Below are 57,671 nucleotides of genomic sequence, written 5' to 3' on the forward strand. Positions count from 1 at the left end.
TACCGCCCAGGCCGAGGTCTACCAGGTCGGCAGCACCCTGGCCCGGTTGGAACAGCAGATCCAGCACCAGCGCGAAATGTCGCAGCGGCTGCACAAGGCCCGCGATGAAACCCAGCAGGCGCTGGCCGAACTCGGCCAGCACATCAGCGGCGACGAAGCCCGGCTGATGGTCCTGCGCGAGGCAGTCGAGCTGGCCGAGCCGCAGCTGGAACAGCTGCAGGAAGAGAACGAAGCCAAGCAGGAAGCCCTACGCGATGCCGAGGCCCGGCTGGCCGACTGGCAGGCGCGCTGGGAAGCGCATACCCGCACCACCTCCGAGGCCTCGCGTGCCGGTGAAGTCGAGCGCACCCGCGTCGACTATCTCGACCGCCAGGTGCTCGAAGCCGATCGACGCCGCGAAGCCCTCACCGCTGAGCGCACCGGCCTGGACCTGGATGCGCTGGCACAGGTGTTTGAAGAGCTGCAGCTCCAGCACGAAACCCAGAAGGCGTCGCTGGACGGCCTCACCGAGCAGGTGGAAGCGCGCAAGGAAGCCGTGGCCGGCCTGCAGGACCGCCAGCGTGCCGGTCAGACCGAGCTGGCGGAGATCCGCAAGCAGGCCCAGGCCGCGCGCGGCCGCTTGTCCTCCCTGGAAACCCTGCAGCAGGCCGCGCTCGGCCAGGAGCAGGGCGCGGCAGTGGCCTGGCTCAAACAGCATGGGCTGGATTCTGGCGCGCGCGTGGGTGAACGCCTCACGGTCGAGAGCGGTTGGGAAAACGCCGTGGAAAGCGCGCTCGGCCAGCTGATCGAGGGCGTGCTGGTCGATGCTCCCGAACAGCTGGTAGCTGCGTTGGCCGAACTCGGTGACGGTCGCATTGCCCTGGTAGCCGCCGATCAGCGTCCGCTGCAGGTCGTCCCGACCTCGCTGGCGGCCAAGGTAGAGGGTCCCACTGCGATCCGGCGCCTACTGGCCCGACTGCACGCCGCCGAGGACCTGGAACAGGCGCGGGCTCTGCTGCCCTCGCTGGGCGAAGGCGATTCGGTGATTACCCGTGGCGGCGAGCGCCTGGGCGAAGGCTGGGTGCGCGTGTCGCGCTCGGGCGCGGCCAAGCAGGGCGCGCTGCTGCGCGAACGCGAGATCGTCAGCCTGCGTGAACAGATCGATACCCTGCAGGAGCGTGAAGCCGAGCTGGAAAGCCGCCTTGCCGGGTTCCGTGACCAGTTGCTGGCCGGTGAACAGCAGCGCGAAGACGCCCAGCGCCAGTTGTACGTGGCCCACCGCAGCGTCTCCGAACTGGGTGGCCAGCTGCAGAGTCAGCAGGGCAAGGTCGAAGCCGCCCGCAACCGCATCGACCGCATCGAGGGCGAACTTTCGCAGCTGCTGGAGAACCTGGATGCCAGTCGCGAGCAGGTGCGCGAAGCACGGGCGCGCCTGGACGACGTGGTCAACAGCATGGGCGACCTCGAATCGGTCCGCCAGGCGCTGGAAAACGAACGGCGCCAGCTCGGCGAAGCCCGCGACCGCGCACGCGAAGCGGCGCGCAGCGTGCGCGAGAGTTCGCACTCGCTCGCCTTGACTCTCGAATCGCAGCGTACCCAGGTGGCCTCCCTGAGCCAGGCCCTGGAGCGCATGAGCACCCAGCGTGGCCAGCTCGACTCGCGCCTGGGGGAACTGCATTCGCAGCTCGACGACGGCGATTCGCCCGTGCAGGCGCTGCAAGCCGAGCACCAGAACGCACTGGGCGAGCGCGTGCGCGCCGACCGCGTGCTTGGCGAAGCGCGCGCCCTGCTGGAAGGCATCGACGCCGAACTACGCACCTTCGAACAGACCCGCCACCAGCGTGACGAACAGGCCCTTGCCCAGCGCGAGCGTATTTCGCAGCGCAAACTCGACCAGCAGGCGCTGGTGCTCAGTGCCGAGCAGCTCACCGCGTCGGTTGAAAAGGCCGGTTTCGTGCTGCAGGACGTGATCAACACCCTGCCCGAAGACGCCCGTGTCAGCGACTGGGAACAGGCCGTTCATCAGATCGACGGCCGCATGCGCCGGCTGGAGCCGGTCAACCTGGCCGCCATCCAGGAATACGGCGAGGCCTCGCAGCGCTCGGAGTATCTCGATGCGCAGAACACCGACCTGACCACCGCGCTGGAAACCCTCGAAGACGCCATCCGCAAGATCGACCGCGAAACGCGCGGCCGCTTCAAGGACACCTTCGACCGGGTCAATGCCGGTGTCCAGCAGCTGTATCCGCGCCTGTTCGGCGGTGGCCATGCCTACCTGGAACTGACCGGTGAAGACCTTCTCGACACGGGTGTGACCATCATGGCGCGCCCGCCTGGCAAGCGGGTGTCCAGTATCTCGCTGCTGTCCGGTGGCGAGAAGGCGATGACTGCGGTGGCGCTGGTGTTTGCGATCTTCCAGCTCAACCCGGCGCCGTTCTGCCTGCTGGACGAAGTGGACGCGCCATTGGATGAAGCCAACGTGGGCCGCCTGGCCAACATGGTCAAGGAAATGAGCGAGAAGGTGCAGTTCCTGTTCGTGAGCCACAACAAGGCCACGATGGAAGCGGCGCACCAGCTCTCGGGCGTGACCATGCGCGAACCGGGCGTCAGCCGCCTGGTCAGCGTGGACCTTGAAGAGGCGGCACGATTGGCGGGCGCGGCCTGACGTGCCATGCTTACCTGAACGTATTTAGCTGGAGACCCCTAGAATGTCCGACATGGCAATGCTCCGCATCGGCATCCTGGCCGCCGGCCTGCTGCTGATCGCTGCGATCTTCCTGTTTGGCCGCCCGCGGAAAAAATCGCAGGGCCGCCGCCTGGAAGGCGCCGAAGGTAATGCAGGCCAGCGCCGCGAACCGCTGCTGGGCGAACAGCAGGCCGGCGCTGCCGGCAGCGGGTTCACCGACGAAGATGCCGTGACCCAGGCCGAGCTGGGCCTGCCCGAGGTGGATGCCAGTCCGGCCAGCGACCTGGGCAAGCGCGCCACCCAGGATTTCGACAAGATTGTGTCGCTGTTCGTGGCGGCCCGCGCCGGCGAGATGCTGCGCGGCGAAGACATCGTGGTGGCCGCCGAAAAGACCGGCCTGGTGTTCGGTCACATGAACGTGTTCCACCGGCTGGTGGAAGGCCATCCCGAACGTGGCCCGATCTTCTCCATGGCCAGCATCATGAAGCCGGGCAGCTTCGACATGGCCACCATCCGGGAGATGCAAACCCCGGCCATTGCCTTTTTCCTGACCCTGCCAGCGCCGATGACCGCGTTGGATGCCTGGGAAAAGATGCTGCCGACGGTAGAGCGCATGGGCGAACTGCTCGATGCCGTCGTTCTCGACGACAGCAAGGCGAGCCTCGGCCGCCAGCGCATCGCGCACATCCGTGACGAGCTGCGTGCCTACGACCGCCAGCACCAGGCCCCGCCGCTGACCAAAGCCCCGCGCTGGTAACCGGCGCGGGGAAACGTCGGGGCCCACCCAACCGTCACGTCACCCGTTCAATCCAACTACCGCTGCGAATGCTTCGCGGAACGCGGCCATCTCCGCTTCGGTGCCCACGCTGACGCGCACTACCTGCGGCCAGATCGGCCAGCTGCGGCCGATGATGACGCCACGTTCGGCCATCGCCTTGGTGAACGCCGCGCCATCGCGCTGTACATCGACCATGAAGCAGTTCGCCTCTGTCGGCAGGCAGCGGAAACCGCGCTTTTCCAACCACTGCACCGTGGCCTGCCGCACCCGGGTGTTCTGCTCGCGCCGCTGCTCGACCAGGCCCGGCGCACGCAGGCTCGCCAGCCCTGCCGCCAGGGCCGTCACCGGCAGCGGGTTGTCGCCCAGGCTGGCCAGTTCGCGCAGCCGGTCCGGATGGGCGGCGGCCACGCCCAGGCGCAACCCGGCCATGCCGTACAGCTTGGAAAACGTGCGCAGCACGACCACATCATCGCGCTGCATCACCTGCGCGATCACCGAGCGCTGCGTGCTGAACTGCAGGTAGGCCTCATCCACCAGCAGGCGTGTCTGCGCCGGCTTGTTTGCGAGCAGCCAGGCAATGTCGGCGGCCGGGGTGATCGAACCGGTGGGGTTGTTGGGGTTGCACAGGTACAGCAGCCCGGCGTTGACCCGCCTGGCCGCATCGACCATCGCCCGCACATCGTGCGCACCGTCGGCACGCAGCGGCACCTTCACCACCGTGGCACCGCGCGCAGCGGCAAGGTCACCGAGGCTTTCGAAGGTCGGGTCGGCCATAACCAGCCCGGCGCTGGCCGATGTCCAGACCACGGCGGCACGGTTCAGCGGTTCGCTGGAGCCGGGGAACAGCCGCACGCGATCCGTGGCCAGGCCTTCCTGCTGCGCGAACGCATCGCGCAGCTCGCCCGCCAGCGCGAACAGGTAGCGCCCGCTGTCGGCCACGATGGCGCGGGCAGCAGCCTGCGCGGCAGGCGCCGGACCGTACGGGCTTTCGTTGAAGTTGAGCAGTACCGGACCGACCGCAGCCGCGCGGGCGGGCAGCACGGGGCGCGCGTCTGCCGGGCCAAGGCCAAGGCCGGACACGGCCAGGCCGGTACCAGCCAGCTGCAGGAAGGAACGGCGGGACGAGACGGTCGATGACATCACGGGAACACCGAAGGCGGGACAATTCCGGCACGCTAGCGCCAGCGCTCCGGGTCGGCAAGCCAATCCGGCGGTAGATCGTCGGATCCGGACGCGGCGCTTACGCAGGAACGTGCCTGCCGACGCCTCCAGCACCGCGCCGGTGGTGGTCGCCGACGGCAGCACCTAGAATTCACAGCCCTTCCAGGATGCCTGTCGCATGAGCCCCAGTCCCGCCCAACGTGCCGAGATCCTGCGTCGCCAGATCGAGGAGGCCGGCAAGGCTTACTACGATCGCGATGAGCAGCTGATTCCGGACGCCGAGTACGACCGCCTGGTGCGCGATCTGGAAGCCCTGGAACAGGCCCACCCGGAGCTGGTCGATGCCGGGTCGCCCACCCAGCGGGTAGGGGGCAGGGCGGCCTCGCGCTTTGCCGAGGTGCGCCACGCGGTGCCGATGCTGTCGCTGGGCAACGCCTTCAGCGACGAGGAAGTACAGGATTTCGTGCGCCGTATCGGCGAGCGCCTGCGCCGACACACCCTGCGCTTCTCGGCCGAGCCCAAGCTCGACGGCCTGGCCATCAGCCTGCGCTACGAAGGCGGCCGGTTCGTGCAGGGCGCCACCCGCGGCGACGGCACAACCGGTGAGGACGTCAGCGCGAACCTGCGTCAGATCAAGGTGATCCCGCACACGCTGCAGGGCAGTGGCTGGCCGCAGGTGCTGGAGGTGCGCGGCGAGGTCTACATGGCCCGTGCCGATTTCGAAGCCTACAACGCCGAGGCGCGCCTGCACGAAGGCAAGGTGCTGGCCAATCCCCGCAATGCTGCAGCCGGCTCGCTGCGCCAGCTTGATCCGAAGATGAGTGCGCGCCGCAAGCTCAGCTTCTACGCTTACGGCACGGGTGAGGTTCAGGGCGGCGAGCTGCCACCGACCCATTCGGCCACGCTGGCCCAGCTCAAGGCGTGGGGTTTTCCGGTCAGCGATCTGTGCCAGGTGGTGGAGGGCAGTGACGGCCTGCTGGCCTATTACCGTGACATCGGGCAGCGTCGGGATGGCCTGGCGTTCGATATCGACGGCGTGGTCTACAAGCTCGATGATCGTGCCGGCCAGGAACAGATGGGCTTCGTAGCGCGCGCCCCGCGCTGGGCCATCGCGCACAAGTTCCCTGCACAGGAACAGACCACCACGGTCGAAGCCATCGAAATCCAGATCGGCCGTACCGGCGCGGCCACACCGGTAGCGCGCCTGCACCCTGTCGCCGTGGCCGGGGTGATCGTCTCCAATGCCACGCTGCACAACGCCGACCAGATCGCACGGCTGGACGTGCGGGTGGGCGACACGGTGATCGTACGTCGCGCCGGTGATGTGATTCCCGAAGTAGTGAGCGTCATCGCCGACCGTCGCCCGACCGGCACCTCGCCATGGCGCATGCCGACGCGGTGCCCGGTGTGCGGCTCGGAGATCGTGCGCGAGGAAGGCGCAGCGGCATGGCGCTGCTCGGGCGAGCTGAGCTGCCCGGCGCAACGCAAGGAAGCCATCGCGCACTTCGCTTCGCGGCGTGCGATGGACATCGATGGACTGGGGGGCAAGTACATTGAAACCCTGGTCGATGCAGGCATCGTGCGTGGCGTGGCCGACCTGTACCGGATCACGCGCGACCAGCTGCTGCAGCTGAAACTGGTGCTGGATGCTGAATCTCCGCAGGCATTGGCCAACCAGATCGGCTTGCACCTGCCGCCCGACGGCAGTGGTCAGTACCTGCGTGATGTGCTGGCACTGGACGCATCCGATGAGCGCTGGCGTGCCCGTGCCCTGGCGCTGGAAGCAACCTTCAACTGGAACACGAAGAAAATCGCCACCCGCTGGGCCGACAACCTGGTCGCCGCGATCGATGCCAGCCGCACCACTACGCTGGAACGGCTTCTTTTCGCGCTGGGCATCGAACACGTGGGCGAAAGCACCGCCAAGGCGCTGGCCACCTGGTTCGGTGACCTGGAGCTGATCCGGCACCTGCCTTGGCCGCTGTTCAAGCGCGTCCCGGATATCGGCGGCGAGGTGGCCCGTTCGCTCGGCCATTTCTTCGAACAACCGGGCAACCAGGAAGCGATCGACGCCCTGCTGCAGGTCGGCCAGGTGCGCATCAGCGATGCCCACCCGCCCAGCGCCAAGCTGCGCGATGGGCTGGATTTCGCACAGCTGCTGGTCGAGGCGGAAATTCCCGGAATCACGCGCCTGCGCGCGGAGAAACTGGCGGCCATGCTGCCCGATGCCGCCAGCGTTCTGGATGCCGAACCGGTGCAGTTGGTCGCGGCCGGTCTGCCCAATGAAGTGGCACTGGGCGTGGCCGACTGGCTTGACCGCGAAGGGCATGGGCCGATGCTGCTCAAGGCCGACGCGTATCGGCGCACCTTGCTGGAGCGCGCCCCGGAAGCGACCGGCCAAAGCGAAGGGCCGCTTGAGGGGCAGACCGTGGTGCTCACCGGAACGCTGGCCCAGATGACCCGAGACGAAGCCAAGGAGCGCCTGGAAGCGCTTGGCGCCAAAGTGGCCGGCAGCGTCTCGAAGAAGACCTCGTTCGTGGTCGCCGGCACCGAAGCGGGCTCCAAACTCACCAAGGCCACCGAACTGGGCATCGATGTCTGGGACGAAGACCGCCTGGTCGCCTATCTCGCCGCGCATTGACACAGCCGGTAGCGCAACACCACGGATCACATCACCATGCAGACGACCCCCCTCGATTTCCGCCTCGCCACCGTCGCCGACACCGAACTGGTGGTCGGCCTGATGCGCGAGTTCTACGCCGAAGACCAGCTGGACTTCGACGAAGCGCGCGTGCGCCGCGCGCTGGCCGCCCTGCTGGAAGATCCGCGCAACGGCGAAGTGCTGCTGTGGTTGTCCGAAACCGGTGAAGTGGTGGGCCACGCCGCGCTGGCCATGGGCTTCAGCCTCGAGCAGGGCGGTCATTTCGCGCTGCTGGACGAGCTGTACCTCAGCCACGCCGCACGTGGCCGCGGCCTGGGCAAGCAGGCGTTGGCCATCCTCGAACAGCGTGCCAACGCGCGCGGGGTGGAGCGCATGCGGCTGGAGGTGAACCACCACAACGAGCTGGCGCGCCGGCTGTACCTGGCCACCGGCTATGTCGATGACACCCGCAGCCTGCTCACCCTGCAGCTGGCCGACCGCCTGCGGGACGCGCGCGCGTGATCGCCGCGCTGCGCCAGCGTGCGGCACTCAACGCGCTGATCCGCGCCTTCTTTGCCGAACGCAACGTGCTGGAAGTGGAAACGCCGATCCTCTCGGAGGCCGGCAACACAGAGCCCAACATCGACAGTTTCCACACCCGCTTCAGCGGCCATGTCGATGCAGGCAGCGCGCAGCGGTGGCTGCGTACCTCGCCGGAGTACCCGCTCAAGCGGCTGCTCGCCGCCGGCGTGGGCGACTGCTACGAACTGGGCCGGGTATTCCGCAACGGTGAAGCGGGCGGCCGCCACAACCCCGAGTTCACCATGCTGGAGTGGTATCGGGTGGGTTGGGACCACCACCGTCTGATCGACGAAACGGCGGCGCTGGTGCGTGCAGCGCTCGCACAGGTCGGGCGCGACGCGACACTGCGGGTGCTCGATTATCGCAGCCTGTACCGGACGCACGTGGGACTGGATCCGTTCGAGGCCAGCCTGGAAGCGCTGCAGGCGCCGCTGGCGGGGGTACGCATCGATGCCGGCGGACTGACCCGTGATGACTGGCTGGATCTGCTGATGACGCACGTCATCCAGCCCGCCTTTGGTGACGACCAGATGACGGTGGTGCACGACTGGCCAGCCAGCCAGGCCGCGTTGGCGCGCGTGCGACCGGGCACGCCCGCGCTTGCCGAACGCTTCGAGCTGTACCTGGGCGCGGTCGAGTTGGCCAACGGCTATCACGAGCTGAACGATGCGGGCGAGCAACGCGCCCGCTTCCTGCGCGACCACGCAGTGCGGCAGGCACGTGGCGCCGTATTGCCGCCGCTGGATGAGCGCCTGCTCGACGCATTGCCCACGCTTCCCGATTGTGCGGGTGTTGCGGTAGGCGTGGATCGCCTGCTGATGGCGATGAACCGCACCGGGCGGATTGCGGAGGTGCTCGCGTTTGATTTCGCCCACGCCTGACGGCAGTGAAGTCACCCTGAAAGTGTCTTGCGCGGGTGGCGTGATGATGCTCTGATCACACCCGATGTCGGATGGTGGCGACGTGATCGTTCAGTGGCGGCGGGTATGGAGTTGATGAATCGGGTGGAAGCTGCTGCACCAATGCCGTGCGCGTCCAAGTGGCGGCTGCCGGCGTGGGGGCTGGTGCTGATTGCTTCGTGCCTTCCGCTGTCCGCATGGGCCGAAACGGGCTACGCGGGGCAGGTGGTGCGCTGCCAGTCACGCGACATGGAATGGGTGCATTGCGACATGCCGGTGGCCAACGGGGTCGACCTCGTCCGCCAATTGTCCGACAACAGCTGCGTCCGCGGTTCAGAATGGGGCACCGATCGCACCGGCGTGTGGGTCACCCTCGGCTGCCGGGCCGAGTTCCGCAGCCGTGGCGCCCCCGGTGCCGGTACGGGGGGCGAGCGCAAGGTGCGCCGGGTATTGCGTTGCGAATCCAATGGTCGCCCGCAGAGCTGCCCGGTGATGCTGCAGGGCGCGCCGGTGCGGCTGCTGCGCCAGCTGTCGGCGATGCCGTGCCGGGAAGGCCACAGTTGGGGCGTCAAGCGCAACGAGGTGTGGGTTACCCGGGGCTGCCAGGGCGATTTCGAAGTGGGCGCGGCCGATGGCAGCGGTTTCCTTGATGTACCGCGCAGTCTGGTCTGTGAATCCAAGTCGCGCCAGCGCCGCTTCTGCGGTGCAGGCATCAGCAAGAGTGCCAGGCTGGTAAAGCAGCTGTCTGGCAGTCCCTGCGAGGAAGGTCGCGATTGGGGCTGGGATGCCCGCGGGGTCTGGGTCGACAACGGCTGCCGCGCCGAATTCCATGTGAATTGAGCGCCCGTTACAATGACGGGATGAACGCATCCCCCGACATCGATTACGCCCGCTACGACCACATCCGTCCGATCCTGTGGACAGGTGATGCCCTGCAGCTGCTCGACCAGCGCAAGCTGCCGTTCGTGGTGGAGCATGTGGAATGCCGTGACAGCGACGCGGTGGCTGCCGCCATCCATGCGCTCACCGTGCGCGGCGCGCCGGCCATCGGCATCGCCGCCGCCTGGGGTGTGGTGCTGGCGGCCCAGCAGGTGCAGGCCGACGACGGCGCGCAGGCGCTGGCCAGGCTGGAACCGGCGCTGCAGCGCCTGAACGCATCACGCCCGACCGCTGTCAACCTGGCCTGGGCACTGGCGCGCATGCGCCGCGCCCTGGCGACTGCCGGTGCAGACTGGGCGCAGGTGCTGGCCCGTGAAGCACAGGCGATCGCCGAGGAGGACCTGGCCGCGAACCGCCACATGGGCGCGCTGGGGGCAGGCCTGATCGACGCCGGCAGCGGCGTGCTCACCCACTGCAACACCGGTTCGCTGGCCACGGCCGGCTTCGGCACTGCACTGGGCGTGATCCGCGCCGGGATGGCCCAGCACCGCATCGCCCGGGTGTTTGCCGGCGAAACCCGGCCGTGGCTGCAGGGAGCGCGCCTGACCGTCTGGGAGCTGCAGCAGGATGGTATCGAGGCCACCCTGATCGCCGATTCGGCCGCCTCGCACCTGATGAAGACAGGCGCTGTGCAGTGGGTGGTCGTCGGCGCCGACCGGATCTGCGCGAACGGCGATACCGCCAACAAGATCGGCACCTACCAGCTGGCCATCGCGGCCCGCCACCACGGAGTGAAGTTCATGGTCGTGGCACCGTCGTCCACGGTGGACATGGACACTGCTGACGGCGACCAGATCGAGATCGAGCAGCGCGACCCGGGCGAGCTGTACGGCGTGGGCGGCACCCGCACCGTGGCCGAAGGCATTGCCGCGTGGAATCCGGTGTTCGACGTCACCCCGGGCGCGCTGATCGACGCCATCGTGACCGAGAAGGGCGTGATCCTGAACCCGACGGTCGCCAACATGAAGGCTGCATTCGGTTGATCCACCCGGGGCAGGTACCGACCGTTGGCCGGTACGCCGTCGGTCTCCGCCCAACTACCCCGTAAGTATCTGATTCTCGCGGGTAAAAGCCCTGTAAAAACGGGATATCAGGCCCCTGTTGTGGTAGACTCCGTCAGTTAATCGAGATTCCGGCGCCGCCGCCCCGCAAGGGCCGGCGCGACGGACTGGACCGCTACCAGACAACGGAACCCGAATGGCAGAAAACGCCAAGGAAATCATCCAGGTCAACCTGGAAGACGAGATGCGCAAGAGCTACCTCGATTACGCCATGAGCGTGATCGTGGGGCGCGCCCTCCCGGATGCGCGCGATGGCCTCAAGCCGGTGCATCGCCGCGTGCTGTACGCGATGAACGAGCTGAACGCGCACAGCAACAAGCCTTACTACAAGTCGGCGCGTATCGTCGGTGACGTCATCGGCAAGTACCACCCGCATGGCGACCAGTCGGTGTACGACACCCTGGTGCGCATGGCGCAGCCGTTCTCGCTGCGCTACATGCTGGTGGACGGCCAGGGTAACTTCGGTTCGGTCGACGGCGACTCCGCCGCGGCGATGCGTTACACCGAAGCGCGCATGTCGCGGCTCACCCATGAGCTGATGGCGGACATCGACAAGGAAACCGTCGATTTCCAGCCCAACTACGACGAAAAGGAACTGGAGCCGACGGTCATGCCGACCCGGTTCCCGAACCTGCTGGTCAACGGCTCGGCCGGTATCGCGGTGGGCATGGCGACCAACATCCCGCCGCACAACCTGACCGAAGCGATCAACGCCTGCATCGCGCTGATCGAGAACCCCGAGATCGACGTCGACGGCCTGATGGAGTACATCCCGGGCCCGGATTTCCCCACCGCCGGCATCATCAACGGTACCGCCGGCATCGTCGCCGGCTACCGCACCGGTCGTGGCCGGGTGCGCATCCGCGCCAAGGCCGATATCGAAGTGGCCGACAACGGCCGCGAATCGATCATCGTCACCGAGATCCCGTACCAGGTGAACAAGGCCCGGTTGATCGAAAAGATCGCCGAGCTGGTAAAGGAAAAGAAGCTCGAGGGCATCAGCGAGCTGCGCGATGAGTCCGACAAGGACGGCATGCGCATCTACATCGAGATCAAGCGCGGCGAGTCGGCGGAAGTTGTGTTGAACAACCTCTACCAGCAGACCCAGATGGAATCGGTGTTCGGCATCAACATGGTGGCGCTGGTCGATGGCCGCCCGCAGTTGATGAACCTCAAACAGATGCTCGAGGCCTTCGTGCGCCACCGCCGCGAAGTGGTCACCCGCCGCACCGTGTTCGAGCTGCGCAAGGCGCGCGCCCGTGCCCATGTGCTGGAAGGCCTGACCGTTGCGCTGGCCAACATCGACGAGATGATCGAACTGATCAAGACCTCGCCCAATCCCAACGAAGCCCGCGAGCGCATGCTCGCGCGCCTGTGGGAGCCGGGCCTGGTCGGTTCGATGCTGGGCGCGGCCGGTGCGGAAACCTCGCGGCCGGAAGACCTGCCCAAGGGCGTGGGCCTGATCGAGGGCGGCTACCAGCTGACCGAGATCCAGGCCACCCAGATCCTGGAAATGCGCCTGCACCGCCTGACCGGGCTGGAGCAGGACCGCCTGACCGAAGAGTACAAGCAGCTGCTGGAAACCATCGCCGGGTTGATCCACATCCTGGAAGATCCCGACCGCCTGCTGCAGGTCATCCGCGAAGAGCTGGTCAACGTGCGCACCGAGTTCGGCGACGAACGCCGCACCGAGATCCGCCACAGCGAAGAAGACCTGGACATCCTGGACCTGATCGCACCGGAAGACGTGGTGGTTACCGTGTCGCACGCCGGCTACGTCAAGCGCCAGCCGGTCAGCGCCTACCGCGCCCAGCGTCGTGGCGGCCGCGGCCGCAGTGCGGCGTCGACCAAGGAAGAGGATTTCATCGAACAGCTGTGGCTGGTCAACACGCACGACACGCTGCTGACCTTCACCAGCTCGGGCAAGGTGTTCTGGCTGCCGGTGCACCAGCTGCCCGAAGCCGGCTCGAATGCGCGCGGGCGCCCGATCATCAACTGGATTCCGCTTGAATCCGGTGAGCGGGTGCAGGCGGTGCTGCCGGTACGCGAGTATGCCGAAGGCCAGTTCGTGTTCTTCGCCACCCGCAACGGCACCGTCAAGAAAACCCCGCTCAGCGAGTTCGCGTTCCGCCTGGCGCGGGGCAAGATCGCGATCAACCTCGACGAAGGTGACGCGCTGGTCGGCGTCGGTCTGACCGACGGCGATCGCGACATCCTGCTGTTCGCCTCCAACGGCAAGACCGTGCGCTTCGGCGAAGACCGCGTCCGCTCGATGGGCCGTACCGCCACCGGCGTGCGTGGTATCAAGATGCCCAAGGGCGAGGAAGTGGTCAGCCTGATCGTGGCCGAACGTGCCGGCGGCAGCGAGGACGAGAGCGACGACGACGTGCAGGTGGAAGAGACCACGGTCGAGAACGGCGACGCCGTGATCGAAGGTGGCGACGACGACAGCATGCTGTACATCCTGACCGCAACCGAGAACGGCTACGGCAAGCGCACCCCGCTGCCGGATTACCCGCGCAAGGGCCGTGGTACCCAGGGTGTGATCGGTATCCAGACCACGGAGCGCAACGGCAAGCTGGTCAGTGCGGTGCTGATGGGTTCGCGCGACGAGGTCCTGCTGATCTCCGACGGCGGCACCCTGGTGCGCACCCGTGGCTCGGAAATCTCGCGCGTGGGCCGCAACACCCAGGGCGTGACCCTGATCCGCCTGTCCAAGGACGAGAAGCTGCAGGCGGTGGAGCGGATGGATGCGTCCATCGACGATGTCGAGGATGAGGTCGATACGGCGGCAACGCCGACCGTGGCCGCTCCGGAAACGGCAGTCGGCGACGACACCCCACAGGGTTGATCGACATCGCAAGGTAGAACGGACAACGCCGGCCCAGTGCCGGCGTTGTCCGTTTCGGGGCGCGCAAAGAACGCACGGCATTCACACCCACGCTGGCATAAGCGGAGAAGCCGGCCAGCGGGGAGGCCGGCACAAGGTTCTGCCGTCCCGGGGAGATGCCGATGTCCGCTGCGCCGTCGTCCGATCCGATCGTGGAGGTGCCCGCGCGCCATCCACTCATCACCGTGCTCGCCATCCTCCTGCTGCTGCTGGGTCTGGTGCTCGGCGGCCTCGGCATCTGGCTGGTCCAGCTCGGCGGCTCCTGGTACTACGCACTGGCCGGCCTTGGCCTGCTGGCATCCGGCGTGCTGCTGTGGGGCAACCGTCGCAGCGGCGCCTGGGTGTACCTGCTGGTGTTCGTCGGCACCTTCGGCTGGACGTGGTGGGAATCGGGCAGTGACTACTGGCGCTGGGTGCCGCGCCTGGGCACGATCACCGCACTGGGTTTCCTGCTCGCGCTGCTGTTGCCGACCCTGCGCACGCCGGTGCCGCGGCGCGTCTCCCGCACCCTGGCCGGGGTGCTGGGCCTGATATTCGCGGTGGCTTTCACCCTGGCCTTCGTCCCGCACGGCGCGGTGGCCGGTGCGCACGCATTCCCGGTCGATGCCGCCGGTACCGGGCTGGCCCCGACCCGTGAGGCCAGCCCGCACCCGGCCGACCAGCCCGCCCCGGGCGACTGGACCGCCTGGGGCCGCAGCAACGCCGGCACGCGCTATTCACCGCTGCAGCAGATCACCCCGGCCAATGTCAGCGAGCTTGAGCTGGCCTGGCAGTTCCGCACCGGCGACCTGCCGAAGAAGCGCTGGGGCGCCGAGACCACCCCGCTGAAGGTGGGCGACAGCCTGTACCTGTGCACCGCGCGCAACCAGCTGATCGCGCTGGACGCGGCAACCGGCAAGGAACGCTGGCGCTTCAATCCCAAGGTGAAGGATGCTTCGATTCCCTACACGGCCGCGTGCCGGGGGGTGGCCTACTACGAAGTGCCCGGCGTGCCGCAGGTTGACCCCGTACTGGCCGACGTCGCCGCCGACCTGGCACTGCCCGAACCGCCGCCCAGCCTGGGCACCCGGCCGCTGGCGCCGGGCAACCGCGCGCTGTGCGCGGCACGCATCATCGAAGGCACGCTGGATGGGCGCCTGATCGCGGTCGACGCCGCCACCGGCCGGCCGTGCCCGGGCTTCGGCAACAACGGCCAGGTCGACATCACCCTGGGCATGGGCGAGGTGCCACCGGGCTATGTCTCCATTACCTCGCCGCCGGCGATCGTGCGCGGGGTGATCGTCACCGGCCACCAGGTGCTGGACGGACAGCGCCGCGATGCCCCCTCCGGGGTCATCCAGGCCTACGACGCACAGACCGGCAAGCTGCGCTGGGCGTGGGACATGGATGCACCCGACCGCAGCGGACTGCCACCGCAGGGCCAGACCTACACGCGCGGCACCCCCAACATGTGGACCACTGCCACCGGCGATGAGCAGCTGGGGCTGGTGTACCTGCCAATGGGCAATTCGGCCGGCGACTACTGGAGCGGTTCGCGCACCGAAAACCAGAACCGCTATGCGACCTCGCTGGTGGCGTTGGACGTGGCCACCGGCAAACCGGTCTGGAACTTCCAGGCAGTGCGCAAGGATGTCTGGGATTACGACCTGGGCTCGCAGGCCACATTGATTGATTTCCCGACCGCCGCCGGCAAGGTGGCGGCGATCCTGCTGCCGACCAAGCAGGGCGATCTGTACGTGCTGGACCGGCGCACCGGCGCGCTGCTGACGCCGTCGGAAGAGCGCGCGGTGCCCGGCGGCGGGGTAGAGCCCGAACAACGTGCGCCGACCCAGCGATTCTCGCTGTACCACACGCTGCGCAAGCCCGACCTGACCGAGCGCGACATGTGGGGCATCACCCCGATCGACCAGCTGGTGTGTCGCATCCAGTTCCGCAGGGCCAGTTATCAAGGGTTCTATACGCCGCCAACGGCTGACCGCCATTCCATCGAGTACCCGGGCTACAACGGCGGTTCGGACTGGGGCAGCGTCGCGGTGGATCCGCGCCATGGCGTGATCGTGGCCAACTACAACGACATGCCCAACTACAACCGGCTGGTGCCGCGCGCCGAAGCGGACCGCAAGGGCTGGGTGCCGCGTGAGCAGGTGCGTGCCGACCGCGGCGGCGCTGAAGGGGCAGGGGATCCGCAGACCGGCACCCCGTATGCCATCGACGTCAACGCCGGCTGGCGGCTGCCGTTCACCAAGCTGCTGTGCAAGCAGCCGCCGTATGGGGGCATCCGCGCGATCGACCTACGCACGGGCCAGCTGCTATGGGACCGCCCGTTCGGCAGTGCGCGTGGCAATGGACCGTTCGGCATCCGCTCCGGCCTGCCCATCGAGATCGGTACGCCGAACAACGGCGGCTCGGCGGTCACCGCCAGCGGCTTGATCTTCATCGCGGCCGCCACCGACGACCTGCTGCGCGCCATCGACCTGAAGACCGGAAAGGAGCTGTGGCACGCCAAGCTGCCGGCCGGTGGCCAGGCCAACCCGATGGTCTACGAATACGCCGGCCGCCAATACGTGGTGATCATGGCCGGCGGCCACCATTTCATGGAAACCCCGGCCGGCGATTACGTGATGGCCTATGCGTTGCCGAAACAGCCGGCAACACCCCGGTAATCACACCACCCGCACCATCTTCCGCATCAGGTGCTCCACCACGCCCTCGGGATCTGCGGTGCGTCCCACATGCGTGCTGGACATCTGCACCACCGAACTGCGCTTGGCGGTGAGGAAATGGAACCGCGCGCGCGCCGGCAGCTGCGCGATGGGGCCTGCGGTTGCGTCGCCCCTGCAGATCGCCACGATGGCATCCAGCCAGGGCTGCAGCGCTTCGAGGTCGAGCGACGGCGCGAATGCCTGCATCCGCGCCGGATCGATCTCGATCGCCGCCTGCAGGTGTCGGGCACCCGGACAGGAAACGATCACTCCTACGTTGATGAACTCTTCGCGTTCCACCCGCGGTACCACGCGGATGACCGCATAGTCATACGTGTGCAGCGTGGGCACGGATGGCCTCCTGTACGAACGCGGCGCGTGCCTGCAGGCGGCGCTTGAGGTAATCGACATACGCCTGGCGATACGCCACCGGGCTGTCGAACGCCGGTTCTCCCACCAGCCAGCTGTCCGGCACCAGCGCGACGATGCGTTCAATCTCCGCATCCGGCAGCCGCGCCGCCATCTCACCATCCACCTCGGCGATTTTCGTGGCGAACGACAGCAGTACCTGGTCGCGGATCAGCACGAAGGGCTTTTCGCAGGCTTCGCCCGCATTGGCCCAATCGTGGTGGAAGTACATCGCCGCACCGTGGTCGATCAGGTACAGCTTGCGGTGCCACACCATCAGGTTCGGGTTGCGTGCGGTGCGGTCCACATTGCTGGTGAAGGCATCGAACCACACGATCCGCGAGGCGAGGTCGGCATCCACCGGCATCGCCGCCACGTCATAGTTGATCGCGCCGGGCAGGTAATCGCTGCCCAGGTTGAGGCCTTCGCTGGCGCGGATCAGGTCCTGGATTTCCGGGTCCGGCTCGGTGCGTGCGAACTCGCGGTCAAGCTCGACGAACACGATCTCCGGAATCGGCAGGCCCAGCGTGCGTGCCAGCTCGCCGGCAATCAGTTCGGCAATCAACGCCTTCGGGCCCTGGCCGGCGCCCCGGAACTTGAGCACGACCATGCCATCGTCGTCGGTCTCGACCACGGCGGGCAGCGAGCCGCCTTCGCGGAGCGGGGTGATGTAACGAAGCGCGTGGACGGTACGCAAGGGGCATCCAGTGATGGAACGAACGGCGCCACTTTACCGCATTGGCCAACGCAGCCCGAACGCACATCCAGTGCTTTCGGCCCATTCCCGGCACAGCCCCCGGTGCTAGATTCAGGGGCATGCCGGCGACATGTGCGCCGCCGGGACCCACACCTTCAAGGGGATCTGGATGCTCATCCGTCGTACCTGTCTTGCCACGGCCGTTGCCGCGGCCGCGCTCTGCCTTGCTGCACCGGCATTCGCCGATTACGCCAAGCCACCGGAGCAGCTGCTCAAGGTCCTCAAGGCGCCGCCACCGCCGCAGCCCAGCCTGGACCCGAGCGGGCAGCGGCTGCTGCTGACCACGCTGCAGACCTATCCGTCGATCGAGCGCGTGGCCCAGCCGTACCTGAAGCTGGCCGGCGTGCGGCTGGAGCCGAAGAACCGCAGTCGCCACGATACCCAGGGCGGCTACGGCATTCCGGCCTGCGTCGCGGACTTCTCGCTGGTCGATGTCGGCACCGCCCGCACCACCAAAGTGGTGCTGCCACAGGGCTGTGCCGGCGTGGCGCAGTGGTCGGCCGATGGCAGCCACTTCGCGTTCCAGAACGCAGTAGATACCTCGGTGCAGCTGTGGGTCGGTGATGCGCAGACCGGCCAGGTCAAGCAGATCCCGGGCGTGCAGCTCAATCCCATCTTCGGTTACACCGTGCAGTGGCTGGGCGGCGGCCAGCAGCTGCTGGTCAAGACCGTGCCGGCCAACCAGGGCCCGGCGCCGACCAGCGGCAACGGTCGCGGTGGCCCGGACGTGCAGGAATCGCTGGGCAGCAGCGGCGAGAGCAGCACCTACGAAGCCCGCGACACCCTGACCAGCGCGCATGACGAAGCCCTGTTCGCGTACTACGGTGCCTCGCAGCTGGCCGTGGTGGACGCCAGCGCCGGCAGCGTGCGCGCCATCGGCGCGCCGGCGCTGTACAACGAAGTCAATGCAGCGCCCGATGGCGTGCATGTACTCACCGAAACCCTCAAGGCGCCGTTCTCGCACGCGGTGACTTACCAGCGTTTCGCCAATGACGTGGCGGTGGTCGACCTCGGCACGGGCCGCAGCACGCCGATCGCCAGCCTGCCGCTGGCCGACCGCGTGCCGGTGCACGGCGTGCCCGAAGGCCCGCGCGATTTCGATTGGCGCTCCACCGAGCCGGCCACGCTGGTCTATGCCGAAGCGCTGGACAAGGGCGACTGGAAAGTGACCGTGCCGCACCGCGACCGCGTGCTGGCGCTGAAGGCACCGTTCTCCGCAAAACCGCAGGAAATCGCGCGGACCGCGCAGCGCTTCGAAGGCATTGCCTGGAGCGCGGATCCGGCGGTGTCGTTCCTGTTCGAAAACGATGAGAACCGCCACTGGCGGCAGACCCGCATCGTCGATGTCGACCAGCCCGGGAAAGAAGGCCGCCTGCTCTGGGACCTGTCCAGCGACGAGCTGTACGCCGACCCGGGCAACCTGGTGTTCAAGCGCCTGCCCAACGGCGCGCCGGTGGTACGCCAGGACGGCCGCTTCGTGTTCCTGCGCGGGCAGGGCAGTTCGCCGCAGGGCGACCGTCCGTTCCTCGACCGCCTGGACCTGGACTCGCTCAAGACCGAGCGCCTGTTCCGCAGTGACGCCGACGCCTATGAGCAGGTGTTGGGCCTGACCGCCACCCCGGGCCGCTACCTGACCTGGCACCAGTCGGTGATGGACCCGCCGAATGCGTTCGTGCGCCAGCAGGGTGAGCGCGCTGCCACCGCAAGAGACGGCGAGGCCCAATACGCCTCCACCGCCACCGCGTTGACCACGCTCACCGACCCGACCCCCGAAGTGCGCCAGATCAAGAAGCGCCTGGTCACCTACAGGCGCGCCGACGGCGTGGATCTGTCGTTCACCCTGTACACCCCGCCGGGCTACCAGGAAGGCCAGCGCGTGCCGGCGATCCTGTACGCGTACCCGGCCGACTTCGCCAATGCGGCGCAGGCCGGGCAGGTCTCCGGGTCGCAGCAGACCTTCACCCGCCTGGCGCCGTACCGACTGATGCTGCTGGCCGGCTACGCGATCATCGACAACGCCGCGTTCCCGATCGTGGGTGATCCGAAGAACGCCTACGACACTTACCTGGAGCAGCTTGAAGCCGATGCCAAGGCCGCAGTCGACAAGGCGGTGGACCTGGGCGTGGTGGACCGCAACCGGATCGGCGTCACCGGGCACAGCCATGGCGGCCTGATGACCGCCAACCTGATCGCGCACACCAACCTGTTCAAGGCTGGCGTAGCCACCAGCGGTTCGTACAACAAGACCTTCACCCCGTTCGGCTTCCAGAACGAGCGGCGCTCGGTGTGGCAGGCGCAGGACGTGTACCTGAAGGCCTCGCCGTTCTTCTATGCGGACAAGATCAAGCTGCCGCTGCTGCTGGTCCACGGCGAGGATGATGCCAACCCGGGTACCGAACCGTTCCAGTCGCGCAAGCTGTACCAGGCGATCCGCGGCAACGGCGGGATCACCCGGCTGGTGATGCTGCCCAACGAGCCGCACTGGTATACCGCGCTGGAATCCAACGAGCAGCTGGTGTCGGAAATGCTCAACTGGTTCGACACCTACGTCAAAAACGCAAGGTAGAGCCACGCCCTGCGTGGCTGGGGCACTGGACATCGGGGAGCCACGCAGGGCGTGGCTCTACGATCTGCGGGGGATGAAGCGACTCGCGGAGGAGCGTCGCGTACGGCGATCTCGATGCTCTGCGCATCCCTGGCAGTGCCATTGGTCTGATTGCGGAGCGGGTTTGGATCGATACAATCGATCCAGCCACGCCGGACGTGGCGCAACGTTGATGGCCCGTCCTTTCCGCTTTGGGAGTTCGTCGTGCACCGTTCGATGCTGGTTGCCGTTTCGCTTGTCTTGACCGCCGCGCCCTGCGCCCTGCAGGCCGCCGACCTCGCCGCCGAGGTCAATCCCTTCATCGGCACCACCAATGCCGGCAACGTGTATCCGGGTCCGTCGATGCCGTTCGGCATGGTGGCCTTCAGTCCCGAGATGACGCCGCTGCCGGGCAAACGCTTCGCGATCGCGGCACCGGGCGGGTACGAGTGGCGCGGCAACGGCGTGCGCGGCTTCAGCCTGACCCACGTGTCAGGCACCGGCTGCACCGGGGCCAGCGGCGATGTGCCGATCATGCCGATCACCACCAAGGTGGAACTGTCGCCGTCGTCGGCCGAGGCCGGGCTGCGCTATGCCAGCGTGCTGGACCACACGCGCGAATCGGCCAGCCCCGGCGCGTACCAGCTCACGCTCGACAACGGCGTGGTGGTGGACCTGGGCGCCACCGCGCGCACGGCGGTGGGACAGTTCCAGTTCCCGGCCGACAAGCCGGCCAACCTGCTGTTCCGTACCTCCGACAGTGAGGTGGGCAGCACTGATTCCAGCATCGTGATCGATCCGGCCACGCGCACCGTGCGCGGCACGGTCACCGCCGGCAACTTCTGCGGTTACCTCGCCGAGGATCGCCGCGAGAGTTACTACACGCTGCATTTCGTTGCCGAATTCGACCAGCCCTTCGAGGTCGGCGGCACCTGGCGCGACGAGACCGTGCAGGCCGGTGCGCGCGAAGGCAGTGGCGGTACCAGCTACGGCACCCAGGGCCACCCGCCGGTGGGCAAGGGTGCAGGCGGCTGGATCCAGTTCGATCCCAAGCGCAGCCCGAAGGTGACCGCGCGCGTCGGCATTTCCTACGTGGACGAGGCCGGTGCACGCGCCAACCTGCGCCGCGAAAGCCCGGTCGGCACGACCGTGGAAGCGACCCAGGCGGCGACCCGCGCCGAATGGAACAAGGCGCTGGGCCAGGTGCGCGTGGCCGGCGGAACGCCCGACGAACGCACCGTGTTCTACACCGCGCTGTACCACACGCTGCTGGCGCCCAACCTGTTCAGTGACGGCGATGGCCGCTATCGCGGGATGGACGGCAAGGTGCATGCGCTGTCGAAGGGTCAGCGTGCGCAGTACGCCAACTACTCCGGCTGGGATGTGTACCGCTCGCAGCTGCAGCTGGTCACGCTGCTGCAGCCGCAGGTCGGCTCGGACATCGCGCAGTCGCTGCTCAACCAGGCCGACCAGAACGGCGGCGTGTGGGATCGCTGGACGCACCTGACCGGTGCCACCGGCGTGATGAACGGCGATCCGTCGCCGCCGTCGGTCGCTGCGATCCACGCGTTCGGGGGGCGCAACTTCGATCTGAAACGCGCCTATGCCTCGCTCAAGCAGGCGGCCACGGTGCCGACCGAACGCGACCTCAGCCGGCGCGGCTGCCCCGTGCTGTGTGTCGGCCAGCGGCCGGGCCTGGACCAGTGGATGGCGCTGAAGTACATGCCGGTGGGCGCGCCGGGCTGGGGCACCGCCTCGGACACGCTGGAAATGGCGGCGGCGGATTTCGGCCTTGCGGAACTTGCCAATGCCGCAGGCGACACAGAGGGGGCGGCACTGTTCCGGCAGCGCTCCGGCTGGTGGCGCAACCTGTACAACCCCAAGGCCACCGCCCAGGCCGGCTACATCCAGCCGCGCAATGCCGATGGCAGCTGGCCGGTGTTCGATCCGGCCTCGGATGAGGAGTTCGTCGAAGGCAGCGGTGCGCAGTACCTGTGGATGGTGCCGTTCGACCCGGCCGGGTTGATCGCCACGCTTGGCGGCCGCGACGCGGCCATCCAGCGCCTGGATGCATTCTTCCGCAAGGAAGACGGCGCGTGGGCGGTGACAAAATCGGGCCCGCTGCATGCCGAGCTGGACAACGAGCCCTCGGTGGCGGCACCGTGGCTGTACAACTTCGTCGGCCAGCCGTGGAAAACACAGGAAACCGTGCGCCAGGCCATGCGCCAGATCTGGACCAACGCGCCCGAAGGCATGCCTGGCAACGATGACCTGGGCCAGATGTCGTCGTGGTACGTGTGGTCGGCGTTGGGCCTGTACCCGCTGTACCCGGGCCGTGCCGACCTGGTGATCGGCAGCCCGCTGTTCCGCGAAGCGGTCATCCAGCGCCCCGGCGCCACCCTGACCATCACGGCCAACGGCGCGGCGATGGACGCACCGTACGTGCAGTCGCTGCGCGTGGACGGCAAGCCCAGCGAGGCCAGCTGGTTGCCGGCCAGCGTGGTGCAGAAGGGCGGCACCCTGGAGTTTGAGCTGGGCACGGCGAAGAACACGCAATGGGGCACCGCCACGCTGCCGCCGTCGTATGGGCCGAACTGACATGCTGCACCACATTTCGCTCGGCGTTCGCGACCTGGTTGCTGCCGGCAGGTTCTACGATGCAGCGTTGAACGCGTTGGGCTACCGCCGTGTGTTCGAGGACGACACGGCGATCGGTTACGGACTGATCGATGACCAGGATCTTCTTTGCTTGAAGCTCCGGGACGATGCCAGCGCACCGGGGGCCGGCTTCCACTTGGCCTTCGCGGCACTGTCGCGTGAGGCAGTTGATGCCTTCCATCGCGCCGCCCTCCAGGCCGGCGGTCGTGATAACGGTGCGGCGGGGTTGCGGCCGGATTACGGCGACGGTTACTACGCAGCATTCGTCATCGACCCGGATGGTCACCGGATCGAGGCGGTGGTCAACGCCGTGGCAGGGCCCAGCCAAGCGTGAATTTCACCCATCCGCTCCTGCAGCGCAGTGCCTGCATCCTGCCGTGGGTGGGGTTGGCCGCGAGTGTGGCCATGGCATTCGTGGTGACCCTGTTCGGGGCACTGCTGCTGCCGCAGTTCGTGGAGATGTTCGGCAGCGCCGGCCAGCCATTGCCGTGGATCAGCCGCGTCTACAGCCAGGGCTATCTGCTGGCCTGGATGGCGCCGCTGCTGGTGGGGGCGTGCTGGTACCTGGGCCCGCCCATCGCCGGCCGCATCCTGGCCGGGCTGCTGGGCCTAGGGGCTGGAGTGCTGGGCTCGGTGGGCGTGCTGTTTGCGATGTACCTGCCTTACTTCATGCTGGGTTCGCTGGTCTGACCGGCGTTGCCTAGGGTCGCCAGAACCCGACCTGCAGCTCGGCCAAGGTCAGGTCGTTGTCATGGTTGGTGTCCAGCGACTGGAAGCGCATCTCCGCCACGCGGCGCACTTCCTCGTCGCTCAGCTCGCCATCACCGTTGAGATCGGCGACCCGGATGCGGTCTGCACCCGTGAGCTGGCCATCGCGGTCGGGGCCGAGCAGGGCCTGTACTTCTTCGACCGTGACCCGGTAGTTGTGATCGGCATCGAGCGTGCGGAACAGCGCGCTGCCGTCGTACTCGTCTTCGCTGACCAGTCCGTCGCTGTTCCTGTCGAGCGTGGCGAAACGGGTGGCGGCGGTGTCGCCCATCGATTGGGCGTGGCCTGCGGCGGCAACGCCCAGGCAGAGCAGGAGGGAACAGGCGAGGCGCGATGCGATCTGGCTCACGGGAAGCTCCGCAGCAGGGCAGGGAAGGCATTCAGTCTCCGCCGTGCAGGCGGGTACGGCTACGGCAATCCCCGCGTCCGGCGCCAGTATTTCTACTGGCGCCGCTCCGTCTGCTTCAATTGAAGCGCCAGCGGATGCCTGCGTACACCCCGCGCCCGTCGCCCGGTGTCGAGCGGGCCACGTCCTTGCCAGCGTCGTCATAGCCCGGCGTGACGGTGGCCGCGTAATGGCGATCGCCCAGATTGCGCAGCTCGGCCCAGGCCTGCCACCGACCGTTCGGGGCATCGAAGCCCACGCGCGTGCCGAAGATCAGATGACTGTCGGCGCGGAAGCTGTTGGCGTAGTCCACGAACATCGACGAGGCGTATTCGGTGTTGACCGCGGCGTAGAGCCCGGTCGGATGATCGAAGCGCAGTTCGCCCTGGTAGTAGTGGCGCGGCAGGCCCGGCAGGCGGTTGCTGCCGAAGCGGGCATCGTGGCGGTAGCGGAAGTCGCTGAAGGCGTACGCCTGGCGCAGCGAGAGGCGACCGTCGGCGCCCTGCCACAGGGTGCTGTCCAGCCCGGCCTCGATGCCACGGTGCACGGTCGGGCTGGCGTTGTTCTCGGCCACGAACAGGTTCGGCACCGGAGCGACTTCCACGCTCAGCAGTTCATGCAGCACGCGCGCGTAGTAGCCGGTCAGTTCCCAGCGGCCCAGTGCGCTGTCGCCGCGCGCGCCCAGTTCGAGCGTGGTGGCGGTCTGGTTGTCCAGCGCAACCGGTGCGCGCTGGCGCCCACTGGAGGCACCGTTGCCGGGGGCGAAGTACAGGTTCGAGCCCCAGATCATCGACCACGGGTGCGCCGGTTCCACCGAGCGGCTCAGGTTGCCGAACCACTGCGTGGCAGGTGTCTGCTGCCAGGTGAAGCCCACGCGTGGTGCGTAATCCCAGTCACTTCCCGACATCCGCCCGGGGGTGCTCGGCCAGGTAACCTGCACGTCGTGGCGCGTGTTGATCAGTGCAAGGCCGGTCTGCAGGCGCAGGGTGTCGCTCAGCGCCAGGTCGTTGCCTGCATGCAGCGTGCTGTGGGTGCCGTGGTGGGAGAAGTCGCGGGTGTGGGTGCCGGCGGGGTACCCGTTGCTGGGGTAGCGCAGGGTTTCGCGCACGTCCGCATCCAGGTCGTGGGTGATGCGCAGGCCGAGCGTGGTCACGCTGTCGCGCCCGAACAGCTGGTGCTGCCGCCGGTAATCCAGCGTGGCGTTGAGGTTGGTGTAATCCAGCTGCTGCCGATACAGGCTCTCGTTGAGATCCATCGGGTAGTGGTGGTAGACCAGCCCGGCCTGCAGTGAGGAATCGCCATCGATCTGCAGCGTGGTCACGTTGCCCAGCCAGGTGCTGCCCGGCTGTGGGCGCTGCGCATCGATCGCCAGGTTGGCTGGGTTGGCCGCGCGGGGATCGTTGCGGATCTGTGCGCGGGTCAGGCGCCCGGGCGTCTGGTGGTTGGTTTCGCGGTAGCGCAGGAAGAAGCGCGTTTCCAGCTCCGGAGTGATCTGCCAACCCACGTTGGCCATTGCGCCTTTGCCGTCGCCGGCGGCGTGCCGCTGGTAGCCGTCGTATTCGGTATCGGTGTAGGCCAGGAAGTAGTCCACGTCGCCCGCCACGCCGCCGTAGCCCACGCTGCGCTTCTGGTAGCCACGGCTGCCGGCGTCGTACTGCAGCTCCAGGCCGGCGGCATCACGACCGCTGCGGCTGACGTAGTTGATCGCGCCGCCCAGCGCCAGCGCACCGGTTTCAAACCCGTTGGCCCCGCGCAGCACCTCGGCGCGGCTGAGCCAGAGTGGCTCCAGCAGTTCGTAAGGGGTACCGCCCGGGCCGGTGAGGGGCAGCCCGTCCAGCGAAACGGAGATGCCGGACGCATGCGCGCCGGGACCACGATTGATGCCCGAGCCCCGAATGGACACCTTGGCCCCTTCGTTGCCGGGCGACTGCGCGCTGATGCCGGGCTGGTAGGCCAGCACATCGGCGGTGCCGGCCAGGCGGCCGTCGGTGCGGGCCAGGTCGATCACATTGCCGGCACCGGGCACGCGCTTGAGCGCGGCACGGGCCTGTTCGGTGGTGTCGGCGGCGGTGACGTTGACCGATTCCAGCGTGGTCGGCTTGTCAGCCGGGGCGGCGGAGGCGGTGGCAACCAGTACGGTGGAAAGGGTCAGGCTCAGCGTGGACAGGGTGGGGCGGTGCAGCGACAGGAGAGGGGGCATGCGTATGGAATCGGTACGAAATGGGGCAGCGGGCGGCCAGGTGCGACCTGTAAACCAGCGAGAGGCCGCGAAAGTTAACAGGTTGCGCCGCCGCCGTCACCCACCGAAGCCGCGATCCCGATCATCGCAATGCCGTCACCGGGCGCGGTGTGGTTATCGGCAGTCGATCGGGATGCGACCCTACCGGTGCAGAATCCCGGGCAGATCCAGGCCTTTCTCCTTCGCGCATTCAATCGCGATCTCGTAGCCCGCATCGGCGTGTCGCATCACGCCGGTGGCCGGGTCGTTCCACAGCACGCGCGCGATGCGCTTGGCGGCCGCTTCGGTGCCGTCGCAGACGATCACCATGCCGGCGTGCTGCGAGAAGCCCATGCCCACGCCACCGCCGTGGTGCAGCGACACCCAGGTGGCGCCGCTGGCGGTGTTGAGCAGGGCGTTGAGCAGCGGCCAGTCCGATACCGCGTCCGAGCCGTCGGCCATCGCTTCGGTTTCGCGGTTCGGCGAGGCCACGCTGCCGCTGTCCAGGTGGTCGCGGCCGATCACCACCGGCGCCTTGAGCTCACCGTTGGCGACCATTTCGTTGAATGCCAGCCCGAGGCGATCACGATCCCCCAGGCCTACCCAGCAGATGCGCGCCGGCAGGCCCTGGAACTTGATCTTCTCGGCGGCCATGTCCAGCCAGCGGTGCAGGTGCGGGTTGTCCGGAATCAGTTCCTTCACCTTTGCATCCGTTTTGGCGATGTCCTCCGGGTCGCCGCTCAGTGCGGCCCAGCGGAACGGGCCGATGCCGCGGCAGAACAGCGGGCGGATGTAGGCGGGCACGAAGCCGGGGAAATCGAAGGCGTTTTCCACGCCTTCTTCCAGCGCCATCTGGCGCAGGTTGTTGCCGTAATCCACGGTCGGCACGCCCAGCGCATGGAAGGCGAGCATGGCCTGGATGTGGTTGGCCATCGACGCGCGCGCGGCTTTCTCGACGACCTTGGGTGCGGTCACGCGCTGTTCGTCCCATTGCTCGACCGTCCAGTCCTGCGGCAGGTAGCCGTTGACCGGGTCATGCGCTGAGGTCTGGTCGGTCAGCAGGTCCGGCTTGACTCCGCGCACCAGCAGTTCGTCCAGCACGTCGGCGACGTTGCCGAGCAGGCCCACCGACAGCGGCTTCCTGGCCGTGCACGATTCCTCGATCAGGCGCAGCGCTTCGTCCAGGTTGTCGGTCCAGGTGTCCAGGTAGCCAGTGCGCAGGCGCATCTCGATGCTGCTCCTGCGGCACTCCACCGCCAGGCACGAGGCGCCGGCCATCACTGCGGCAAGCGGCTGCGCGCCGCCCATGCCGCCCAGGCCGCCGGTGAACAGCCACTTGCCGGCCAGGCTGCCGTTGTAGTGCTGGCGGCCCATTTCCACGAAGGTTTCGTAGGTGCCCTGCACGATGCCCTGCGCGCCGATGTAGATCCAGCTGCCGGCGGTCATCTGGCCGTACATGGCCAGGCCCTTCTTATCCAGCTCGTTGAAGTGGTCCCAGTTCGCCCAGCGCGGCACCAGGTTGGAATTGGCGATCAGCACGCGCGGCGCATCGGCATGGGTGCGGAATACGCCCACCGGCTTGCCCGACTGCACCAGCAGGGTCTGGTCGTCTTCCAGGCGGGTGAGGCTCTCGATGATGGCGTCGTAGCTTTCCCAGTCGCGCGCGGCGCGGCCGATGCCCCCGTACACCACCAGTTCCTGCGGGCGCTCGGCCACGTCCGGGTGCAGGTTGTTCATCAGCATGCGCAACGGTGCCTCGGTCAGCCAGCTCTTGGCGGTGAGCGTGCTGCCGGTGGGGGCGATGATGGTGCGGGTGGAATCGTGACGGCTCATGCAGCACTCCGGGAGTTCGCGAATTCAAGGCAGGCGCTGAGCACCTGCTGCAGCGTGTGGCGCAGCGGTGCAGCGTGGTCGGGGTCGAGCGGGGTGGGCCAGCTGTGCACGTCCACCTGTTCGGGCTCGTGCATGTAGCCGCGGCAGGCCAGTTCCATCTGCAGGCTGTGCACGCCACTGGCAATGTCGCTGTAATGGCGGGTGATCCAGCCGCCCTTGAAGCGGCCGTTGCGCACATGCGGCAGGCCGCTGATCCGGCACAGGTTCTCCACCACGTCGCTGAGCGCGTTGTCGCAGGAGGTATCCGGTGCGCCGGAGGGGCCGGCAGTACCCAGGTTGAACTGCGGCAGCTGCCCGTCGAACAGGTGCGGGATGTGCGAGCGGATCGAATGCGCGTCGTACACCACCACGGTGCCGTGCCGCTGGCGCAGGCGAACGATCTGGGCAGCCAACGCAGCATGGTAGGGCGCGAAATACGCATCGCGGCGCCGGGCGATCGCTTCTGCATCCGGTTCCCGGCCCGGGTGGTACAGCGGCTGGTTGTCGAACGTGGTCAGCGGGCACAGGCCGGTGGTGTTCTGGCCGGGATAGAGGGACACGCCGCTGGGATCGCGGTTGAGGTCGATCACCGAGCGCGAAATTGCCGAACGGATCGTCGTGGCCCCCATGCGCTGCGCGAAGTCATACAGCTCATGCACCCACCAGTCGGCATCGCGGCGGGCCAACCACGGCGATACGAAATCGCCAACCAGCGCATCCGGCAGCTCGGTGCCGGTGTGCGGGAAGCTGACGATCAGCGGAGCATCACCCTCGTGTACCTGCAGCCAGTCAGGGTGGGCGTTCATGCCAGTGGCTCCAACTGCGGCAGGATGTCGGCGATCCCTTCGGCCAGCGCGCCGCTGCGCACCAGCGCGGTGGCAGCGACCATGTCCGGGTGGAAGTAGCGGTCGTCCTGCAGGGTCGGCACCTGCGCGCGCAGGCGATGACGCACCGCTTCGAGCGCATGGCTGGAGCGCAGGCCGCGGTGGAAGTCACAGCCCTGCGCGGCGGCCAGCAGTTCGATGCCCACCACGTTGGCCGCGTTCTCGGCCATCTGCAGCAGGCGGCGTGCGCCATGCGCGGCCATCGACACGTGGTCTTCCTGGTTGGCCGAGGTGGGAATCGAATCCACGCTGGCCGGGTAGGCGCGCTGCTTGTTTTCCGAGACCAGTGCGGCGGCGGTCACCTGCGGAATCATGAAACCGGAATTCAGGCCCGGCTTCGGAGTGAGGAACGCGGGCAGGCCCGACAGCGCCGGGTCGACCAGCATCGCGGTGCGGCGTTCACTGATCGAACCGATCTCGCACACCGCCATCGCCAGCATGTCGGCGGCAAACGCCACCGGTTCGGCATGGAAGTTGCCGCCGGACAGCGCTTCGTTGGTATCGGTGAACACCAGCGGGTTGTCCGACACGCCGTTGGCTTCGATCGCCAGCGTGGTGGCGGCCTGGCGCATCACATCAAAGGCCGCGCCCATCACCTGCGGCTGGCAGCGCAGGCAGTACGGGTCCTGCACGCGCACGTCGTTGTCGCGGTGCGATTCGCGGATCGCCGAGCCCTGCATCAAGGTGCGCAACGCCGCTGCGGTGGCGATCTGGCCACGCTGTCCGCGGATCTGGTGGATGCGTGGATCGAACGGGGTGTCCGAGCCCTTCGCCGCTTCCACCGACAGCGCGCCGGTGACCAGCGCGGCCTGGAACACGGTGGTGATCTCGAACAGCCCGGCCAGCGCATAGGCGGTGGAGTACTGGGTACCGTTGAGCAGGGCCAGGCCTTCCTTGGCGCCCAGCACCAGCGGCGCCAGGCCGAAGCGCGCCAACGCATCGGCGGCTGGCAGGCGCTCGGCGCCGACGAATGCCTCGCCCACGCCGATCATCACGCTGGCCAGGTGCGACAGCGGTGCCAGATCGCCCGAGGCGCCGACCGAGCCCTGGCACGGAATCACCGGCACCAGGTCGTGCTGCAGGAACGCTTCCAGCAGCGCCAGGGTTTGCGGGCGGATGCCCGAGGCGCCCTGGGCCAGGCTGGTCAGCTTCAGCGCCATCATCAGGCGCACTACCGGCGCAGGCATCGGCTCACCGACGCCGGCCGCGTGCGACAGCACGATGTTGCGCTGCAGGGTTTCCAGATCGTCGCGCTCGATGCGCACGCTGGCCAGTTTGCCGAAGCCGGTGTTGATGCCGTACACCGGCTCGCCCTTGGCCACGATATCGGCCACGGTCTGCGCGCTGCGGCGCACCGCCTCGGCCGACGCCGGGTCCAGGCGCACGCGGGCACCGTCGTAGATCGCGCGCCAGTGCGCCAGCGTCACCGCGCCGGGCTGCAGGGTCAGGGTCGTACTCATGGAATCTCCAGGCATCACTATGTTCAGACGGATACGCCGCGCATCACGCGTGCGTGCAGGGGGTTGAAGCCGATGCGGTAGACAAGGTCGGCAGGCGCCTCGATGTCCCACACGGCCAGGTTGCAGTCCAGCCCGACCGCCAGGCGGCCGACGCGCGCCTGCCGGCCCAGCGCACGCGCCGCTTCCCGGGTGAAGCCGGCGATGCACTCGTCCACGGTCATGCGGAACAGCGTGGCGGCCATGTTCATGGCCAGCAGCGGGCTGGTCAGCGGCGAGGTGCCCGGGTTGCTGTCGGTGGCCAGTGCCAGTGGTACGGCGGCCGCGCGCAGCGCGTCGATCGGGGGCAGGGTGGTGTCGCGGGTGAAATAGAACGCGCCTGGCAGCAGCACCGCCACGGTGCCGGCGGCACGCATCGCGGCGATACCCTCGGCATCGAGGTGTTCGACGTGGTCGGCCGACAGTGCGCCATAGCGTGCGGCCAACGCGGCGCCGTGCTGGTTGCTGAGCTGTTCGGCGTGGATCTTCACCGCCAGCCCGTGCGCCTGCGCGGCCACGAACACCTGCTCGGCCTGCGCGGTGCTGAAGGCGATGTTCTCGCAGAACACATCGACCGCTTCGGCCAGGTCCTGCGCAGCCACCGCCGGAATCATCACGTTGCACACCTCATCGATGTACTCCTGTGCCTGCCGTCCCGGCGGCACCGCGTGCGCGCCGAGGAAGGTGGGTACCACCTCGACCGCGCGCTGCCGCGACAGCTCGCGGGCCACGCGCAGCTGCTTGGTTTCGTCTTCAAGCGAGAGACCGTAGCCGGATTTGATTTCCACCGTGGTGAGGCCTTCGGCCAGCATCGCGTCCAGCCGCGGCAGGCTGGCGGCCAGCAGCTCCGCGTCGCTGGCGGCACGGGTGGCGCGTACGGTGGAGACAATGCCGCCGCCGGCACGGGCGATGTCGGCATAGCTCACGCCCTGCAGGCGCTGTTCGAACTCGTTGGCGCGGTTACCGGCGTACACCAGGTGGGTGTGGCAGTCGACCAGTCCCGGGCTGATCCAGCGCCCGCCGCAGTCCACGCGCCGGGCCGGCCGCAGGTGCGTTTCGGAACCTGCCGGGCCGACGTGCACGATGCGCCCTTCGTGGGCGGCAATCACCCCGTCGCGGATCACGCCCAGCCCGGGGCCGTCGACGGTGATCAGGTGGGCGTTGGTCCAGAGGGTGTCACAGTGCATGGCAGCAACCACGGCGGCTTATATGTCTATACAATATAGGCGCCACTTCCGGGATGTCCAGTGATGCCAGCCAACCCCGCTTCCGTCCTCGCTTTCCACGCCGACCATGCCCTGCTGACGCAGGGGTGGGCGCGCGATGTGCGCATCGTCTGCGCCGGCGGCACCCTGCAGTCGGTCACCCCGGGCGCGGCCGCGCAGCCCGGGGACACCGCGCTGGCGATCGCGCTGCCCGGCCTGGGCAACCTGCACAGCCACGCCTTCCAGCGCGGCATGGCCGGCTTGACGGAAATCGGCGGGCGCAGCGGCGACAGCTTCTGGAGCTGGCGCGAACTGATGTACCGGTTCCTGGCCCACCTGCAGCCCGATGCGGTGCAGGCCATCGCCGAACAGGCTTACGTGGAGATGCTCGAATCCGGCTTCACCCGCGTGGGCGAGTTCCACTACCTGCACCATGCCCCGGATGGCTCGCCGTATGCCGACCGCGCCGAGATGGCCGCGCGCATCGCCGCGGCAGCGCAGGGCAGTGGCATCGGCCTGACCCTGCTGCCGGTGTTCTACGCGCACGCCGATTTCGGTGGCGCCGCGCCGAACCCGGCCCAGCGCCGGCTGCTGCATGACGTGGACGGGTTCGCCGCGCTGCTCGACGGCTGCCGCCATGCGCTGCGCGGGCAGGACGATGCGGTGCTGGGCATCGCACCGCACAGCCTGCGCGCGGTGACTGGCGAGGAGCTGGCGGCGCTGCTGCCGCTCAACAACGGCCCGGTGCACATCCACATCGCCGAGCAGACCCGCGAGGTGGATGCCTGCGTGGCCTGGAGCGGGCTGCGCCCGGTGCGCTGGCTGTACGAACATGTCGCCGTCGATGAACGCTGGTGCCTGGTGCATGCCACCCACGTGGATGCCGACGAAGTGCAGCGCATGCTGGCCAGCCGTGCGGTGGTCGGGCTGTGCCCGATCACCGAGGCCAACCTCGGCGATGGGCTGTTCCCGATGCAGGCCTTCGCGCGTGGCGGCGGTCGGTTCGGAGTGGGCTCGGATTCCAACGTGCTGATCGATGCGGCCGAAGAGCTGCGCCTGCTCGAATACGGGCAGCGCCTGCAGCTGCGTGGGCGCAACGTGCTCGCCCCGCAGGAAGGCGTGTCCAGCGGGCGCTGGCTGTTTGAACAGTCGCTGCAGGGCGCCGCGCAGGCCTTGGGCGTGATCACTGGCCTGCAGCCCGGTGCGCCGGCCGACGTCGTGGAACTGGACCCGCAGCACCCGACGCTGATCGCGCGCGAAGGCGATGCCTGGCTTGACAGCTGGGTGTTCGCCGCTCGTAATGGCGCCGTCCGATCGGTCTGGCGCGGAGGGCGCGAGCTGGTACGGCATGGCCGCCACCTGCAGCGCGACGCCGTTGCAGCGCGCTTTGCCCACGCCCTGCGCGGCGTGCTTGCCGCGCACTGAACGTGGCTGCCACCCCTACCAGGATTCCCGCGTGACCGGCAAGAAAGCCGAAACCCTCAACCAGCGCATCCGTGCCGAGCTCGAGAGCCGCATCCTGAGCGGCGAATGGGCGCCGGGGTTCCGCATCCCGTACGAGCACGAGTTGATGGAGCAGTACGGCTGCTCGCGGATGACCGTCAACAAGGTGCTCACCGCGCTGGCCGAGAGCGGCATGATCGAGCGCCGGCGTCGTGCCGGCTCGTTCGTAGCGCGCCAGCCGCCGCACCTGGAACAGGTGGCGCTGGAGATTCCCGACATCGCCATGGCAGTCGGCGCGCGCGGCCATGCGTACGGTTACCAGCTGCTGGACCGCGCCTACCGCGTGCCCAACACGCAGGTGGATGAGGAAATGGCATTGTCCGCTGGCGAGAAACTGCTGGCCATGCGCTGCCTGCACCGGGCTGACGGCAAGCCGTTGGCGCTCGAACACCGGCTGATCAGCCCGGTCGGGGTGCCCGAAGTGCTGGACGTGGATTTCAACACGACCGCGCCGGGCAGCTGGCTGCTGCAGAACGTGTCCTGGACCCGCGCCCAGCACCGGATCAGCGCGTGGGGCGCCGATGCCGCGGCAGCGGCCCTGCTTGAAGTGCCGCTGGGCACCGCGTGCCTGGTGATCGACCGCCTCACCTGGCGCGGCGAACAGCCCATCACCTGTGTACGGCAGATGTTCCTGGGCGATGCCTGGGACTTGGTGGCCCGGTTCGCGCCCGGCGCGCGGTGAAGCTTACGAGGTGGCGCACTGGCGCCAGCGCACCGGCTCGTCGGTGTTGATGCGGGGATTGAGCTGGATGCGCACCGTGCGCAGTGCCGGATAGCGCTTCACCTGGGTGCAGATGCGCGGCCAGACCTCGTCGATCTCGGCCGAACGGTTGACCGCCAGCGTCTGCCGGGTCTGCCAGAACGCGCTGAGCACGCCCTCCTGCTGGGCAAGCAGCGTTGCCAGTTCGCGCTGGTAGACCGCCAGCGTGGCCGCATCGGGGTCGGCGATGGTGCCGAGGATCTGGTTCGGGGCAGTGCTGTGCGCGGCGGTCGTCGGTGCACCGGCTGCGGCGGCCGGCGCCGGGCTGGATGGTTGCGCCGGTGCAGGGGCCGCTGGAGCGGGCGCGGTGGCCGCCGGCGGAGGCGGTGCCTCAACCGGTGCAGGCGTCTGCGCTGCCTGGTCCAGACGTGAGGTCAGGTACCCCATGCCCACCAGCAGGCCAAGGGTCAGCGAACCCAGCGCGGCGATCGAGATGCGCCGCACCGCCTCGCGGCGTGCCTCGTGCTTGACCCGGGCTTCCACGTCACCGGGCAGGTAGGGCTGCAGCATCGGCCACAACAGGCTGCCGTCCAGCACTTCAACGCTCTGCTTTTCGGCGGTCGAGCGGCCATCCCGTTCAACCATGCCCTCGGTGATGAGGATGCCGCCGCGGGCACCGGCCAGACGCGCCGCGGCGCCCAGCTCATTCACCGCCGCCCGGCCGATCCGGTAAGCGCGGCCATGCTTGCATGACACAAGGAACCGCTGGTGCTGTGCATCCTGCATCAGGAAGTCACTGCTGGGCTCACGGCTGTCGTCGGCATCGCCGGTCACGTCCTGCAGGCCGCGCTGCTCGTGCAGTGCGCGCCGCACGATCGCGGAGAAGTCCCGCCAGTGCATCCCGGCCAACGCGCTGAGCCCCAGCCGGGTCTCCTTGCGGCGACGTTTCACCAGCCAGAAGTAGGCCGCGGCGAGGGACCAGACAACGAAGGCCAGCAGCAGAGCCAGAAACCAGGAGAACATGGGACCCAGGGATGAACACGGAGGCGTGGACCACAGTTTATATGCGCCCGGGTCTGTCTGCGGGATGCCGTTCTCAAATTGCGGACACAAAAAACCCGCCAATCCTTAGCCGTGAGGGGAGGGAACAAACGGCGCAGAAGCAATTGGCGGGTCTGGCTGGATTGTCAACAAAGTCGTGTTGCTTTGCAACAATCACAGTACGGTTGCGTGTGGGCGCCGGTCAGGGGTCCGAACCGGGGGACTGGTGAGTACCTGGACGCGGGTCCGCGTTCGGCGAAGCGTTGCGGGCCTCGGCGCGGTTGAGCCGGGTGGTGAGGGCATCGATCCGCGCATTGAGCGCAGCCACATCCTCGGCCGTGGGAATATGCAGGCGCTTGAGGACGCCCTGGACGCGGTCGTCGAAGGCCTTTTCGACCTTGTCCCAGGTCCCGGCGGCCTTTTCCCGCGCTTCGCCCAGATGTTCCTCGACGTTGTCGCGCCAGCGCGGCGTGTCGCCGGCCCGCTCTCGATTGCGGGCGTCGACGGCTTCGCCTTCCTTGACAAGGTCATCCAGAACGCGGGTTCCTTCGGCCTGGGCGCGCGCGAACGCGCCAAGCCCGGCCAGCCAGATCTGCTTGGCCGAACCGGTCAGCTGGCGCGAGAAGCGCTCTGCCTGGTCCTGCAGCGAGGGCTTTTCGCCCGGGGTGCGGTCATCGTAGTCGTCATGCGTGTTCATGGGGGGCGATCCTGTGAGTGGCCACCCCCCGATCCTACCCAGCGCTTCGATTGTGCGGTGTGATGGCGCGGTTCCTCCTCGCCGGTGGTTCAGGCGAGCTTTTCCTGCAGCACGCGGCGGATTTCGCCTTCGACCATGCTTTTCATCATGGATACCGGAAACCCCAGTTCGGCGGCAACGTGGACCTGGCCGGGCAGCAGCGCTATCCGGCCGTCAACGCCCGAGCCGTTGAACGTCAATGCACTGCCAACCCAATCGGCCTGGACGCCAAACTTCTGCTGGAGGCTTTTCGTCATGTCTTCGATGACCGTGCGCGCGGCGTCATCGGTCTGGGCGTGGGTATGGAGGATATCGATCTTGGACATGCTGGCTCCTGCGGGCGGCTGACGTAGCGGGGGATGCATTGTGCGCATCTGCTCAGCCAACTCCAAGCCGTGCGTCACACTTCTATCCGGACGGACGCCCAACCTGCTAGGCTGCGCCGCGTGCAGAACCTGCTTGTTCACTTCACTCATCGCCAACACCCCGACCAGCCGTTGCGGCCGGGGGTACAGCGCATCGTGCGTCATGCGTCGGGCAGCGTCCGCCTCGGCGGCGACGCCGCCGGAACCCTGCTGCTGGCCCAGTTCTGCCTGGACGACCGCGGCTTGTGGCTGCAGGTGGCCACCGGCATGCGCGGCATTCACGTGAATGGTCGCCCGGTAAGGCGGATGACGCTGCTGCGGCCCGGCGACGCGGTCTACGCCGACGGCGTGGAAATGTTGATCCAGGGCGAATGCGAAGCCCTCAGCCATGCCCCGTCGCGCAGCGATGACGTCGCAGAAGACCAGCGCCTGCTGCGCGGGGTCGGCGGGCAGCATCACGGCCGCAGTTTCACCCTGGACCGCCCACGGGTGATCGGCCGCGGAGCCGAATCAGACATCGTCATCGACGACCCGGCGTTCGCTGAACAGCACGCGCGCCTGGAGCGCCATGGCGAGCGTCTGCTGTTGCGGGATCTGGGCGCAGGCGAATCGACCCGGGTCAATGGCGTCAGCGTTCGCCATTGCTGGCTGCAGCCCGGCGACCAGCTGGTCTTCGATGCCCAGCACCGGTTCGTGCTGGAAGTCCCGCACGACGGGCGCAAACGCGTGGCCAGCGTGGAAGAAGATGAGCTGCTCGACCTGCCATCGCCGGTGGAACCGCTGGCGAAGCCGAAGCGGGTGAGCCGCTGGCCGTGGCTGCTCGGCAGCGCGCTGCTGCTGGCCGGCTTGATCAGCCTGCTGCTGTGGTTCGGCGCGCGGTGAACGCGTCGCCCGACCAACGGTCGGGCGCTACCGCCACGGCGCACGATCGCCGGTAGTACACGACCGTCGGTCGTGTGGCGGCGCCGATAGATTCGGATGCAACCAATTTCCCCTTGTCCTGCAAGGCCTAAAGGCTGGTGCGCTGCGGCATACTAGGGGTCTTGCCCCATAGGTGTGACATGACGCGCGCGTTCAATTTCAGTGCCGGCCCTGCAACCCTGCCGGAATCGGTCCTGCGCCAGGCGCAGGAAGAGATGTTGGAATGGAACGGCGCTGGTGCCTCCATTGTCGAAATGAGCCACCGCGGCCCGGAGTTCATGGCCGTTGCCGCCCAGGCCGAAGCAGACCTGCGCCGCCTGCTCGGGGTGCCGGACGACTACGCGGTGATGTTCCTGGCCGGTGGAGCGACCACCCAGCAGGCCCTGCTCGCGCTGAATTTCGCCGCCCCCGGGCAGACCGTCGACTATGTGCTCACCGGCCATTGGGGCAAGACCGCGATCAAGCAGGTCAGCCCCTACGTGCGGGTCAACGTGGCCGCCAGCAGCGAGGCCGGTGGTTTCCATGACATCCCGCCGCGCAGCCAATGGCAGTTGTCCGACGATGCCGCCTACGTGCACATCACCGCGAACGAAACCATCCATGGCGTCGAGTTCCGAGACACCCCGGACGTCGGCAATGCGCCGCTGTTCGCCGATTTCAGCTCTTCCATCGCCAGCGAACCGCTGGACGTTTCCCGCTACGGCCTGATCTATGCCGGTGCCCAGAAGAACCTGGGTCCGGTGGGCGTTTCGGTGGTGATCGTGCGCCGCGACCTGCTCGAGCGCAGTGGCCAGCCGCGCGCGGACATTTTCGATTACCGCTCGCACGTCGCTCGTGACTCCATGCTCAACACCCCCCCCACCTGGAACTGGTACCTGGCCGGGCTGGTGTTCCAGTGGATGCTGGCCGAGGGCGGGGTGGAAGAATTTGCACGCCGCAATGCAGTCAAATCATCGCTGGTCTACGGCGCCATCGATGCCTCCGGTGGCTTCTACCGCAACGAAGTCGTGCCTGCCGCGCGTTCACGGATGAATATTCCGTTCTTCCTGCCCGACGAAAGCCTCACCGCACGTTTCGTGAGCGAGTCGAAGGCCGCCGGGCTGCTGGCGCTGAAGGGCCACAAGGCCGTCGGCGGCATCCGCGCCTCGCTGTACAACGCGCTGCCGGTGGAAGGCGCCCAGGCGCTGGCCGCCTTCATGCGCGATTTCCAGCAGCGCAACGGCTGACGCTCCCGACATCTGTAACTGGATACCCTGATGGCCAACAAACCCGCCAAGCCCAAGGCACCTGCCGCCAAGCCCGCCAAAACCAAGGCCGACGCCGTACCCGCCGTCGCCGCTCCGGTGCTGTCGGATGTGCGCGCCAAGATCGACCACATCGACCGCAGCATCCAGGCGCTGATCGCCGAGCGTGCCCAGTTCGCCCACCAGGTCGGCAAGGCCAAGGGCAAGCTTGCTGCGGCCGTGGACTACTATCGCCCCGAACGCGAAGCCCAGGTGCTGCGCATGGTGGTGGACCGCAACGAGGGCCCGCTCAGCGACGAAGTGCTGGTGCATGTGTTCCGCGAAATCATGTCGGCCTGCCTTGCCCAGCAGGAGCCGCTCAAGATCGGATACCTGGGCCCGGAAGGCACCTTCAGTCAGCAGGCCGTGCTCAAGCACTTCGGCCGTTCGGCGCTGGGCCTGCCGCTGGCCAGCATTGAAGAAGTGTTCCAGGAAGTGGAAGCGGGCAACGCCGATTTTGGCGTGGTGCCGGTGGAGAATTCGGGGCAGGGCACCATCCAGATCACCCTGGACATGTTCCTTACCTCCAACCTCAAGATCTGTGGCGAAGTCGAACTGCGCGTGCAGCAGTACCTGATGTCGCGCAGCGGCCGGCTGGAAGATGTCGAACGCGTGTACGGCCATCCGCAGTCGTTCATGCAGACCTCCTCGTGGCTGCGCGCCAACCTGCCCAAGGCCGAAAAAGTGCCGGTATCGAGCAATGCCGAAGGCGCGCGCCGCGCCCGCAACGCCGATGACGCCGCCGCCATTGGTGGCGAAAGTGCAGGGCACGTGTACGGCCTGAAGAAGGTCGTGACCAAGCCAATCCAGAACGACGCCGACAACACCACCCGCTTCCTGGTGGTGGGCCGCCAGTTCTTCCCGAGCTCCGGCCACGACCGCACCTCGGTGCTGGTGTTCATCCACGACAAGCCCGGCGCGCTGTTCGACGTGCTCAGTCCGTTCGCGCGGCACGGCATCAGCATGAACCGCATCGAATCGCGCCCGTCGCACAACGCAAAATGGGAGTACGGCTTCTTCATCGATCTCGCCGGCCACATCGATGATGCGGCCATGCAGGCCGCGCTGGCCGAATTGAAGGCGCACTCGGCACAGATCAAGGTGCTGGGTTCCTACCCGGTGGCCGTGCCCTGAGACCCCGGTGCCGGCGCCCCGCGCGCGGCACCGCTTACCGTCATTCCGCATCATCGCTGCCTTCACCGGCGGCTTTCTACAGGATTCACCGATGACCGCTTCCGCTTCCTGGACCGCCCGCAAGGGCCAGCCCCTGCAGGGCAGCCTGACCATTCCCGGCGACAAGTCGGTCTCGCATCGTGCGGTGATGTTCGCCGCACTGGCCGATGGCGTTTCGCACATCGATGGCTTCCTGGAAGGCGAAGACACCCGCGCCACCGCCGCGATCTTCTCGCAGATGGGCGTGCGCATTGAAACCCCGTCGCCGTCGCAGCGCATCGTCCACGGCGTGGGCGTGGATGGCCTGCAGGCACCAGCCGGCCCGCTGGATTGCGGCAACGCCGGCACCGGCATGCGCCTGCTGGCCGGCCTGCTCGCCGCGCAGCCGTTCGATTCGGTGATGGTGGGCGACGAATCGCTGTCGCGCCGTCCGATGCGCCGGGTGACCGGCCCGTTGGCGCAGATGGGCGCTAAGATCGACACCGAGGCCGATGGCACCCCGCCGCTGCGCGTGCACGGCGGCCAGCCGCTGCACGGCATCGACTTTGCCTCGCCGGTGGCCAGCGCGCAGGTCAAATCGGCCGTGCTGCTGGCCGGCCTGTATGCGCAGGGCGACACTGCCGTGACCGAACCGCACCCGACCCGTGACTACAGCGAGCGCATGCTGCGCGCGTTCGGTGTGGAGATCGAGTTTTCGCCCGGCAAGGCCCGCCTGCGCGGCGGCCAGCGCCTGCGCGCCACCGACATCGCGGTGCCGGCCGACTTCTCCTCGGCCGCATTTTTCCTGGTGGCGGCCAGCATCATTCCCGGCTCGGCGCTGACCCTGCGCCAGGTCGGTCTCAACCCGCGCCGCACCGGCCTGCTTGCCGCCCTGCGCCTGATGGGCGCGGATATCCGCGAAGAGAACCATGCAGAGCAGGGCGGGGAAGCCGTTGCAGACCTGGTGGTCCGCCATGCACCGCTGCACGGCGCCGAGATTCCCGAAGCGCTGGTGCCGGACATGATCGACGAGTTCCCGGCGCTGTTCGTCGCAGCGGCGGCCGCGCAGGGCAACACGGTGGTGCGTGGCGCCGCCGAACTTCGGGTCAAGGAATCCGACCGTCTCGCCGCCATGGCCACCGGCCTGCGCAGCCTTGGCGTGCAGGTGGATGAAACCGAAGACGGTGCCACCATCCACGGTGGTCATGAGCTGGGCAGCGGCACCATCGAAAGCCACGGCGACCACCGCATCGCCATGGCGTTTGCCATCGCCGGCCAGCTCAGCAGCGGCGAGGTGCGCATCAACGACATCGCCAACGTTGCCACCTCGTTCCCCGACTTCGACGGCATCGCCCGCACCGCCGGCTTCAACCTCGCGTAAAAAAAGGAGCCGACCAGAGGGTCGGCTCCCGGCTCCCCCGCCGTTTTTCAGATGCGGGTTACCGCTGCTCGGTACGGAAATCCACCGGCACGCGAACAACACTGGCCACAGCGCGGCCGTTGTGCATCGCCGGCTCGAACTTCCAGTCACGCACGATGCTGAGCACCGCACGGTCCAGGTCGCGGTCGCGACCACCCGAGCGCTGCACGATGTTCGCGTCGGTCACCTGGCCGCGCGGGTCAACGTTGAGGCTGGCGATCACGCTGCCTTCCACGCCACTACGCAGCGCCGAACGCGGATACACCGGCTTGGCGTTGCTGCTCAGCGGGCGCGCATCGCGATCCCGGACGGCTGCCGGCGCGGCACGACGCTGCGTGGTGGCAGGCGCCGCTTCACGCTTGGCCGGCGCCGGCGTGACGGCAACCGGGGTTTCGGTAGCGGGCAGCATGCGTTCGCCGACCGGCGCCATGGCGCCCTCATCGGGATTGGCATAGCGCAACCACACCAGCGCGGCGGCGAACATCGCGACAATCAGCGCGATCCACAGCATCGGGGAGGTACGGCGACGGCCCGGCTCGTCAATGATGTCGCGCTGCTGCTGCGGCGACGTAGGCATCTCGTGTGCATGGCTAACACTCATGGCGGACTCCTGGAGTCGAGTTGACGACGCCAGTCTTGCCTGAGCCGGGTTGCAGGTGTGTCACCGATGCGTCAACGCCATGACTGCATTCCCATAGAGGTTCAGCATGATGAGCCGAACCTTTACGCCAACCTCGCGCGGTCTTCAAACGTGCCCACCAACGGTGGGCACCTACCCGCGTTCTCAAAATGCGTGCCCACCAACGGTGGGCGACCTACGGCGTTGTTTGAATGTGTACCCACCAACGGTGGGCACCTACCCGCGCAATTTCATTGCGCTTTGAAATCAAACGGCACTTCGATGCTGCCCGGCACCGCAACGCCGTTGCTCTGCGCCGGCTGGAAACGCCAACGGCGCACGGCATCCGTGGCGGCGCGATCCAGGTCACGCGAGCCGCTGCGCTGGATGATGGTTACGTTCATGGGGTAGCCGGTCGCGTCCACATCCACGCGTACCACCACGCTGCCTTCCACGCCGTTGCGCAGGGCGGCAGGCGGGTAGGTCGGCGGCGGCGACTGGTCGGCAATCGGCTGCGGGCGGTCGCCGGCGGCCATCGCCACGGGGGCGGTCTCAGGCGCGGCAGCGGCCGGGGCGGCCGGCGCGGGCGGCGGAGCGGTTTCCACCAGCTGCGGCTTTTCGTCCTCCACCGGCAGCGGCTTGGCATCGGGCATGTCGCTGGACCCGGCCGCGGCGGGCAGCGGTTCGGGCAGCGGCTCGACCTCGGCAACGTCCTGCGGGGTCTGCGCGGGGCCGGCCTTGTAGAAGTCGTTGTTGCGGTTGCCCAGCCACACCGCCAGGAACAGCAGCACGCCGACGCCAAAGGCGATCCCGGCGATCATGAGGCTGCGCCGGGGCAGTTGGAAGGTGATGTTCTTGCCAGACGAGGAACGGGAAGCGGACATGAGCCATACCATGATGAACCCCCCGATTCTGCCACGCCGGAAATGAACCGGGCGGCAGAAAAGCCGATTACAGGCGATAATCCCCCTCCAGACCTGACCTTACTGTCCAAACGCCATGCTCGATCCAGCCCTGCTCCGCCAACAGCCCGCCGAACTTGCCGAACGCCTGCGCGCCTCGCGCGGTTTCGAGCTGGACGTCTCCGGGCTGGAGTCGCTGGAAGCCGACCGCAAGCGCATCCAGATCCGCACCCAGGAGCTGCAGAGCCTGCGCAACAGCCGTTCCAAGGCCATCGGCCAGGCCAAGGCCAAGGGTGAGGACGTCTCGGCGATCATGGCCGAAGTGGCCGCCTTCGCCGACGAGCTGAAGGCCTCGGAAGTCACCCTGGACGAGCTGCGCGAGAAGATCGAAGCCATCGCGATGGGTATCCCCAACGTACCGGCCGACGACGTCCCGTACGGAAAGGACGAATCCGAGAACGTCGAGCAGAAGCGCTGGGGCACCCCGCGCAGCTTCGATTTCCCGGTGCTGGACCATGTCGAGCTCGGCGCCCGCAACCAGGGCCTGGACGGCGAAGCCGGTGCCAAGCTGTCCGGTTCGCGCTTCACCGTGCTGCGCGGCCCGGTCGCGCGGCTGCACCGCGCCCTGGCCCAGTTCATGCTCGACCTGCACACCGGCGAGCACGGGTACGAGGAAACCAACGTCCCGGTCCTGGTGAACCCGGAATCGCTGCGTGGCACCAGCCAGCTGCCCAAGTTCGAAGACGACCTGTTCAAGACCGCCGTCGGTGAATCCACCCGTTACCTGATCCCGACCTCGGAAGTGTCGCTGACCAACATCGTGCGCGACGAGATCATCGAGGCTGAGCGCCTGCCGCTGAGCATGACCGCCCACTCGCTGTGCTTCCGCGCCGAAGCCGGTAGCGGCGGCCGCGACGTGCGCGGCATGATCCGCCAGCACCAGTTCGAGAAGGTCGAGCTGGTCACCGTGTGTGCGCCGGCCGACAGCGAAGCCGAGCACCAGCGCATGACCCGCTGCGCCGAAGTGGTGCTGGAAAAGCTGGGCCTGCCGTACCGCAAGGTGCTGCTGTGCACCGGCGACATGGGCTTCTCGGCGGTGAAGACCTACGACCTGGAAGTGTGGCTGCCCTCGCAGGACACCTACCGCGAAATCTCCTCGTGCTCCAACTGCGGCGACTTCCAGGCGCGCCGCATGCAGGCGCGCTGGCGCAACCCGGAAACCGGCAAGCCGGAACTGGTGCACACCCTCAACGGCTCGGGCGTGGCCGTCGGCCGCGCAATGATCGCGGTGATGGAAAACTACCAGAACGCCGATGGCAGCATCACCGTACCGGATGCCTTGAAGCCCTACATGGGTGGCCTGGACACCATCGCGTAACCAGCACACCCGCCGAAAGGCGGGTGTGCTGTATGTCGTGGCTGCTTCAAGAAGAAACGGCCCCGCAAACGCGGGGCCGCAGGGTGGGCCGGAAGGGGGAGGGGAGTTCCGGCCCGGGCAGGGCGTCCGACGAGGACTCAACGCCTGCCCTGAAACACTCAGGCTTCGGCAGGTTCTTCAAACTCGGCCGCCGGCAGGCTGGCCAGCGCTGCGGCAATCGCCTCTTCGCGATGCGTGGGCGAGTAGGCAATGCCTTCAGCGCGCACGAATTCCACGTTGGTGATGCCCATGAAGGCGAACACCTGGCGCAGGAACGGCTCCTGGAAGTCGGCCGGCGAATCGGTGTAGATGCCGCCACGCGAGCTGGCGATGATCACGCGCTTGCCGCCGGCCAGGCCCACCGGGCCGTTCTCGGTGTACTTGAAGGTGCGCCCGGCCACCGCCACCCGGTCGATCCAGGCCTTCAGGGTCGACGGAATGCTGAAGTTGTACATCGGCGCGCCGATGACAATCACGTCGGCCGCCAGGAACTGCTGCATCACCGCTTCGGCGTCGGTCGCTTCAGCGGCATCCGCCTGGGCCAGCGAACCACTACTCAAATGGGGAATGGGATTACGATCGAGATCACGGTAGGTTACATCGAGATTCTCGACGGTCTCATTGAATCGTGCGACGACCGCTGCAGAGAGCTGGCGGGAAACCGAGTTGTCGCCCAGCACGCTGGCATCAATGTGAAGAAGCTTCATGGCTATCACCTGTATCCGGGAAAGGGCGGTCAAGGCGCCGCCGACGGAAAACAGGTTAGGTTGTTGCGTCGTTGGGATAAAGGTGGTTGAATACCACGTATTGTTCTATATCTGGAACTTAGGTATGCACGACCTCAATGACCTGTACTACTTTGCCATGGTGGTGGACCACGGCGGCTTTGCCGCGGCCGAACGTGCCCTGGGCATCCCCAAATCCCGTCTGAGCCGCCGCATCAGCCAGCTGGAAACCGATCTTGGCGTGCGCCTGCTGCAGCGCTCCACGCGCCGCTTTGCGGTGACCGACGTCGGCACCAGCGTGCACCGCCACGCGCAGACGATGCTGGCCGAAGCCCAGGCCGCGCGCGAAGTGGTGGACCGGCTCAGCGCCGAGCCACGCGGCCTGGTGCGGGCAAGCGTGCCGGTGTCATTGGCGCAGATGCAGCTGCCCAAGCTGCTGCCGAAGTTCCTGGCCCAGTATCCGAAAGTGCGCCTGCAGCTGAACATCAGCAACCGCCGTGTCGACATCATCAACGAAGGCTACGACGTCGCCCTGCGCGTGCGCTCGCGCCTGGACGATGACGGCAGCCTCGTGATGCGCAGCTTTGGCCAGGTGCAGGAACTGCTGGTCGCCAGCCCCAAGTACCTGGACCGCGCCGGCCGCCCTAAAGACCCGGACGAATTGGCCAATCACGTCACCCTGAGCATCAGCGAAGACGAGGCCCGCCAGCGCTGGGAGCTGCACGGCCCGGAAGGCGCGGTGCGCCGCGTCGACCTGCAGCCGCGAGTGGCGGGGTTCGACTTCCCGCTGCTGCAGAGCATGGTCAAGGACGGCTTCGGCATCACCATGTTGCCCGAAACCGTCTGCGCCGACGCCGTGCGCAGCGGCGAGCTGGAAGTGGTGCTGCCGGAATGGTCGCTGCCGCAGGGCATCTGCCACGCCGTGTTCGCCTCCCGCCGCGGCCTGCTGCCGGCGGTGCGGGTGTTCATCGACTTCCTGGCCGAGCACCTGCCGCCGCAACTGGAGGCCTCGCGGCTGGACTGCGGTGGCGCCTGCGAACGGGCCAAAGAGAAGATCCGGGCCAGCGCCCTGGGCGCCCTGGCTGTAGACGCCGGCTGAGCATGCCGCACGCGGCCTTGGGCAAACCGGGTCGCCCATGCGAGAATACGCGCCCGGCCTCGGCCGGACCGCATGAGGAGAGATGGCCGAGCGGTTTAAGGCACCGGTCTTGAAAACCGGCGAAGGGTCAAACCTTCCGTGGGTTCGAATCCCACTCTCTCCGCCATCATGTTCCGATCGTCCGACGCAGGCGGCGACGCAGTGCTCCTGCCGCCGCGGCGATCGCCATGGAAGGTAGCGCCATCACCAGTGCGTACACCAGACCGGGCAGCAACAATGGGCCGACGCCCGATACCACGGCGACGACCGGCAACTGCAGCACCATCATCAGCAGGCCCCATAGCCACGCCCGCCGGGGAAAACAGGCGCCGAGAACTGCGGCAATACCCAGTGCGACGGGATAGACAACGGTCCAGAACGCGGGGGCGTCCCAAGGCGCCCCGCCCGGAGTCCGCAAGGCCACCAGTATCCAGAACACAACGCTGATCTTCAGCGTGACGGCACTTGCCGCTAGACAATTCCCCCGCATCTGCATTTTCGATCTCCCGCGCCAGGATGCCGCATGTCGCAGTCCGGAGATCCTGCTGGGTACAACGACAACAGGCAAGGGGAGTCCGCCGCTCCACATGGGAGCAGCGGATCAGACATCAATGGCGGGCGTCGTCCTTGGCCTTGCCCACTTCGTTCTGCACCTTGCCCACATTTTTCTGGACCTTGCCCTCGATTTCCTGCGACTTGTCCCCGGTCACCTTGCCAGCCACTTCCTTGACCGTGCCCTTGACCTGGTTCTTCATGCCTTCAGTGCGGTTCTTATCCACGGTGTTGCCTCCGAGTTGACCCGTTGCGGGTAACACGATGCTGCTTGCGGGCCGGTCGCGAGGCGGTGAAGTGCGCCGTCACGCCATCCGCATGCCAGCCAATCGTTCATTAACCACCCCGTAAGCGTGAGGGCCGGTTCACGAGACGCCCGTATTCTGCGCGGGCCCCCGCCTTGAATCGAATCTCCCCATGCGCGCTGCACCACGCCACCACGTTGACGTCATCATCATTGGAGGCAGCTACGCCGGGATGTCGGCTGCGCTGCAACTCGTGCGCGCCCGCCGCAGTGTGCTGGTCATCGACAGTGGAACGCCGCGCAATCGAAACTCGCTGGCCGCTCATGGCTTCATCGGCCAGGAAGGTCTGCATCCGGCGGACATCGCCACGCAGGCCCGCACCGAACTCCAGCGCTATCCCACGTTGACGTGGGTGCAGGGCAAGGCGGTGAACGCCCGCGTGCTCGAAGCAGGCTCATTGTTCGAGGTCGGCTGCGAAGATGGACAAATGTTCAGCGCCGATCGCCTCGTCCTGGCCTATGGGGTGACCGATACGCTGCCCCCCATTCAAGGCCTGGCCGAACGCTGGGGCCGCAGCGTGTTTCACTGCCCTTACTGCCACGGTTACGAACTCTACGAGGGCAACATCGGCGTGATCGGGTGTTCCAACGATGGCGGGGCGGGGCAGGCGCTGCTGCTGTGTGACTGGGGCCGCATAACCTTGTTCTGCAGCAATCCGGAAGCCATCGATCCGGAGCAGCGCGATCGCCTTGACGAATGCGGCGTGGTCATCGAATCCGAACGAATCGAGCACGTGGAGGACGCCGCCACGGTCGCATTGGAAGGCGGTCGCAAGATCGCGTTGGATGCGCTGTTCCTGCTTCCACGTTCAACCCTCTCTTCAGATATCGCCGAGCAGCTCGGCTGTGAACTGATGGACGCCGGCTGCATCACCGCCGATTCGGCCAAGCAGACCACGGTGCCCGGCGTGTTCACCTGCGGTGATGCCGGGCGCATGGCCGGCAGCATCGCGCTGGCGGTGGGCGAGGGCGCGCTGGTGGGGGTTGCTGTGCACCGTTCGCTGTTGGGGTTGCTGGACTAGTGAGGTGCCGCCTGGCCTCAAGACGTGGGGCGGGCAGGTTTCGGGCAGACAGCACCACACAGGAGCAGGGTCAGTATCAGCACCAGATGCGCACTGAAACCGCCGGGCGTGGCACCTTCAGATTCCACTCCCGGCGTCGCGCTGAGTACTGCCACCAGTGCCGTACCGATTGCAGATCCCGCCAAGGTCATTATGCGGGTCAACGAGCTGGCGTGTGGTATCTGAGCTGAGCTCAATCCCGTATAGGCACTCGACATGGACAAGAGCGTCAGCACGCCGATACCCGCGCCGCGCAACAGCATACCCACCGCCATGAGAACCAGATCGTAGGCAAATGGGGGCAGGAGGAGGATCGAGCCGGAAACAGCCATCAGAATGCAGCTCTGTGCGACGCGGAACTCGCTGCAGTGGCGTGCAACCATGGGAAGAAGCTGGCGGGCCAGGAGCATACCTACGCCCTGCAACGCCAATAGTGCGCCGGCGATGGTGAGTCCGAGGCGGCCATCCTCGATGAAGTAGAGCGAGAAAAGGAGCAGTCCACCGTAGTAGGCGACGCTGGAAAGGAGCAGTAGCCCAGAAGAACGCCGAAACGGACGAATCGCGAAGAGACGAAGGTCCACGATCGCATTTTCCCGCTGTCGCGAGGCATGCATAAGGAAAGCTAGAAGGGCGACAAGCCCTGCCGCTCCGGAGATCAAGGGGAGGCCGGTGGACCGCGCCGCTGACAGACCGTAGATGCAGCCAGCCAAGGACGAGGAAAGCAGCAGGAGCCCTGTCGCATCGAGTGCGGTGCGCTGCGCTGCCGCCATGTCGGGAATCAACTGGGACGCGAAGCGAATGGACAGAAGTGAGATGGGAACGTGAAGCCAGAAGATCGCTCGCCAGTCCAGCAGCTGCAACGCAGCGCCACCGATCAGTGGGCCCAGAATCGGAACTACCACTGATGGAATCGACATCAGGGTAAGGGCGCTCCGTGTTTTCTTTCGCCCAATGGCAGTGACCAGAATCGTCTGCATGGTGGGGAGCATGACGCCCGTTGCCATGCCCTGTAGCACTCTGGAGCCGATGAGCATCTCTACAGTCCATGAGAGCCCGCAAAGGCATGCTCCAGCGAGGAAGATCCAGAGGCAGGCCAGCCAGACGGTCTTCGCGCCAAGGCGTTCGCAGAGCCATGCGGACAGTGGCACCGTGGCGGCAGCGGCGAGGGCGTACGCCGTAATGACCCACTGCATCAGCGGCAGCGAAACCGCAAGAGAACGTCCAATGCCATGAATGGCGATGTTGAGCAGGGTCGCATCCAGCAACGGGAGGGTAGCGCCAAGCACGAGCGTCCAGGCAATGGTGCGGTCCGCCCGGCTGAGCGCGACGTCCGCAGTACCATGAGCCGCTTTCATTCACGTGCCTTGGGTGTATTTGCAGTGGAACAGGGTTCAAACTCAAGCGGCAATGCAACAGGGCCTCGGGTGTAGAAGCCTTCCTCTTGAAAGGTGAAGCGTGGGGAAATGCGAAGGCCCCGCAGGCGATCCAGAAGGATGTTCGCTGTCAGCTCAAGCTGAATCTGTGAGAACGCAGCTCCAAGGCAAACGTGGGTTCCTGCACCAAATGCGAGATGCGCCGAGGCGTTGCCTGGTAACGCAGTCGTGACCTGCCTTCTGTCGATGTCGAATCTCGCCGGATCGCGGAAGACGGATGGATCACGATTGGCTGCACCGGGCATGCAGAAGACACGCGCACCCGCAGGAAGACGTATGCCGCCAACACTTACATCTTCACTGAGCTGCCTGGGAATCAGCTGCACCGGCGAATTGAGCCGGAGCGTCTCTGCAATGGCTGGCGCCAGGAGCTGGCGGTCCTTCTTGACCCTCTCGAGGCGGACTGGGCAGGAAGCAAGGTGGTAGAAGAGGTATGCGAGGGTCTTGTCGGTTGGCTCGGCGGCGGCCAGTATCACGTTCAGTACCAGGGCGATGATCTCCGAGGTGGTCATGATGCCTTCCCCGGAAACTGGATTGCACAGCAATGCAACAAGGCCACTGGGGCTGCCGTCCCTCAGGTCCGCAATCAGCGGCGTGAGATAGGCAATGAATGCCCGGCTGCAAGCGAGGCTGTGCTGCTTCTGCGCTTCGGTGATCCTGAGGCTTGTTATGAACGATGCGACACCTTCATGCCATGCAATCAGGTCACGATGCCTGTCGGTAGGCAAGCCAAGAACCTCGAGTGTGACCAGCATGCTGTATGTCTTTCCGAAGTCGCTGATCAAGTCCACCCGCCCATGCCGCATTGGACTCGACAGAAGGTCCGATGTGACGCGCGCTATGATCCGGGAGTGACGATCGCGGTTCTGGCGGCCACTGAACGCGGAAAGAACCAGCCGTCTCTTGGCTTTGTGCTCCGGTCCTTCCATTTGGGCGAGTACGCGGTCACCCATTACTGGCTGGGCGCTCGTGGCCAAGGGGGCGGTGGTGAACGCAGGTGATCGAAGTGCCTGCGTCACGTCATCGTGGCGTCCAAGGAAGTACGTGTCGATCCTGGGGTCAAGCAAGATGGCGTCTGATGCATGCAGTTGTTCATACATCGGAATGGGGTTTCGCTGAAAAGTGGGATCCATTACGTCGAACTCGATGATGTTTCGCATTGCCCTGTCCCTTCGATTACATGTGCCGGTTGAGCCATGGCTCAGCTCAGTCGATGTACGCGCTTCAGATCGATGGCTGCCCCGACGGAAACGATGCCGTGCCCTTGCCTTCCATCCACGCTCAACGGGAACTCGCCGGAAAGAAGTGCGTTACCTATGGGCCAAGGACGGTGGTAGGCGAGAACCGAGCAATCGGTGCCCAGCAGCTCCGCACTGCAGAGATAGAACGGCATTTCAGCGAGGACGTAGGATGACGCGAGGTGAACGTCTGCGTCCGCGGACAGCAGCATGCAAGTGCCCGTGGTTTGCGTCCGTCGTTCAAGTGCCTGGCGGGACATGCACAGGCAGGCGTCCCTGAAGGCCCGGCAGTTCTCAAAGGCGTTCTGCGCTGCCGATCTCATCTTCAGGTAGCGTTCGTCGTGGAAGTAGTCCGAGAAATCAATGATCCTGGTAAGCGATGTTGCATTGCCCCTGGCATCGAGGATGTGCTCAAGAGAGCGTCGATGTCGCCTCAGCTCCTTGCGCGCCTTTCGAAGAGCTTTGGTTTGGGATACTCCAGTGGCGATGAGAAGCAGTGCGGCGCTCTCTTCGTCCGGAAGCAGTACATCGACACGGCGAAATCCCGCACTTGCCCACGCCAGTAGAGATGAAACGTATTCCGTCGAGAAGCGGGAGTTGAACGGGCTGATGCCGACCAGTAGATGTTCCCGACGTGCAATAAGCTCATTGCAGCGTTCCGAGTGGCCACATATTGAGAACGTGAATGGTGCTGGTGCAGGTTCCTCTGTGCAATTTGGCTGCAGGTCGGAAATGGATGTTGCGTAATGCATTGATGTTCTTCCTCATGGGGTGCCGCGATCCGCGTATCCACCTCTCATCGCTGAAAGCGGGATGCAGTGCGCCGGAGGAGAATAGGGAGCTGTGGTAGCGTTTGCTTTCCAGGACGGCGCGTTCGTTGTCGAAATCATGTCAATCCGAAGCTCGAATAGACGTCGAGTTGAAGCGCAATCAGGGGACATGTTTGCTCCCTGTCGGGATTTTCCGATGAGATGCGTAGTGCGTGCACACACCGCGCACACTGAAGTTCAGCCACATCGGCACCCATGGGCACAGATGGTCTTCTCGGACCACGGGACCGTTCGTGTGCACGCCAATCGCAAGACATTCACCGTGCCACCTTGGCGGGCGGTCTGGATTCCACCCGACACCCTTCATGCGTCGGTCGTGATCCAGGACGCAACGCTTCACGCGGTGCATCTGCTGGGTGACCCCGGTAGCCGACCAGATAAAGGAAGTTGGCAGGAGTGCCAGGTGCTTGAGGTAGGGCCGTTGCTTCGCGAAGTGATAAAGGCGGTCAGCGAAGAGGAACGTGGCGGGCTGCTATCGGAGCGGTATGGCAGCCTGGTCGGGTTGGCGATGATCGAATTGCGCAGCGCGAGGCGTGTTGCGCTCGGCGTCCTGATGCCAGAGGAAAAGCGCTTGCGTCACGTCTGCGAGGCGTTCCTGGCCGACGCCAGGTTGGATCAGCCCCTCGCCGAGCTTGCATCCCGTGCCGGCGCCAGCATCAGCACCATCAACCGCCTCTTCCTGATGGAGATGGGATGTAGCTTCTCGGACTGGCGCAAGCAGGCGTTGCTTTCAAGGGCTTTCGCATTGGCAGCTGAGGGTTGTTCGGTGAGCCGGATTGCCATGGACCTTGGATACAGCAGCGTCAGCGCCTTCTCCTACATGGTCACGCAGTTGGTCGGTATGCCACCGAGCAAGGTGCTTGGACGACCGCGCTAACGACCGTTCGGCTTGTACTGGCAGCGCGGGTAGCTGGAACACGAGGCGAACTCGCCATAGGGCCCGGTGCGCTGCACGATCACTCCACCACCGCACACCGGGCAGGCCTGCTCGCGGATCGGTTCGCCGTTGAGCGTGGTGACCGCTACCGCGTCGTCGTGGACCAGCTCATCCAGGAACGGGGAACGCTTGCCCTGTACGGTGAACATCACCACCGAGCGGCGCGCGCGGGTCAGCGCCACGTAGAACAGGCGGCGTTCCTCGCTCAACGGGAACGTATCCGCGTGCGGCATCGCCAGGCCCAGGACCGGATCATCGGCGCGCGCGCTCGGGAAGCTGCGCTCGAGCATTGCCGGCAGGATCACGATATCGGCCTCGGCGCCCTTGGCTCGATGCGCGGTGAGGAAGCTCAGCTCCAGGTCCGCACCGAAACGTGAGGTCCAGTGCGCAGGCAGGTACGAGCGCTCGGCGTTGTAGCGGCCCAGCACGAACACCGTCAGCCGCCCATTGGGCCCCGGCGCGATCGCGCCACTCTGCACCTGCTGTTGCAACCGTTGCAGGTACTGATAGATCGCATCCTGCAGGCGGTCGCGCGAGGACACCTGGAACGCCTGCAATGCCGCACCCTGCGCCGGCGTGGACGATCTGACCTGCTTGGCGATCTGCGCCGGGTTCCTGGAAATGAAGCGGCTGGAGGCATCGCACAGCGCCTGTGGGCAGCGGAACGTCTGTGCCAACTGCAGCACCTGCGACGGGCCAAAGATGTCGTCAAACCGCGTCATCACACTCACGTCGGCGCCGGCGAAACGGTTGATGGACTGCCAGTCGTCGCCCACCGCGAACAGGTGCCGGCCCGGCGCCTGCACCAGTGCGCGGCACAAGCGCGCCCGGGCGCGCGAGGCGTCCTGGAACTCATCGGCCATCACCAGCAGGTAGGGCGACTGATAGCGCTCCTGTTCCAGGTATTCGGCGGCCTGGTTGAGCATGTCTTCAAAGTCGATGGCGTTCTCGGCCGCGAGCGCGTCGTCCCAGGCATGCAGGACCGGCGTGGCCAGTTCAAGGAACAGCCGGTAGCGGTGCTTGAAACGGTCTTCCGGCAACCGGCGCAGCCGCTCGGCCAAGTCCGCCATGGAAAGCCCGTTGCTCTTGGCGTGGCTGATGAAAGTGCGCAGCAGGCCGATCAGCTCGCTGTCCGGCATCGGGCGGGCACCGTCTTCGGGGAGTTCACGGTCCGGGTTGGGATCCAGCGCAAGGTCGTGCGCGGTCAGCGCGTCGCTGAGTGCGTCGAACAGCTCACCGCTGCGCAGCTGGGCGGCGGTGGTTTCCAGTCGTACCGCGTCACTGCCACGTGCATGTACACCGGGGGCATCGTCCATCCGGTGCACGTGGTACAGCGTCGTGCCCGGATAGAAGAAATCCGCGCAGCCCGGCTGCCAGGTATCGGTGGCCGTATCCAGCACCGGGTGGGGTTCGTAGGTGTAGTCCACGCCGTTGTAGAACAGCCAGTCGGCGATCACGCATTCTTCGATGTTGCCCACCCGCTCGCCGCGCAGCGTGCGCACGTAGCGATTGCCCTCCGTATCCCAGCCGTCGGCAGGCGCGGTCTCACCGCGCGGTGGCAGGTCGCGGGCGAAGACCAGCCGGAACATGTCCCACTGCGTGCGGAAGTGCAGCGAGCGGTCCTTGAGCCGGTCGATGATGTCGGCCAGGTGGTTGAACCCCTGCGCAGCATCCACCGCCCAGGACGGTACCTCGGGCATGCGCCCGGTCACCTTGCCGATGATCTGCCGGCCGAGGGCATGGAACGTGCAGGCTGTGACGTCGTCGGCGCGCAGGCCCAACCGCGCGAATGCAGCGGCGGTGCGCTGCTGCAGCTCGCTGGCCGCTCCCTTGTTGAAGGCCAGCATCACGATCTGGTCCGGTGCCATCAGGCCGCGCTCGACCGCATAGGCGGCCTTGGCGACCATTGTCGAGGTCTTGCCTGATCCGGCCGCGGCCACCACCAGCACGCGGCTGTCAAAGCACAGCACCGCACGCGCCTGTTCCCCGCTCAATGGCCGGCGCTCGACACGGGCCAGCAGCTCGGCAGCTTCGCTGCGCGCGTACTGCAGGTGCGCCTCATTATGTGATGCGAACCGTGCTTCCCAGTCACCGGCCCAGCGCAGCAGGTCGTCCTCGACCTCCGCTGCAGTGCCGTCCAGCTGCGGGCGCAGCGTAGGGTCGTCAAACACGGCCCACAGCGCATCTTCATCCAGTGGCAGGGTGGGGCGGCGCCGCAGAACCGTCTGCTGCTGTTCCAGCGTAAGCCAGCAGTGTCTGGCATCGGCCTGCTGGAGCAGCGCATCGGCCTCGGTCAGCCATGCGCGCACCTGGGCCAAGGCCTCGTTGGCTTCTTCAAGCCGTTGATCCAGCCGACGGACGTTCACGCTTGCCGACCACAGCGCCTGCAGTTCGTGCGCCTGTGCATCGGGAAGCCCGCCGAGCCGGAGGTCGCCATCCTCGGTAGCGAACCACAGCGTGGCCCAGAGCGGCCCGCGCTGCACGCGCCAGGCCTGCGACGCGGCAACGGCCAGCGAGTACCGCTGTGCATCCACTGTCAGCTCGAAGCGGTCATCCATCCGGCGCAGGTGCCAGTGTGGCGAGCGCGAGAGGCGTCGGCCCCAGGGGGAAGGGGACCAGTAATGCGTCATCGGTACATAAGCGGGAAACCAGGCCCGCCATGATAGAAAAATCCCAGCAGAAAAACCGAGCAGGGGCGGGGTCCTTCAGCGCGGCCGCATCGGGCTGATCAGCGCTGGCAGGCCACGGCCTCATTCGTGCGCGACTGCCGCTCCACCACCACCGCCACGCCCCACAGCAGCAGGCCGCCCAGTGCGGTGGCCGCGCCCACATAGCCGGTCACGGCCGGGCTGAAGCCAGCGCCAATGGCCATGCCGCCGAACCACGGGCCAAGTGCATTGGCGGTATTGAACGCGGCGTGGTTGGACGCAGCGGCGAGCGTCTGCGCCTCACCGGCGACATCCATCAGGCGGGTCTGCAGCACGGCGGCCAGGGCGCCCATCGTGCCCACGGCGACGATCATCGGGAAAATCGTCCACACCGAGTTGGCCGCCAGCGGGTAGGCCAGCAGCACCACGATCGACCACAGCAGCACCACCGCGGCGGCGCGGAACTGGAAGCGGTCCACCAGCCAGCCACCCGCGACGTTGCCGATGATCGCGCCGACGCCGAAGATGCCCACGGCCACCGGCATCCACGATTCGGCCAGGCCGGTTACCTGTACCAGGGTCGGCGCAAGGTAGGTGAACACGCAGAACATGCCGGCAAACCCGACCGAACCGATCGCCAGCGCCAGCCACACCTGCGGGCGGTTGAAGGCGCGCAGCTCACGCATTGGCGAGGTGCGCACCTCATCCGGATCGGGCAGCAGGAAGCGCGCGATCATCACCACCGTGGCGATGGCGAGCACGCTGACCAGCGCGAAGGCGGTCCGCCAGCTTGACTGCTGGCCCAGCCAGGTCGTGAGCGGGTTGCCCACCAGGATCGCGATCGACAGGCCCAGCAGGACCTTCGACACCGCCGCACCGCGCTGCGCGGGCGGGCTGATCGCCGCCGCCACCAGCATCGCCACGCCAAAGTAGGCGCCATGCGGCAGGCCGGCGACGAAGCGTGCGATCAGCATCGTCGTGTAATCCGGTGCCAGTGCGCTGGCCAGGTTGCCGACGGCATAGAAGCCCATCAGGCCCAGCAGCAGCGTGCGCCGGGCATAGCCGGCACCGGCGAAGGCCAGCAATGGGGCACCCACCACCACGCCGATCGCGTAAGCACTGATAAGGTGGCCGACCTGGGTTTCGCCGATCGACAGCCCACGACTGATTTCCAGCATCAGACCCATGCTGGCGAATTCACTGGTGCCAATGGCGAAGCCGCCCAGCGACAGTGCCAGGATGATCAGCGTCCGCTGGCGGGGAGACAGCCGCGCGGCCAGAGGGAGGGGAGTGGGGCTCATTGGATCGGAAGGGCGGAGAACGTGGCCCGCCATTGTACTGCTGCGACGCAACATAAGCCTGAAGCCGGGGATGTACCACTGGAAAGCTGTGGTCGATTTCGCGGCACTGTGTGCGCCGGAGACATGGAAGTCGTCGCATCGTCTTCACGCCATCTTCACGGTGCGCTGGCCGGGCGCGTGCACGCTATCGGCATATCACCGCGAGTGAGTGCGGATGCAACTGACGCCGAACTTCACCCTCGAAGAAATGACCGTCACGTCCACCGGTTTGCCGAACGTGGCCAATCGCACAGAGCGGGCCGCGTTGCTCGCACTGGCCGTACACGTGCTGCAGCCGTTGCGCGATGCACTGGGGAAGCCGGTGTACATCACGTCCGGGTTCCGCTCGGCCGCGGTCAACCGCGCAGTGGGCGGCGTAGCAGACAGCCAGCATCGCAAGGGCCAGGCGGCCGACATCCGCGTGCACGGCATGACCTCGATGGCGCTGGCGCAGCGGATCGTCGCGCTGGAGTTGCCGTTCGACCAGCTCATTGAAGAATTCGGTCAGTGGGTGCACGTATCGTACGCGCCGCAACGGCGGCGCCAGCAGTTGACCGCAGTACGGCGTGAAGGTCGCACACACTACCAACAAGGGCTTTAGCAGCGTGATGAATGCGATCCCGTTCCATTGTCCCACCCAGCACACCATTGTGGCGAATACATGTGTATTCACAGCTGTATTGTAAGTAATTTCCGATTGGCATCGTCTCGAACGTGCATTAGCATGCGCGCATTGGCATCAAGCCGAGGGAGCATGCGTGATGGTGAAATTCCCTCATGCGTTGCGGGTTGATGGCAGGTTTCAGCTGGTGGCTCTGACATATTCGCCGGTGTACAGTCCGGCCGATGTGTTTGGCTTCGCCGTTTTCACATCCGACGGCGCGCGGCTGACCGATGTGGTGTCGCTTGATCAAGCGCACTCGCACTGGTCGCAGTTGTGCGAAGAAGAGAAAGACACGCGCACGGTGCCACGCAGGCGCCGGCGCTAGACGCAGCGCCTTGGGGCGCGTCATGGAGGATTGGTTTGTCCACGCAGAAGATCGTTGTCACCGCTGTTGTCATCCTCTTGACCGCACTTGTTGGCTACTGCCTTGCCGGCTACCTCACGCTGCTGTTCCTCGGCCTGGATACCGGGCTGTTCAAGTGGAATACGTATTACCAATACGTCCAGGCAATGGATCAGCCGGCGGTTGCGCCGTACCTGACCAAGATCAAAGCCGCCGGTGTGGTCGGGTTCGGTCTGCCGGTCGCGGCCTGCCTGGTCGCGCTGTTCTTCGTGGTGAAACCCAAGAAGAAGTCGCTGCACGGCGATGCCCGCTTTGCCGCTGCCGCCGATCTGGCCAAGCACGGTCTGTTCAAGAAGACCGACAACGGCATCGTGGTCGGCAGCTTCGGCGGCAAGCTGGTGCGCCTGAGCGGCCAGCAGTTCGTGATCCTGGCCGCACCCACCCGCTCCGGCAAGGGCGTGGGCGTGGTCATTCCCAATCTGCTCGAGTACGGCGAGTCGGTGGTGGTGCTGGACATCAAGCAGGAAAACTTCGACCTCACCAGTGGCTGGCGTGCCAGCCAGGGCCACGAGGTGTTCCTGTTCAATCCGTTTGCCGAAGACCGGCGCACCCATCGCTGGAACCCGCTCAGCTACGTCTCTGACGACCAGGCCTTCCGGGTCTCCGAGTTGATGAGCATCGCCGCGATGCTGTACCCGGATGGCTCGGACGAGCAGAAGTTCTGGATCAGCCAGGCCCGCAATGCGTTCATGGCCTTCACCCTGTACCTGTTCGAGAACTGGGACGACGAGCGCCGCCAGGGGTTCCCGGGCGGAGCCGGCACGCCGACGCTGGGCGCGGTGTTCC

The 57,671-nt window shown here is 66.7% G+C and carries 48 protein-coding genes and 1 tRNA gene (2 of these 49 running past the window's edge); 27 read left to right on the forward strand and 22 right to left on the reverse strand.

All coding sequences use genetic code 11. The features are described 5' to 3' along the window. A protein-coding gene (gene smc / locus ACTJI4_RS10880; RefSeq protein WP_440869347.1) for a chromosome segregation protein SMC crosses the window boundary here: on the forward strand, nt 1–2,644 show its 3' portion. The gene continues 860 nt to the left of window position 1, outside the view; 2,644 of the gene's 3,504 nt are visible here — the last part of the coding sequence; its start codon lies off the left edge, out of view; it ends in the stop codon at nt 2,642–2,644. Between the two features lie 43 nt (nt 2,645–2,687). After that, complete coding sequence (gene zipA / locus ACTJI4_RS10885; protein ID WP_440869348.1) at nt 2,688–3,422, forward strand: cell division protein ZipA; 735 nt, start codon at nt 2,688–2,690, stop codon at nt 3,420–3,422. Nucleotides 3,423–3,461: 39 nt separating this feature from the next. Here the strand turns inward: zipA and ACTJI4_RS10890 are convergent, their stop codons facing one another. Continuing rightward, nucleotides 3,462–4,583, reverse strand: a complete 1,122-nt coding sequence (locus ACTJI4_RS10890) for a pyridoxal phosphate-dependent aminotransferase (RefSeq protein WP_440869349.1) — start codon at nt 4,581–4,583, stop codon at nt 3,462–3,464. Nucleotides 4,584–4,782: 199 nt separating this feature from the next. Between ACTJI4_RS10890 and ligA the strand changes: the two genes are divergently transcribed. The 7 genes from ligA to ACTJI4_RS10925 all read left to right on the forward strand — a co-directional run bounded on the left by ligA (nt 4,783) and on the right by ACTJI4_RS10925 (nt 16,279). After that, nucleotides 4,783–7,245, forward strand: coding sequence for an NAD-dependent DNA ligase LigA (gene ligA, locus ACTJI4_RS10895; protein ID WP_440869350.1), 2,463 nt, complete (start codon nt 4,783–4,785; stop codon nt 7,243–7,245). A 36-nt stretch (nt 7,246–7,281) separates the two neighbouring features. Further along, the gene (locus tag ACTJI4_RS10900) at nt 7,282–7,767 is read left to right on the forward strand and encodes a GNAT family N-acetyltransferase (protein WP_392921668.1); all 486 of its coding nucleotides are present in this window, start codon (nt 7,282–7,284) and stop codon (nt 7,765–7,767) included. After that, a complete protein-coding gene (epmA, locus tag ACTJI4_RS10905; protein ID WP_440869351.1) occupies nt 7,764–8,708 on the forward strand; it encodes an EF-P lysine aminoacylase EpmA in 945 nt (314 codons plus the stop codon). Before ACTJI4_RS10900 ends, epmA begins: the two co-directional genes overlap by 4 nt. A 141-nt stretch (nt 8,709–8,849) precedes the next feature. Continuing rightward, nucleotides 8,850–9,566, forward strand: a complete 717-nt coding sequence (locus ACTJI4_RS10910) for a DUF3011 domain-containing protein (protein ID WP_440869427.1) — start codon at nt 8,850–8,852, stop codon at nt 9,564–9,566. A 20-nt stretch (nt 9,567–9,586) separates the two neighbouring features. Further along, entirely contained in the window at nt 9,587–10,648 is a 1,062-nt protein-coding gene (gene mtnA, locus ACTJI4_RS10915) for an S-methyl-5-thioribose-1-phosphate isomerase (protein ID WP_392921674.1), read from the forward strand. Nucleotides 10,649–10,862: 214 nt separating this feature from the next. Next, complete coding sequence (gene gyrA, locus ACTJI4_RS10920) at nt 10,863–13,577, forward strand: DNA gyrase subunit A (protein WP_392921677.1); 2,715 nt, start codon at nt 10,863–10,865, stop codon at nt 13,575–13,577. Nucleotides 13,578–13,738: 161 nt separating this feature from the next. After that, nucleotides 13,739–16,279, forward strand: a complete 2,541-nt coding sequence (locus tag ACTJI4_RS10925) for a membrane-bound PQQ-dependent dehydrogenase, glucose/quinate/shikimate family (RefSeq protein ID WP_440869352.1) — start codon at nt 13,739–13,741, stop codon at nt 16,277–16,279. Here the strand turns inward: ACTJI4_RS10925 and ACTJI4_RS10930 are convergent, their stop codons facing one another. Both ACTJI4_RS10930 and ACTJI4_RS10935 read right to left on the reverse strand, forming a co-directional pair. Then, nucleotides 16,280–16,669, reverse strand: a complete 390-nt coding sequence (locus ACTJI4_RS10930) for a DUF3037 domain-containing protein (RefSeq protein ID WP_392921682.1) — start codon at nt 16,667–16,669, stop codon at nt 16,280–16,282. Beyond that, a complete protein-coding gene (locus ACTJI4_RS10935; protein ID WP_440869353.1) occupies nt 16,647–17,423 on the reverse strand; it encodes a HipA family kinase in 777 nt (258 codons plus the stop codon). Before ACTJI4_RS10935 ends, ACTJI4_RS10930 begins: the two co-directional genes overlap by 23 nt. 169 nt (nt 17,424–17,592) lie before the next feature. Between ACTJI4_RS10935 and ACTJI4_RS10940 the strand changes: the two genes are divergently transcribed. The 4 genes from ACTJI4_RS10940 (at nt 17,593) to ACTJI4_RS10955 (ending at nt 23,415) form a co-directional block, all read left to right on the forward strand. After that, on the forward strand, nt 17,593–20,049 hold the full coding sequence (locus ACTJI4_RS10940; protein WP_440869354.1) for a prolyl oligopeptidase family serine peptidase: 2,457 nt from the start codon (nt 17,593–17,595) through the stop codon (nt 20,047–20,049). A gap of 243 nt (nt 20,050–20,292) precedes the next feature. Continuing rightward, entirely contained in the window at nt 20,293–22,665 is a 2,373-nt protein-coding gene (locus tag ACTJI4_RS10945) for a GH92 family glycosyl hydrolase (RefSeq protein WP_392921690.1), read from the forward strand. A 1-nt stretch (nt 22,666) separates the two neighbouring features. Further along, nucleotides 22,667–23,059 carry a VOC family protein gene (locus ACTJI4_RS10950; protein WP_392921692.1) on the forward strand — a complete coding sequence of 131 codons (393 nt, stop codon included), beginning with the start codon at nt 22,667–22,669 and terminating at the stop codon, nt 23,057–23,059. Continuing rightward, a complete protein-coding gene (locus tag ACTJI4_RS10955; protein ID WP_392921695.1) occupies nt 23,056–23,415 on the forward strand; it encodes a hypothetical protein in 360 nt (119 codons plus the stop codon). The genes ACTJI4_RS10950 and ACTJI4_RS10955 overlap by 4 nt, the downstream gene beginning before the upstream one ends. A gap of 10 nt (nt 23,416–23,425) precedes the next feature. Here ACTJI4_RS10955 and ACTJI4_RS10960 read toward each other — a convergent pair whose 3' ends face one another. The 6 genes from ACTJI4_RS10960 to hutI form a co-directional block, all read right to left on the reverse strand. Then, complete coding sequence (locus tag ACTJI4_RS10960; protein ID WP_392921698.1) at nt 23,426–23,842, reverse strand: EF-hand domain-containing protein; 417 nt, start codon at nt 23,840–23,842, stop codon at nt 23,426–23,428. Between the two features lie 115 nt (nt 23,843–23,957). Further along, nucleotides 23,958–26,078: a TonB-dependent receptor family protein gene (locus ACTJI4_RS10965; protein ID WP_440869355.1), complete on the reverse strand. Its 2,121-nt coding sequence runs from the start codon at nt 26,076–26,078 to the stop codon at nt 23,958–23,960. Between the two features lie 180 nt (nt 26,079–26,258). After that, nucleotides 26,259–27,929 (reverse strand): urocanate hydratase, encoded by a 1,671-nt coding sequence (gene hutU / locus ACTJI4_RS10970; RefSeq protein ID WP_392921702.1) that lies wholly within the window; start codon nt 27,927–27,929, stop codon nt 26,259–26,261. Then, the gene (gene hutG, locus ACTJI4_RS10975) at nt 27,926–28,774 is read right to left on the reverse strand and encodes an N-formylglutamate deformylase (protein ID WP_392921704.1); all 849 of its coding nucleotides are present in this window, start codon (nt 28,772–28,774) and stop codon (nt 27,926–27,928) included. The genes hutU and hutG overlap by 4 nt, the downstream gene beginning before the upstream one ends. Beyond that, nucleotides 28,771–30,312 carry a histidine ammonia-lyase gene (gene hutH / locus ACTJI4_RS10980; RefSeq protein ID WP_440869356.1) on the reverse strand — a complete coding sequence of 514 codons (1,542 nt, stop codon included), beginning with the start codon at nt 30,310–30,312 and terminating at the stop codon, nt 28,771–28,773. The genes hutG and hutH overlap by 4 nt, the downstream gene beginning before the upstream one ends. Before the next feature lie 23 nt (nt 30,313–30,335). Then, nucleotides 30,336–31,535 carry an imidazolonepropionase gene (hutI, locus tag ACTJI4_RS10985; protein WP_440869357.1) on the reverse strand — a complete coding sequence of 400 codons (1,200 nt, stop codon included), beginning with the start codon at nt 31,533–31,535 and terminating at the stop codon, nt 30,336–30,338. Between the two features lie 63 nt (nt 31,536–31,598). Here hutI and ACTJI4_RS10990 point away from each other — a divergent pair, with 63 nt between their 5' ends. Both ACTJI4_RS10990 and hutC read left to right on the forward strand, forming a co-directional pair. Beyond that, complete coding sequence (locus ACTJI4_RS10990) at nt 31,599–32,978, forward strand: formimidoylglutamate deiminase (RefSeq protein ID WP_440869358.1); 1,380 nt, start codon at nt 31,599–31,601, stop codon at nt 32,976–32,978. Nucleotides 32,979–33,009: 31 nt separating this feature from the next. After that, nucleotides 33,010–33,738 carry a histidine utilization repressor gene (gene hutC, locus ACTJI4_RS10995; RefSeq protein ID WP_440869359.1) on the forward strand — a complete coding sequence of 243 codons (729 nt, stop codon included), beginning with the start codon at nt 33,010–33,012 and terminating at the stop codon, nt 33,736–33,738. Between the two features lie 3 nt (nt 33,739–33,741). Here hutC and ACTJI4_RS11000 read toward each other — a convergent pair whose 3' ends face one another. The 3 genes from ACTJI4_RS11000 to ACTJI4_RS11010 form a co-directional block, all read right to left on the reverse strand. Beyond that, the gene (locus tag ACTJI4_RS11000) at nt 33,742–34,779 is read right to left on the reverse strand and encodes a restriction endonuclease (protein ID WP_440869360.1); all 1,038 of its coding nucleotides are present in this window, start codon (nt 34,777–34,779) and stop codon (nt 33,742–33,744) included. Between the two features lie 220 nt (nt 34,780–34,999). Further along, nucleotides 35,000–35,494 (reverse strand): phasin family protein, encoded by a 495-nt coding sequence (locus tag ACTJI4_RS11005; protein WP_392921720.1) that lies wholly within the window; start codon nt 35,492–35,494, stop codon nt 35,000–35,002. 89 nt (nt 35,495–35,583) lie between these two features. After that, nucleotides 35,584–35,859, reverse strand: a complete 276-nt coding sequence (locus ACTJI4_RS11010; protein WP_440869361.1) for a polyhydroxyalkanoic acid system family protein — start codon at nt 35,857–35,859, stop codon at nt 35,584–35,586. 120 nt (nt 35,860–35,979) lie between these two features. Here ACTJI4_RS11010 and ACTJI4_RS11015 point away from each other — a divergent pair, with 120 nt between their 5' ends. The 4 genes from ACTJI4_RS11015 to aroA all read left to right on the forward strand — a co-directional run bounded on the left by ACTJI4_RS11015 (nt 35,980) and on the right by aroA (nt 40,635). Next, entirely contained in the window at nt 35,980–36,780 is an 801-nt protein-coding gene (locus ACTJI4_RS11015; RefSeq protein WP_440869362.1) for an FHA domain-containing protein, read from the forward strand. A gap of 179 nt (nt 36,781–36,959) precedes the next feature. After that, complete coding sequence (gene serC / locus ACTJI4_RS11020) at nt 36,960–38,045, forward strand: phosphoserine transaminase (RefSeq protein ID WP_392921728.1); 1,086 nt, start codon at nt 36,960–36,962, stop codon at nt 38,043–38,045. A 30-nt stretch (nt 38,046–38,075) separates the two neighbouring features. Beyond that, entirely contained in the window at nt 38,076–39,236 is a 1,161-nt protein-coding gene (gene pheA, locus ACTJI4_RS11025; RefSeq protein ID WP_440869363.1) for a prephenate dehydratase, read from the forward strand. 91 nt (nt 39,237–39,327) lie between these two features. Then, complete coding sequence (aroA, locus tag ACTJI4_RS11030; RefSeq protein WP_440869364.1) at nt 39,328–40,635, forward strand: 3-phosphoshikimate 1-carboxyvinyltransferase; 1,308 nt, start codon at nt 39,328–39,330, stop codon at nt 40,633–40,635. Between the two features lie 58 nt (nt 40,636–40,693). Here the strand turns inward: aroA and ACTJI4_RS11035 are convergent, their stop codons facing one another. Further along, nucleotides 40,694–41,275, reverse strand: a complete 582-nt coding sequence (locus tag ACTJI4_RS11035) for an energy transducer TonB (protein ID WP_440869365.1) — start codon at nt 41,273–41,275, stop codon at nt 40,694–40,696. A gap of 269 nt (nt 41,276–41,544) precedes the next feature. Continuing rightward, entirely contained in the window at nt 41,545–42,177 is a 633-nt protein-coding gene (locus tag ACTJI4_RS11040) for a TonB family protein (protein WP_440869366.1), read from the reverse strand. Nucleotides 42,178–42,292: 115 nt separating this feature from the next. On the opposite strand from ACTJI4_RS11040, the gene serS reads away from it, so the two are divergent. After that, nucleotides 42,293–43,573: a serine--tRNA ligase gene (gene serS / locus ACTJI4_RS11045; protein WP_440869367.1), complete on the forward strand. Its 1,281-nt coding sequence runs from the start codon at nt 42,293–42,295 to the stop codon at nt 43,571–43,573. A gap of 158 nt (nt 43,574–43,731) precedes the next feature. Here serS and ACTJI4_RS11050 read toward each other — a convergent pair whose 3' ends face one another. Then, nucleotides 43,732–44,319, reverse strand: coding sequence for an FMN-dependent NADH-azoreductase (locus ACTJI4_RS11050; RefSeq protein ID WP_440869368.1), 588 nt, complete (start codon nt 44,317–44,319; stop codon nt 43,732–43,734). A gap of 124 nt (nt 44,320–44,443) precedes the next feature. On the opposite strand from ACTJI4_RS11050, the gene ACTJI4_RS11055 reads away from it, so the two are divergent. Beyond that, a complete protein-coding gene (locus ACTJI4_RS11055; protein ID WP_068854691.1) occupies nt 44,444–45,436 on the forward strand; it encodes a LysR family transcriptional regulator in 993 nt (330 codons plus the stop codon). A gap of 76 nt (nt 45,437–45,512) precedes the next feature. Next, nucleotides 45,513–45,602 (forward strand) — tRNA-Ser (locus ACTJI4_RS11060). Here ACTJI4_RS11060 and ACTJI4_RS11065 read toward each other — a convergent pair. Then, nucleotides 45,603–45,971, reverse strand: coding sequence for a hypothetical protein (locus tag ACTJI4_RS11065; protein ID WP_440869369.1), 369 nt, complete (start codon nt 45,969–45,971; stop codon nt 45,603–45,605). A 112-nt stretch (nt 45,972–46,083) separates the two neighbouring features. After that, entirely contained in the window at nt 46,084–46,254 is a 171-nt protein-coding gene (locus ACTJI4_RS11070; RefSeq protein ID WP_392921751.1) for a CsbD family protein, read from the reverse strand. Between the two features lie 190 nt (nt 46,255–46,444). On the opposite strand from ACTJI4_RS11070, the gene ACTJI4_RS11075 reads away from it, so the two are divergent. Then, the gene (locus ACTJI4_RS11075) at nt 46,445–47,353 is read left to right on the forward strand and encodes an NAD(P)/FAD-dependent oxidoreductase (RefSeq protein ID WP_392921753.1); all 909 of its coding nucleotides are present in this window, start codon (nt 46,445–46,447) and stop codon (nt 47,351–47,353) included. Between the two features lie 17 nt (nt 47,354–47,370). Here ACTJI4_RS11075 and ACTJI4_RS11080 read toward each other — a convergent pair whose 3' ends face one another. Genes ACTJI4_RS11080 through ACTJI4_RS11090 form a run of 3 tightly spaced genes read right to left on the reverse strand, consistent with a single transcriptional unit; the run spans nt 47,371 to nt 50,815 of the window. Continuing rightward, entirely contained in the window at nt 47,371–48,747 is a 1,377-nt protein-coding gene (locus ACTJI4_RS11080; protein ID WP_440869370.1) for an MFS transporter, read from the reverse strand. Beyond that, entirely contained in the window at nt 48,744–49,985 is a 1,242-nt protein-coding gene (locus tag ACTJI4_RS11085; RefSeq protein WP_440869371.1) for a cytochrome P450, read from the reverse strand. The genes ACTJI4_RS11080 and ACTJI4_RS11085 overlap by 4 nt, the downstream gene beginning before the upstream one ends. A gap of 41 nt (nt 49,986–50,026) precedes the next feature. Further along, complete coding sequence (locus tag ACTJI4_RS11090) at nt 50,027–50,815, reverse strand: tRNA-dependent cyclodipeptide synthase (RefSeq protein ID WP_392921762.1); 789 nt, start codon at nt 50,813–50,815, stop codon at nt 50,027–50,029. 214 nt (nt 50,816–51,029) lie between these two features. Here ACTJI4_RS11090 and ACTJI4_RS11095 point away from each other — a divergent pair, with 214 nt between their 5' ends. Further along, nucleotides 51,030–51,770, forward strand: coding sequence for an AraC family transcriptional regulator (locus tag ACTJI4_RS11095; RefSeq protein ID WP_440869372.1), 741 nt, complete (start codon nt 51,030–51,032; stop codon nt 51,768–51,770). Here the strand turns inward: ACTJI4_RS11095 and ACTJI4_RS11100 are convergent. Both ACTJI4_RS11100 and ACTJI4_RS11105 read right to left on the reverse strand, forming a co-directional pair. Next, on the reverse strand, nt 51,767–54,460 hold the full coding sequence (locus ACTJI4_RS11100) for a UvrD-helicase domain-containing protein (RefSeq protein WP_440869373.1): 2,694 nt from the start codon (nt 54,458–54,460) through the stop codon (nt 51,767–51,769). The two genes, ACTJI4_RS11095 and ACTJI4_RS11100, sit on opposite strands and share 4 nt — an antisense overlap. 98 nt (nt 54,461–54,558) lie before the next feature. Beyond that, nucleotides 54,559–55,779, reverse strand: a complete 1,221-nt coding sequence (locus ACTJI4_RS11105; RefSeq protein ID WP_440869374.1) for an MFS transporter — start codon at nt 55,777–55,779, stop codon at nt 54,559–54,561. Nucleotides 55,780–55,993: 214 nt separating this feature from the next. Here ACTJI4_RS11105 and ACTJI4_RS11110 point away from each other — a divergent pair, with 214 nt between their 5' ends. From ACTJI4_RS11110 to ACTJI4_RS11120, 3 genes are all read left to right on the forward strand, one after another. Continuing rightward, complete coding sequence (locus ACTJI4_RS11110) at nt 55,994–56,419, forward strand: D-Ala-D-Ala carboxypeptidase family metallohydrolase (RefSeq protein WP_392921773.1); 426 nt, start codon at nt 55,994–55,996, stop codon at nt 56,417–56,419. A gap of 157 nt (nt 56,420–56,576) precedes the next feature. After that, nucleotides 56,577–56,807 carry a hypothetical protein gene (locus ACTJI4_RS11115; protein ID WP_440869375.1) on the forward strand — a complete coding sequence of 77 codons (231 nt, stop codon included), beginning with the start codon at nt 56,577–56,579 and terminating at the stop codon, nt 56,805–56,807. Nucleotides 56,808–56,842: 35 nt separating this feature from the next. Beyond that, a protein-coding gene (locus tag ACTJI4_RS11120) for a type IV secretory system conjugative DNA transfer family protein (RefSeq protein WP_440869376.1) crosses the window boundary here: on the forward strand, nt 56,843–57,671 show its 5' portion. Its footprint extends 845 nt past the window's final position; the window shows 829 of its 1,674 coding nt (coding positions 1–829); the start codon lies at nt 56,843–56,845; the stop codon falls past the right edge of the window.

This window comes from Stenotrophomonas sp. 22385 (assembly GCF_052045085.1).
In the GTDB taxonomy this organism is placed as follows: Bacteria; Pseudomonadota; Gammaproteobacteria; order Xanthomonadales; family Xanthomonadaceae; genus Stenotrophomonas.

Coding starts and splice junctions, on each gene's coding strand:
- zipA (WP_440869348.1), top strand. CDS start 2,688: ATGTCCGACATGGCAATGCTCCGCATCGGCATCCTGGCCGCCGGCCTG.
- ACTJI4_RS10890 (WP_440869349.1), bottom strand. CDS start 4,583: ATGTCATCGACCGTCTCGTCCCGCCGTTCCTTCCTGCAGCTGGCTGGT.
- ligA (WP_440869350.1), top strand. CDS start 4,783: ATGAGCCCCAGTCCCGCCCAACGTGCCGAGATCCTGCGTCGCCAGATC.
- ACTJI4_RS10900 (WP_392921668.1), top strand. CDS start 7,282: ATGCAGACGACCCCCCTCGATTTCCGCCTCGCCACCGTCGCCGACACC.
- ACTJI4_RS10910 (WP_440869427.1), top strand. CDS start 8,850: ATGCCGTGCGCGTCCAAGTGGCGGCTGCCGGCGTGGGGGCTGGTGCTG.
- mtnA (WP_392921674.1), top strand. CDS start 9,587: ATGAACGCATCCCCCGACATCGATTACGCCCGCTACGACCACATCCGT.
- gyrA (WP_392921677.1), top strand. CDS start 10,863: ATGGCAGAAAACGCCAAGGAAATCATCCAGGTCAACCTGGAAGACGAG.
- ACTJI4_RS10925 (WP_440869352.1), top strand. CDS start 13,739: ATGTCCGCTGCGCCGTCGTCCGATCCGATCGTGGAGGTGCCCGCGCGC.
- ACTJI4_RS10940 (WP_440869354.1), top strand. CDS start 17,593: ATGCTCATCCGTCGTACCTGTCTTGCCACGGCCGTTGCCGCGGCCGCG.
- ACTJI4_RS10950 (WP_392921692.1), top strand. CDS start 22,667: ATGCTGCACCACATTTCGCTCGGCGTTCGCGACCTGGTTGCTGCCGGC.
- ACTJI4_RS10965 (WP_440869355.1), bottom strand. CDS start 26,078: ATGCCCCCTCTCCTGTCGCTGCACCGCCCCACCCTGTCCACGCTGAGC.
- hutU (WP_392921702.1), bottom strand. CDS start 27,929: ATGAGCCGTCACGATTCCACCCGCACCATCATCGCCCCCACCGGCAGC.
- hutG (WP_392921704.1), bottom strand. CDS start 28,774: ATGAACGCCCACCCTGACTGGCTGCAGGTACACGAGGGTGATGCTCCG.
- hutH (WP_440869356.1), bottom strand. CDS start 30,312: ATGAGTACGACCCTGACCCTGCAGCCCGGCGCGGTGACGCTGGCGCAC.
- hutI (WP_440869357.1), bottom strand. CDS start 31,535: ATGCACTGTGACACCCTCTGGACCAACGCCCACCTGATCACCGTCGAC.
- ACTJI4_RS10990 (WP_440869358.1), top strand. CDS start 31,599: ATGCCAGCCAACCCCGCTTCCGTCCTCGCTTTCCACGCCGACCATGCC.
- ACTJI4_RS11000 (WP_440869360.1), bottom strand. CDS start 34,779: ATGTTCTCCTGGTTTCTGGCTCTGCTGCTGGCCTTCGTTGTCTGGTCC.
- ACTJI4_RS11005 (WP_392921720.1), bottom strand. CDS start 35,494: ATGAACACGCATGACGACTACGATGACCGCACCCCGGGCGAAAAGCCC.
- ACTJI4_RS11010 (WP_440869361.1), bottom strand. CDS start 35,859: ATGTCCAAGATCGATATCCTCCATACCCACGCCCAGACCGATGACGCC.
- serC (WP_392921728.1), top strand. CDS start 36,960: ATGACGCGCGCGTTCAATTTCAGTGCCGGCCCTGCAACCCTGCCGGAA.
- pheA (WP_440869363.1), top strand. CDS start 38,076: ATGGCCAACAAACCCGCCAAGCCCAAGGCACCTGCCGCCAAGCCCGCC.
- aroA (WP_440869364.1), top strand. CDS start 39,328: ATGACCGCTTCCGCTTCCTGGACCGCCCGCAAGGGCCAGCCCCTGCAG.
- ACTJI4_RS11035 (WP_440869365.1), bottom strand. CDS start 41,275: ATGAGTGTTAGCCATGCACACGAGATGCCTACGTCGCCGCAGCAGCAG.
- ACTJI4_RS11040 (WP_440869366.1), bottom strand. CDS start 42,177: ATGTCCGCTTCCCGTTCCTCGTCTGGCAAGAACATCACCTTCCAACTG.
- serS (WP_440869367.1), top strand. CDS start 42,293: ATGCTCGATCCAGCCCTGCTCCGCCAACAGCCCGCCGAACTTGCCGAA.
- ACTJI4_RS11050 (WP_440869368.1), bottom strand. CDS start 44,319: ATGAAGCTTCTTCACATTGATGCCAGCGTGCTGGGCGACAACTCGGTT.
- ACTJI4_RS11055 (WP_068854691.1), top strand. CDS start 44,444: ATGCACGACCTCAATGACCTGTACTACTTTGCCATGGTGGTGGACCAC.
- ACTJI4_RS11065 (WP_440869369.1), bottom strand. CDS start 45,971: ATGCAGATGCGGGGGAATTGTCTAGCGGCAAGTGCCGTCACGCTGAAG.
- ACTJI4_RS11075 (WP_392921753.1), top strand. CDS start 46,445: ATGCGCGCTGCACCACGCCACCACGTTGACGTCATCATCATTGGAGGC.
- ACTJI4_RS11080 (WP_440869370.1), bottom strand. CDS start 48,747: ATGAAAGCGGCTCATGGTACTGCGGACGTCGCGCTCAGCCGGGCGGAC.
- ACTJI4_RS11085 (WP_440869371.1), bottom strand. CDS start 49,985: ATGCGAAACATCATCGAGTTCGACGTAATGGATCCCACTTTTCAGCGA.
- ACTJI4_RS11090 (WP_392921762.1), bottom strand. CDS start 50,815: ATGCATTACGCAACATCCATTTCCGACCTGCAGCCAAATTGCACAGAG.
- ACTJI4_RS11095 (WP_440869372.1), top strand. CDS start 51,030: ATGAGATGCGTAGTGCGTGCACACACCGCGCACACTGAAGTTCAGCCA.
- ACTJI4_RS11100 (WP_440869373.1), bottom strand. CDS start 54,460: ATGACGCATTACTGGTCCCCTTCCCCCTGGGGCCGACGCCTCTCGCGC.
- ACTJI4_RS11105 (WP_440869374.1), bottom strand. CDS start 55,779: ATGAGCCCCACTCCCCTCCCTCTGGCCGCGCGGCTGTCTCCCCGCCAG.
- ACTJI4_RS11110 (WP_392921773.1), top strand. CDS start 55,994: ATGCAACTGACGCCGAACTTCACCCTCGAAGAAATGACCGTCACGTCC.